56 protein-coding genes, 2 tRNA genes and 1 other RNA gene (2 of these 59 running past the window's edge) are annotated in these 56014 nt (G+C 64.6%); 28 read left to right on the top strand and 31 right to left on the bottom strand.

The window, feature by feature from the left end:
* A protein-coding gene (locus tag AYK61_RS19100; protein WP_121871978.1) for an MFS transporter crosses the window boundary here: on the top strand, positions 1–1317 show its 3' portion. Its footprint begins 198 nt before the window's first position; 1317 of the gene's 1515 nt are visible here — the last part of the coding sequence; its start codon lies off the left edge, out of view; its stop codon occupies positions 1315–1317.
* A gap of 53 nt (positions 1318–1370) precedes the next feature.
* Here AYK61_RS19100 and AYK61_RS19095 read toward each other — a convergent pair whose 3' ends face one another.
* Together AYK61_RS19095 and ffs are read right to left on the bottom strand one after the other, a co-directional pair.
* Positions 1371–2657: an aminotransferase class I/II-fold pyridoxal phosphate-dependent enzyme gene (locus AYK61_RS19095; RefSeq protein WP_121871977.1), complete on the bottom strand. Its 1287-nt coding sequence runs from the start codon at positions 2655–2657 to the stop codon at positions 1371–1373.
* Between the two features lie 55 nt (positions 2658–2712).
* Positions 2713–2807, bottom strand: an RNA gene (gene ffs / locus AYK61_RS19090) — signal recognition particle sRNA small type.
* 95 nt (positions 2808–2902) lie between these two features.
* Between ffs and AYK61_RS19085 the strand changes: the two genes are divergently transcribed.
* A tRNA-Ser gene (locus AYK61_RS19085) sits at positions 2903–2990 on the top strand.
* A gap of 233 nt (positions 2991–3223) precedes the next feature.
* Here the strand turns inward: AYK61_RS19085 and AYK61_RS19080 are convergent.
* On the bottom strand, positions 3224–3970 hold the full coding sequence (locus tag AYK61_RS19080) for a 3-hydroxybutyrate dehydrogenase (RefSeq protein ID WP_121871976.1): 747 nt from the start codon (positions 3968–3970) through the stop codon (positions 3224–3226).
* Positions 3967–5382 carry an MFS transporter gene (locus tag AYK61_RS19075; protein WP_121871975.1) on the bottom strand — a complete coding sequence of 472 codons (1416 nt, stop codon included), beginning with the start codon at positions 5380–5382 and terminating at the stop codon, positions 3967–3969. The genes AYK61_RS19080 and AYK61_RS19075 overlap by 4 nt, the downstream gene beginning before the upstream one ends.
* Positions 5383–5519: 137 nt before the next feature.
* Between AYK61_RS19075 and AYK61_RS19070 the strand changes: the two genes are divergently transcribed.
* From AYK61_RS19070 to AYK61_RS19055, 4 genes are all read left to right on the top strand, one after another.
* The gene (locus AYK61_RS19070; RefSeq protein ID WP_183130357.1) at positions 5520–6428 is read left to right on the top strand and encodes a LysR family transcriptional regulator; all 909 of its coding nucleotides are present in this window, start codon (positions 5520–5522) and stop codon (positions 6426–6428) included.
* Between the two features lie 38 nt (positions 6429–6466).
* Positions 6467–7189: a hypothetical protein gene (locus AYK61_RS19065; RefSeq protein WP_121872905.1), complete on the top strand. Its 723-nt coding sequence runs from the start codon at positions 6467–6469 to the stop codon at positions 7187–7189.
* Positions 7190–7277: 88 nt separating this feature from the next.
* Complete coding sequence (locus AYK61_RS19060; protein WP_121871973.1) at positions 7278–7625, top strand: glutaredoxin domain-containing protein; 348 nt, start codon at positions 7278–7280, stop codon at positions 7623–7625.
* A 5-nt stretch (positions 7626–7630) separates the two neighbouring features.
* Positions 7631–7915 carry a DUF427 domain-containing protein gene (locus tag AYK61_RS19055; protein WP_121872904.1) on the top strand — a complete coding sequence of 95 codons (285 nt, stop codon included), beginning with the start codon at positions 7631–7633 and terminating at the stop codon, positions 7913–7915.
* On the opposite strand, the gene AYK61_RS19050 is transcribed toward AYK61_RS19055, so the two are convergent.
* On the bottom strand, positions 7898–8530 hold the full coding sequence (locus AYK61_RS19050; protein WP_121871972.1) for a class I SAM-dependent methyltransferase: 633 nt from the start codon (positions 8528–8530) through the stop codon (positions 7898–7900). The genes AYK61_RS19055 and AYK61_RS19050 overlap by 18 nt on opposite strands.
* A gap of 123 nt (positions 8531–8653) precedes the next feature.
* Between AYK61_RS19050 and AYK61_RS19045 the strand changes: the two genes are divergently transcribed.
* From AYK61_RS19045 to AYK61_RS19030, 4 genes are all read left to right on the top strand, one after another.
* Positions 8654–9220 (top strand): RNA polymerase sigma factor, encoded by a 567-nt coding sequence (locus tag AYK61_RS19045; RefSeq protein WP_220709129.1) that lies wholly within the window; start codon positions 8654–8656, stop codon positions 9218–9220.
* The gene (locus AYK61_RS19040; RefSeq protein ID WP_121871971.1) at positions 9217–9492 is read left to right on the top strand and encodes a zf-HC2 domain-containing protein; all 276 of its coding nucleotides are present in this window, start codon (positions 9217–9219) and stop codon (positions 9490–9492) included. Before AYK61_RS19045 ends, AYK61_RS19040 begins: the two co-directional genes overlap by 4 nt.
* Entirely contained in the window at positions 9489–10964 is a 1476-nt protein-coding gene (locus AYK61_RS19035; protein WP_183130356.1) for an NAD(P)/FAD-dependent oxidoreductase, read from the top strand. Before AYK61_RS19040 ends, AYK61_RS19035 begins: the two co-directional genes overlap by 4 nt.
* 151 nt (positions 10965–11115) lie before the next feature.
* Positions 11116–12624: an alpha/beta fold hydrolase gene (locus AYK61_RS19030; RefSeq protein ID WP_183130355.1), complete on the top strand. Its 1509-nt coding sequence runs from the start codon at positions 11116–11118 to the stop codon at positions 12622–12624.
* A 3-nt stretch (positions 12625–12627) separates the two neighbouring features.
* On the opposite strand, the gene AYK61_RS19025 is transcribed toward AYK61_RS19030, so the two are convergent.
* Together AYK61_RS19025 and AYK61_RS19020 are read right to left on the bottom strand one after the other, a co-directional pair.
* Positions 12628–13251, bottom strand: coding sequence for a CDP-alcohol phosphatidyltransferase family protein (locus tag AYK61_RS19025; RefSeq protein ID WP_121871969.1), 624 nt, complete (start codon positions 13249–13251; stop codon positions 12628–12630).
* Complete coding sequence (locus tag AYK61_RS19020; protein WP_259468122.1) at positions 13248–13961, bottom strand: TVP38/TMEM64 family protein; 714 nt, start codon at positions 13959–13961, stop codon at positions 13248–13250. The genes AYK61_RS19025 and AYK61_RS19020 overlap by 4 nt, the downstream gene beginning before the upstream one ends.
* A 149-nt stretch (positions 13962–14110) precedes the next feature.
* Here AYK61_RS19020 and AYK61_RS19015 point away from each other — a divergent pair, with 149 nt between their 5' ends.
* From AYK61_RS19015 to AYK61_RS18990, 6 genes are all read left to right on the top strand, one after another.
* Complete coding sequence (locus AYK61_RS19015; protein ID WP_121871968.1) at positions 14111–15349, top strand: ABC transporter substrate-binding protein; 1239 nt, start codon at positions 14111–14113, stop codon at positions 15347–15349.
* Complete coding sequence (locus AYK61_RS19010; protein WP_121871967.1) at positions 15346–16185, top strand: ABC transporter permease subunit; 840 nt, start codon at positions 15346–15348, stop codon at positions 16183–16185. The genes AYK61_RS19015 and AYK61_RS19010 overlap by 4 nt, the downstream gene beginning before the upstream one ends.
* On the top strand, positions 16182–16970 hold the full coding sequence (locus tag AYK61_RS19005; RefSeq protein ID WP_237669613.1) for an ABC transporter permease: 789 nt from the start codon (positions 16182–16184) through the stop codon (positions 16968–16970). Before AYK61_RS19010 ends, AYK61_RS19005 begins: the two co-directional genes overlap by 4 nt.
* Positions 16967–17998 carry an ABC transporter ATP-binding protein gene (locus AYK61_RS19000; protein WP_121871965.1) on the top strand — a complete coding sequence of 344 codons (1032 nt, stop codon included), beginning with the start codon at positions 16967–16969 and terminating at the stop codon, positions 17996–17998. Before AYK61_RS19005 ends, AYK61_RS19000 begins: the two co-directional genes overlap by 4 nt.
* 244 nt (positions 17999–18242) lie before the next feature.
* Complete coding sequence (locus AYK61_RS18995) at positions 18243–18611, top strand: nuclear transport factor 2 family protein (protein ID WP_121871964.1); 369 nt, start codon at positions 18243–18245, stop codon at positions 18609–18611.
* A 175-nt stretch (positions 18612–18786) separates the two neighbouring features.
* On the top strand, positions 18787–19746 hold the full coding sequence (locus AYK61_RS18990) for a ferritin-like domain-containing protein (protein ID WP_121871963.1): 960 nt from the start codon (positions 18787–18789) through the stop codon (positions 19744–19746).
* Positions 19747–19795: 49 nt separating this feature from the next.
* Here the strand turns inward: AYK61_RS18990 and AYK61_RS18985 are convergent, their stop codons facing one another.
* On the bottom strand, positions 19796–21232 hold the full coding sequence (locus AYK61_RS18985) for a radical SAM domain-containing protein (protein ID WP_121871962.1): 1437 nt from the start codon (positions 21230–21232) through the stop codon (positions 19796–19798).
* 333 nt (positions 21233–21565) lie between these two features.
* On the opposite strand from AYK61_RS18985, the gene gluQRS reads away from it, so the two are divergent.
* From gluQRS to AYK61_RS18970, 3 genes are all read left to right on the top strand, one after another.
* Positions 21566–22426, top strand: a complete 861-nt coding sequence (gene gluQRS / locus AYK61_RS18980) for a tRNA glutamyl-Q(34) synthetase GluQRS (protein WP_121871961.1) — start codon at positions 21566–21568, stop codon at positions 22424–22426.
* A gap of 103 nt (positions 22427–22529) precedes the next feature.
* Positions 22530–23378: a hypothetical protein gene (locus AYK61_RS18975; protein ID WP_121871960.1), complete on the top strand. Its 849-nt coding sequence runs from the start codon at positions 22530–22532 to the stop codon at positions 23376–23378.
* A 78-nt stretch (positions 23379–23456) separates the two neighbouring features.
* The gene (locus AYK61_RS18970; RefSeq protein ID WP_068054742.1) at positions 23457–24200 is read left to right on the top strand and encodes a queuosine precursor transporter; all 744 of its coding nucleotides are present in this window, start codon (positions 23457–23459) and stop codon (positions 24198–24200) included.
* Here the strand turns inward: AYK61_RS18970 and AYK61_RS18965 are convergent.
* The 3 genes from AYK61_RS18965 to AYK61_RS18955 are packed head-to-tail and all read right to left on the bottom strand — an operon-like array spanning position 24197 to position 27076.
* Positions 24197–25033, bottom strand: a complete 837-nt coding sequence (locus AYK61_RS18965) for a PaaX family transcriptional regulator C-terminal domain-containing protein (protein ID WP_121871959.1) — start codon at positions 25031–25033, stop codon at positions 24197–24199. The two genes, AYK61_RS18970 and AYK61_RS18965, sit on opposite strands and share 4 nt — an antisense overlap.
* Positions 25014–26222, bottom strand: coding sequence for a kynureninase (gene kynU / locus AYK61_RS18960; protein WP_121871958.1), 1209 nt, complete (start codon positions 26220–26222; stop codon positions 25014–25016). The genes AYK61_RS18965 and kynU overlap by 20 nt, the downstream gene beginning before the upstream one ends.
* Positions 26222–27076 carry a tryptophan 2,3-dioxygenase gene (locus tag AYK61_RS18955; RefSeq protein ID WP_121871957.1) on the bottom strand — a complete coding sequence of 285 codons (855 nt, stop codon included), beginning with the start codon at positions 27074–27076 and terminating at the stop codon, positions 26222–26224. The genes kynU and AYK61_RS18955 overlap by 1 nt, the downstream gene beginning before the upstream one ends.
* A 139-nt stretch (positions 27077–27215) precedes the next feature.
* On the opposite strand from AYK61_RS18955, the gene AYK61_RS18950 reads away from it, so the two are divergent.
* Entirely contained in the window at positions 27216–27593 is a 378-nt protein-coding gene (locus AYK61_RS18950; RefSeq protein WP_037187682.1) for a BlaI/MecI/CopY family transcriptional regulator, read from the top strand.
* On the top strand, positions 27590–28471 hold the full coding sequence (locus tag AYK61_RS18945; protein ID WP_121871956.1) for a M56 family metallopeptidase: 882 nt from the start codon (positions 27590–27592) through the stop codon (positions 28469–28471). The genes AYK61_RS18950 and AYK61_RS18945 overlap by 4 nt, the downstream gene beginning before the upstream one ends.
* A 2-nt stretch (positions 28472–28473) precedes the next feature.
* Here AYK61_RS18945 and AYK61_RS18940 read toward each other — a convergent pair whose 3' ends face one another.
* The 5 genes from AYK61_RS18940 to AYK61_RS18920 form a co-directional block, all read right to left on the bottom strand.
* Complete coding sequence (locus AYK61_RS18940) at positions 28474–29193, bottom strand: VIT family protein (protein ID WP_121871955.1); 720 nt, start codon at positions 29191–29193, stop codon at positions 28474–28476.
* Positions 29186–29662 (bottom strand): DUF2231 domain-containing protein, encoded by a 477-nt coding sequence (locus tag AYK61_RS18935; protein WP_121871954.1) that lies wholly within the window; start codon positions 29660–29662, stop codon positions 29186–29188. The genes AYK61_RS18940 and AYK61_RS18935 overlap by 8 nt, the downstream gene beginning before the upstream one ends.
* Positions 29663–29713: 51 nt before the next feature.
* A complete protein-coding gene (locus AYK61_RS18930; RefSeq protein WP_121871953.1) occupies positions 29714–34138 on the bottom strand; it encodes a non-ribosomal peptide synthetase in 4425 nt (1474 codons plus the stop codon).
* Between the two features lie 89 nt (positions 34139–34227).
* A complete protein-coding gene (locus tag AYK61_RS18925) occupies positions 34228–34671 on the bottom strand; it encodes a PIN domain-containing protein (protein WP_121871952.1) in 444 nt (147 codons plus the stop codon).
* A 40-nt stretch (positions 34672–34711) separates the two neighbouring features.
* Positions 34712–35527: a hypothetical protein gene (locus AYK61_RS18920; protein WP_147458360.1), complete on the bottom strand. Its 816-nt coding sequence runs from the start codon at positions 35525–35527 to the stop codon at positions 34712–34714.
* A gap of 170 nt (positions 35528–35697) precedes the next feature.
* On the opposite strand from AYK61_RS18920, the gene AYK61_RS18915 reads away from it, so the two are divergent.
* On the top strand, positions 35698–36354 hold the full coding sequence (locus tag AYK61_RS18915) for a pyridoxamine 5'-phosphate oxidase family protein (protein ID WP_121872900.1): 657 nt from the start codon (positions 35698–35700) through the stop codon (positions 36352–36354).
* Here the strand turns inward: AYK61_RS18915 and tgt are convergent.
* From tgt to AYK61_RS18880, 7 genes are all read right to left on the bottom strand, one after another.
* Positions 36308–37546, bottom strand: coding sequence for a tRNA guanosine(34) transglycosylase Tgt (gene tgt / locus AYK61_RS18910; RefSeq protein WP_121871950.1), 1239 nt, complete (start codon positions 37544–37546; stop codon positions 36308–36310). The two genes, AYK61_RS18915 and tgt, sit on opposite strands and share 47 nt — an antisense overlap.
* 58 nt (positions 37547–37604) lie before the next feature.
* Positions 37605–39527, bottom strand: coding sequence for an ABC transporter ATP-binding protein (locus AYK61_RS18905; protein WP_310886844.1), 1923 nt, complete (start codon positions 39525–39527; stop codon positions 37605–37607).
* An 8-nt stretch (positions 39528–39535) separates the two neighbouring features.
* The gene (locus AYK61_RS18900) at positions 39536–41266 is read right to left on the bottom strand and encodes an ABC transporter ATP-binding protein (RefSeq protein ID WP_121871948.1); all 1731 of its coding nucleotides are present in this window, start codon (positions 41264–41266) and stop codon (positions 39536–39538) included.
* Positions 41267–41358: 92 nt separating this feature from the next.
* Positions 41359–43647 carry an MMPL family transporter gene (locus tag AYK61_RS18895; RefSeq protein WP_121871947.1) on the bottom strand — a complete coding sequence of 763 codons (2289 nt, stop codon included), beginning with the start codon at positions 43645–43647 and terminating at the stop codon, positions 41359–41361.
* A 2-nt stretch (positions 43648–43649) separates the two neighbouring features.
* Entirely contained in the window at positions 43650–44327 is a 678-nt protein-coding gene (locus AYK61_RS18890; RefSeq protein WP_121871946.1) for a TetR family transcriptional regulator, read from the bottom strand.
* An 86-nt stretch (positions 44328–44413) separates the two neighbouring features.
* Complete coding sequence (locus AYK61_RS18885; RefSeq protein WP_121871945.1) at positions 44414–44872, bottom strand: Rrf2 family transcriptional regulator; 459 nt, start codon at positions 44870–44872, stop codon at positions 44414–44416.
* A 60-nt stretch (positions 44873–44932) separates the two neighbouring features.
* Positions 44933–45568, bottom strand: coding sequence for a heme-binding protein (locus tag AYK61_RS18880; RefSeq protein WP_121871944.1), 636 nt, complete (start codon positions 45566–45568; stop codon positions 44933–44935).
* Positions 45569–45677: 109 nt separating this feature from the next.
* Between AYK61_RS18880 and AYK61_RS18875 the strand changes: the two genes are divergently transcribed.
* Positions 45678–46583, top strand: coding sequence for a sterol desaturase family protein (locus AYK61_RS18875; protein ID WP_121871943.1), 906 nt, complete (start codon positions 45678–45680; stop codon positions 46581–46583).
* Here the strand turns inward: AYK61_RS18875 and AYK61_RS18870 are convergent.
* Complete coding sequence (locus AYK61_RS18870) at positions 46564–47253, bottom strand: YceI family protein (protein WP_121871942.1); 690 nt, start codon at positions 47251–47253, stop codon at positions 46564–46566. The genes AYK61_RS18875 and AYK61_RS18870 overlap by 20 nt on opposite strands.
* Positions 47254–47373: 120 nt before the next feature.
* Here AYK61_RS18870 and AYK61_RS18865 point away from each other — a divergent pair, with 120 nt between their 5' ends.
* From AYK61_RS18865 to AYK61_RS18855, 3 genes are read left to right on the top strand one after another with little or no spacing between them, the layout of a single operon-like run.
* On the top strand, positions 47374–48384 hold the full coding sequence (locus AYK61_RS18865; RefSeq protein ID WP_121872899.1) for a PHP domain-containing protein: 1011 nt from the start codon (positions 47374–47376) through the stop codon (positions 48382–48384).
* Positions 48381–49295 (top strand): S9 family peptidase, encoded by a 915-nt coding sequence (locus AYK61_RS18860; RefSeq protein ID WP_121872898.1) that lies wholly within the window; start codon positions 48381–48383, stop codon positions 49293–49295. The genes AYK61_RS18865 and AYK61_RS18860 overlap by 4 nt, the downstream gene beginning before the upstream one ends.
* 23 nt (positions 49296–49318) lie before the next feature.
* Positions 49319–49774, top strand: a complete 456-nt coding sequence (locus AYK61_RS18855) for a hypothetical protein (protein WP_147458359.1) — start codon at positions 49319–49321, stop codon at positions 49772–49774.
* Positions 49775–50252: 478 nt separating this feature from the next.
* On the opposite strand, the gene AYK61_RS18850 is transcribed toward AYK61_RS18855, so the two are convergent.
* From AYK61_RS18850 to AYK61_RS18835, 4 genes are all read right to left on the bottom strand, one after another.
* Positions 50253–50343 (bottom strand) — tRNA-Ser (locus AYK61_RS18850).
* A gap of 91 nt (positions 50344–50434) precedes the next feature.
* Positions 50435–50632: a CsbD family protein gene (locus AYK61_RS18845; RefSeq protein WP_121871940.1), complete on the bottom strand. Its 198-nt coding sequence runs from the start codon at positions 50630–50632 to the stop codon at positions 50435–50437.
* A gap of 93 nt (positions 50633–50725) precedes the next feature.
* Positions 50726–51181, bottom strand: a complete 456-nt coding sequence (locus tag AYK61_RS18840) for a nucleoside deaminase (RefSeq protein ID WP_121871939.1) — start codon at positions 51179–51181, stop codon at positions 50726–50728.
* Positions 51182–51184: 3 nt separating this feature from the next.
* Positions 51185–51724 carry a tRNA adenosine deaminase-associated protein gene (locus tag AYK61_RS18835; RefSeq protein ID WP_094635770.1) on the bottom strand — a complete coding sequence of 180 codons (540 nt, stop codon included), beginning with the start codon at positions 51722–51724 and terminating at the stop codon, positions 51185–51187.
* A gap of 63 nt (positions 51725–51787) precedes the next feature.
* Between AYK61_RS18835 and AYK61_RS18830 the strand changes: the two genes are divergently transcribed.
* Positions 51788–52759, top strand: coding sequence for a prephenate dehydrogenase (locus tag AYK61_RS18830; RefSeq protein ID WP_121871938.1), 972 nt, complete (start codon positions 51788–51790; stop codon positions 52757–52759).
* On the opposite strand, the gene AYK61_RS18825 is transcribed toward AYK61_RS18830, so the two are convergent.
* Positions 52732–53247: a putative glycolipid-binding domain-containing protein gene (locus AYK61_RS18825; RefSeq protein WP_259468204.1), complete on the bottom strand. Its 516-nt coding sequence runs from the start codon at positions 53245–53247 to the stop codon at positions 52732–52734. The genes AYK61_RS18830 and AYK61_RS18825 overlap by 28 nt on opposite strands.
* Positions 53248–53435: 188 nt before the next feature.
* On the opposite strand from AYK61_RS18825, the gene AYK61_RS18820 reads away from it, so the two are divergent.
* Positions 53436–53777, top strand: coding sequence for a hypothetical protein (locus tag AYK61_RS18820; RefSeq protein WP_121872896.1), 342 nt, complete (start codon positions 53436–53438; stop codon positions 53775–53777).
* Here AYK61_RS18820 and AYK61_RS18815 read toward each other — a convergent pair.
* Together AYK61_RS18815 and AYK61_RS18810 are read right to left on the bottom strand one after the other, a co-directional pair.
* Positions 53774–55597 carry an ABC transporter ATP-binding protein gene (locus tag AYK61_RS18815; RefSeq protein ID WP_121871937.1) on the bottom strand — a complete coding sequence of 608 codons (1824 nt, stop codon included), beginning with the start codon at positions 55595–55597 and terminating at the stop codon, positions 53774–53776. The genes AYK61_RS18820 and AYK61_RS18815 overlap by 4 nt on opposite strands.
* A protein-coding gene (locus AYK61_RS18810; protein WP_121871936.1) for an ABC transporter ATP-binding protein crosses the window boundary here: on the bottom strand, positions 55590–56014 show its 3' portion. 1369 nt of this gene lie beyond the right edge of the window; 425 of the gene's 1794 nt are visible here — the last part of the coding sequence; the start codon falls outside the window, past its right edge — the gene reads right to left on this strand; the stop codon is at positions 55590–55592. Before AYK61_RS18810 ends, AYK61_RS18815 begins: the two co-directional genes overlap by 8 nt.

Raw genomic sequence — 56014 nt, 5'->3', positions numbered from 1 at the left:
TGGATCGTCACCGCCTACGCCCTCGCGTTCGGCAGCCTGCTGCTGCTCGGCGGGCGGCTCAGCGACCTCTTCGGTCGCCGCAACACCTTCCTCATCGGTCTCGTCGGCTTCGCGCTGATGTCGGCGGTCGGCGGCGCGGCCGTCAACTTCGGCATGCTCGTCGCTGCCCGAGCCGGTCAAGGCCTGTTCGGCGCACTGCTCGCTCCCGCGGCCCTCTCGCTCCTGGCCACCACCTTCACCGACACCAAGGAACGCGCCAAGGCATTCGGCATCTTCGGTGCCATCGCAGGCGGCGGCGGTGCACTCGGCCTACTTCTCGGCGGCGTGCTCACCGAATGGGCGAACTGGCGCTGGAGCCTCTACGTCAACCTGATCTTCGCGGCGATCGCCTTCGTCGGCGGATTCCTGTTCCTGGCCAAGCACAAGGTGGACGTCCGGCCCAAGCTCGACATCCCCGGCACCCTGGCAGTATCGGCTGCACTGTTCTCCATCGTCTACGGCTTCGCACACGCCGAGTCCGACGGCTGGAGCAACGCAGTCACCCTCGGCTTCCTCGCCGCAGGTGTCGTTCTGCTCGCAGTGTTCGTGACCATCCAGATGCGCGTCGAGCACCCGTTGCTGCCGCTGCGGATCGTTCTCGACCGCACCCGTGCAGGATCGTTCCTGGCCGTGTTCGTCACCGGAGCCGGCATGTTCGCGGTGTTCCTGTTCCTGACCTACTACCTGCAGAACACGCTGAAGTACACACCCATCACAACCGGGTTCGCGTTCATGCCGATGATCGCGTCACTGATCCTCACCGCGACGCTGTCGACGGCGCTGATCCTCCCCCGCTTCGGACCGCGCATTCTGATGACGACCGGCCTGGTCGTCGCTTCGATCGGCATGGCGCTGCTGACGCAGATCTCCATCGACAGCAGCTACGTCACGCACATCCTGCCCGGCCTGGTCATCATGGGCCTCGGACTCGGTGCCACCATGGCCCCAGCGATGCAGGGCGCGATCTCGGGCGTCGACCCGGACGACTCCGGCGTCGCGTCGGCAACTGTGAACACGATGCAGCAGGTCGGCGGCTCGATCGGCACTGCGCTGCTGAGCACCGTGGCCGCCAACGCGGCGACCGGCTACGTCAGCTCCAACCTGGCGACGGCAACCGATGCGGCCTTGCTGCAGGCCAACGCGGAGATCGCCAGCTACACCACCACGTTCTGGTGGGCGTCGGGAATCTTCCTGCTCGGCGCAGCGCTCTCGGCCTTGCTTCTGAAGAACGGACCGTTGCCTTCGGCTCCCGAAGGTGCGGTTGTCGTCGGGCACTGAGTGCCTACGGCAGTGGTGTGGTTATGCGCCCCCTGAGGCACATAACCACACCACTAGCCTTCGAGCAGCTTCTCGGTCGCGGCCAGCAACACGCAGGTCGCGACGCCGTCCATCGACTTCTCCAGCTCACCGAGCGACGGGAAGCTCGGGGCGAGGCGAATGTTCTTGTCTTCCGGATCTTTTCCGTACGGGAAGGCCGAGCCGGCGGCCGTCAGCGCAATTCCGGCGTCCTTGGCCAGCGCGATCGACCGTGCGGCCGTGCCCTCGAGCACGTCGAGGCTGATGAAGTAGCCGCCCTTCGGTTCGGTCCAGGACGCGATCTTCGACGCACCGAGCCGGTCTTCGAGAATCTGCTGCACCAGGGCGAACTTGGGCTTGAGGATCTCGCGATGCTTGGCCATGTGCGCCCGCACGCCCTCGGCATCACCGAAGAAGCGCAGGTGCCGCAGCTGATTCAGCTTGTCCGGTCCGATGCTCTTCTTGCCGAGGTGCTTCTGGTACCAAGCGAGGTTCTCCTCGGAGCTGCCGAAGAAGCTGACGCCCGCACCGGCGAACGTCACCTTCGACGTCGACGCGAACACGAACGCACGATTGGGGAAACCCGCCTCGGAAGCCATGCCGATGACGTCGTACGACGGCGCAAATTCCTCGGTCAGTGGATGCACCGCGTAGGCGTTGTCCCAGAAGAGTCGGAAGTCGGGGGCAGCAGTAGGCATGGTGGCCAACGCGCTCACTACTTCTTCGGAGTAGACGGCACCGGTGGGATTCGCGTAGTTGGGCACCACCCACATGCCTTTGATCTGCGGATCCGACGCCACCAAGTTGGCGATCTCGTGCACGTCCGGACCGTCGGGACCCATCGGAACCGGGATCATCTCGATGCCGAAGCTCTCGGTGATCGCGAAGTGCCGGTCGTAGCCGGGGGCCGGGCAGAGGAAGCGAACGTTCGGTTCGGCCGACCAGGCGCGCGGGGAATCCGGCAGACCGTGCAGCAGCGCCCAGACCACCAGGTCCTGCATGATCTCGAGGCTCGCATTGTTGCCGGCGAGCAAGTTCTTCACCGGGATGCCGAGCAGTTCACCGAAGATGGCGCGCAGTTCCGGCAGGCCTGCGAGGCCGCCGTAGTTGCGGCAATCGGTGCCGTTGCCGTCCTTGTAGTCCGCTCCGGGGAGCGTCAACAGCTCGGCGGCGAGATCGAGCTGCTCGGGGGACGGCTTGCCGCGAGTGAGATCGAGCTTCAGGCTCTCGGACTTGAGCTGCGTGTACTTCGCGCTCTGCCGCTCGTGCTCGGAGGCGAGCTCCTCATGGTTCATCAGACCCAACTGGGTTTGCGCTGGCATGCGGAGCGGCCTCTCGGTGACTGGGTTCCCCGGACAATTCAGATGTCGCTGAAAATAAAGGGGACCCCGCGCACCCGGCAGAGCCCATTGACCCTTGCTGCCTTCCGGCCCTGGGGGAGTTCACAGGATGCGCGCCGCGCGGGATCCATTGGAAAGTGTAGCCGCCTCCCGTCGGGCAACACATCACCACCCTTCGCGCCTCCCGATTTGGGAGATGTTGGGGGTAACCGGGTAAGCTCCCCCACGGAGGATTCGCCTAGTGGCCTATGGCGCTCGCCTGGAACGCGGGTTGGGTTAACGCCCTCAGGGGTTCAAATCCCCTATCCTCCGCCAGAGAAGCCCCCGTGACATGTCACGGGGGCTTCTTGCTGTTCGAGGGTGTTGCCATTCGCCCGCCGGCCCGATCGCCCGCCCTGGTTCGGGCGCCCACCCCGTTCGCGTCAATGGACCACTGCACCGGTCAGACGTATGCAGTGGTCCATCCACCCAGTTCGCGTCTCCGCGTCGATGTCACATTGACGCGGCCAGACGTATGCAGTGGTCCATTGACGCGGGGCGGCAGCGGACTATCGAGCCGACCAACCACCGTCCATGGTGTATGACGCTCCGGTGACCATGCCGGCGTTCTCGGAGGTCAACCAACCCACCAGTGAGGCGACTTCGGCGGGTTCGACGAGTCTCTTGATGGCGGCCTCGGTCAGCAGGACTTTTTCGAGTACTTCGCCCTCGGGGATGTCGTGTGCCTTGGCTTGGTCGGCGATCTGCTTTTCGACCAGCGGCGTTCGGACGTATCCCGGGTTGACGCAGTTGCTCGTCACACCGTGGGCGGCACCTTCGAGGGCCGTCACTTTCGACAGTCCTTCCAGTGCATGCTTCGCGGTGACATAGGCGACCTTGAATTCCGACGCCCGCAGACCGTGCACCGAAGACAGATTGATGACCCGGCCGAACCGGCGGGCATACATCCCAGGCAGCGCCGCTCGGATGAGCAGGAACGGAGCCTCGACCATCAGCGTCTGAATCCTGCGGAACGCGCCCGGGTCGAAGTCGACGATCGGTGCCACCGTTTGAATGCCCGCATTGTTGACCAGGATGTCGACGTCCAGGCGAAGGTCGTCCAGCGCGGTGGTGTCGAGCAGATCCACCGACCAGACGTCACCGCCGATCTCCGACGCCAATTCCTTTGCGGCAACGTCGTTCACATCGGCGACGGTGACGCGTGCACCACGGCCGGCGAGCTCGCGTGCACACGCGGCCCCGATCCCGGACGCTCCACCGGTGACGAGGGCGGAGCGTCCGTCGAGGTCGGTCACCGCTGTGAATTCTGATCGAGCAGACCGGCCTTGGCCAGCTCGGCTTCGGTGGCCAGGTTCTTGGCGTCGGCGATATCGATGCTTTCGAGCGCCAATCCTTTTGTTTCTCTTGCGATAACGACGGCAACCACGGTGATCGCGCAGGCCACGGCCAGGTATACCGCGATCGGGACGGACGAGCCGTAGACGTCGAGCAGCTTGACCGCGATGATCGGGGCCAGTGAACCGGCGACGATCGAGGTGACCTGGTAGCCGAGGGACACACCGGAGTACCGCATCCGCGTCGGGAACATCTCGGCCATGATGGCCGGCTGCGTGGCGTACATGAAGGCGTGGAACATCAGGCCGATGATGATGGCCAGCATGATGACGACGTTGTGGCCGCTGTTCATCATCGGGAAGGCGAAGAAGCCCCAGGTGGCCGCGGTGATGGCTCCGGCGAAGTAGACCGGGCGACGTCCGACGCGGTCGGCGAGCTTGCCCACCACCGGAATTGTGCAGAAGTGGATTGCGTGGGCGATCAGCATCCACCACAGGATCGTGGAGGTGTCGGTACCCACCTCGACCGACAGATACGTGATGGAGAAGGTGACGACGAGGTAGTACATGACGTTCTCACCGAAGCGCAGTCCCATGGCGGTGAAGACGCCCCGCGGGTAGCGCTTGACGACCTCGAAGACGCCGTACGACGCAGCCTTGATGACCTCGGCCTGCTTGTGTGCCTCGAGGAAGATCGGGGCGTCGGAGACCTTGGTGCGGATGTAGTAGCCGACGAAGACGATGACCGCGGAGAGCCAGAACGCGACTCGCCAGCCCCAGCTGAGGAAGGCCTCGTCGGACAGGGTGGTCGTCAGCACCAGCAGCGCGACGGTGGCGAGCAGGTTGCCTGCGGGCACGCCTGCCTGCGGCCAACTGGCCCAGAATCCGCGGGACTTGTTCGGGCTGTGTTCTGCGACGAGGAGAACCGCGCCACCCCATTCGCCGCCGACGGCGAAGCCCTGGATGAATCGCAGGGTCACCAGTAGTGCCGGTGCCCAGTAGCCGATCGCCCCGAAGGTCGGCAGGCAGCCCATGAGGAACGTGGCTCCACCGACGAGGACGAGGCTGAACTGCAGCAACTTCTTTCGGCCGTACTTGTCGCCGTAGTGACCGAAGACGATGCCGCCCAACGGCCGTGCGACGAACCCGACGGCGTAGGTGACGAAGGCCGCGAGGATGGCGTCGAGCTCACTGGTTCCGGCGGCGAAGAAGATCTTGCTGAACACCAGGGTGGCGGCGGTTCCGTAGAGGAAGAACTCGTACCACTCGACGATGGTGCCTGCCATCGATGCCCCGACTACCTTCTTGAGGCCTGCGGGGGTGGCATCGGGGTCCGGTTCGGACCGTCCTGCCAGCGGCTGATCGACGCTCATTGACTCTCCTGTGTTACTCGGCACTTCAGGTTCTTGTTTGTGACAGACCACACATTGGCGGGTCGCTCTGAGTATTGGTGCAGATGTTTGTCGACGCAAGAGCCATGAACGCAGGTCGGATCTGCAAAACTGCAGACATGACACTCGGTGGCGCGAAGATCCCCAGTGCAGACGACCTACTGGTGCTCCTCGCTGTGAGCCGAACCGGTCGCTACAGTTCTGCGGCCGACGACCTGGGCATCAACCACACGACCATTTCTCGACGCATCGCCGCGCTCGAGGACACGCTCGGCGGGCGAGTGCTGACCCGAGCAGGCGGAGGCTGGGAGCTCACGCAACTGGGCCGCGGCGCATTGACCGCTGCCGAAGCCGTCGAGGATGCGCTGCGCACGCTGGTCTCGACCGACGCCGGTGCGTTGGAGGGTGTGGTGCGCATTTCGGCGACCGACGGCTTCAGTGCCTACATCGCGGCCCCGGCAGCGGCGCGGGTGCAGCGAACGCATCCTCGGGTGTCGGTGGAGATCGTCGCCGTCACCCGGCGTGCGTCGCAGCAGCGATCGGGCTTGGACATCGAGATCGTCGTCGGCCAACCGCAGGTGCACCGCGCCGAGGCCATCCGGCTCGGCGACTATCTACTCGGCCTCTACGCATCCGAGGACTACTTGAAGGAACACGGAACGCCCCAGGTGCCGGCCGACCTCTCCGCACACCCGTTCATCTATTTCATCGACTCCATGTTGCACGTCGACGATCTGGATCTGGCCCCCAACTTCACCCCGACGATGCGCGAATCGGTCACCTCCACCAACGTCTTCGTCCACGTCGAGGCCACTCGCGCCTCGGCGGGCATCGGACTGCTGCCGTGCTTCATGGCCGACCGCCACCCCGACCTACAAAGAGTCCTGCCCGACGCCATAGCGGTGAAACTGACCTACTGGCTCGTCACCCGGACCGAAACACTTCGACGGCCGGAGGTGTCGGCGGTGGTCGACGCCATCCGGGCCGTCGTCACCGATCAGCGCTCGGCACTGCTGGGTGAGAAATGAATCGAACCGAACCTACGCCCGACAAGGAGAGTCCCCTGATGTCCGACATCGACTTCTATTTCGATCCGGTGTGCCCGTTCGCCTGGATGACCAGCAAATGGGTTCGCAAGGTCCAGGCCCAGCGCGACTACACCGTCGACTGGCGGTTCATCTCACTGCGGCTGCTCAATTCCCACATCGACTACGACGCGCACTTCCCTCCCGAGTACGAGGCCGGCCACACCGCAGGTCTACGACTGTTGCGGGCCGCTGTCTCGGTTCGTCGTGAGCACGGGTCGGCCGCAATCGGGCCGCTGTACCAGGCCCTCGGCAAGCGCATCTTCGACGCCGAGGTCGTCCCCGACGACGCTGCGAGTCACGGCTATCGCGGCACCGCAGAATTCCTGGGCCCGATCCTCGAAGAACTCGGGCTGCCCACCCATCACACTGCAGCGCTGGAGGATTCATCGCTCGACGAGGAGATCCAGGCCGAAACCGATCATGCGCTCTCACTGACCGGCAAGGACGTCGGCACCCCCATCATTGCCTTCGAGCCGCCGGACGGTGTCGCGTTCTTCGGGCCGGTGATCAGCCGACTGCCCAGCGACGAAGAAGCAGTACCGCTGTGGGACAACGTGATCGGGCTTGCGCGCTTCCCCGGATTCGCCGAGATGAAGCGCAGCCTGCGTGAGCTCCCCCAGCTGAAGGCGCTCGGTGTGCAGGAGGACGAAGCCGGCGTGCAACAGGACTGGCACGGCGGGAGCCGACGCCAGAAGAAGTGACTCCTCAGCGCGGCTCCTGTGAACGCGTTGGAATGAGCGCACGCGGTCGCGGGTTCCGTGAGCACAGACATCGAAGACAGGAGCACGTATGAGTTCATCGACGTTCGTCGACGGCATCGAGGTCATGTGGCGACCGGGTTGCCCGTTTTGCATGAGGCTGCGTAGCGGGTTGAGCAAGCGCGGGATAGCCACGACCGACATCGACATCTGGACGGAACCCGATGCCGCTGCGCGGGTCCGCGCTGCGACCGGGGGCGACGAAACAGTGCCGACAGTCTTCATCGGAGGCAGCGCGCTCGTGAACCCGAGTGTCAAGCAGGTCATTGCCGCACTCGAGAGTGAATTGCCCGATCGGGTGGACGAGTTGGTACCGCCGCGACAGGACACCGGAAAATGGCGCGCGATGTTCGGCTTCGGTAAGCGGGCAACGTCGTGAACAGCATGTCGGCGTGGGTGGGCGAGCACAGGATTGCACAGTCGGAAGACATCGTGATGGTGGAGGGCAATGCCTACTTTCCCATCGGTGCGGTACACGACGGCGTTCTCACCTCGACGGCGTCGAAGTCACTGTGCGTGTGGAAGGGGATGGCCAGCTACTTCGACGTCACGGTCGAGGGGGCTGCGCTGAAGAACGCAGCATTCGAGTACCGCCACCCCTCCCCGTTGGCGCGCCGAATCAAGGGTCGTGTCGCGTTCTGGAACGGAGTGTCAGTCCGGAAGGACTGATCCGAGGCGTACCTGGATGTGGCCACCGCGCACGGACGCCGAACGAACTTCTGCCAGCTGGTGATCCATCGTCGTCCACGGATGGGCGTCGATGTCGGCTCCGCCGAGCCTGCACGCCAGGCGAGCGAGCGGAGTCCAGACCGCCGCTGCGCCGGTGGGCTTCTGCATATCCACGACGGCGACGTAGCCGCCTGGCCGCGTCGCCGAGATCATTGCGTTCAGCGCCGACTCCCATTCCGCCATCAGGGACAGCGCGTAGGTGGCGATCGCAGCGTCGAACCGTCGCTCGTCACCCAGCTCGTCGGCATCCACGGTGGTGGCGTCGGCCTCGATCAGCGTGACGTTGGACCAGCCTTCGGAATCGGCGCGGCGACGGGCCTGACCGAGCATCTGCGCGCTGGCGTCGACGCCGGTGATGGACCCGCTCGGCCCGATCTGCTGCTGCAGCAAGGAGAAGTTGAGTCCTGTTCCGCACCCGATGTCGAGTACGTGACTTCCAGGCGGGAGGGAGAGCTGATCGATTGCGGCCGCCCGTCCTGCGCGGTAGACCGGCCATTCGAAGGAGATCACGTCGTACAGCTGGGCCGACGCGGTGTATGGGGTGGGTCGTTTCATCGGGGGTGTCCGTTCCAGGTCGGGTTCGGTGTCGAATCGGTCGAACCGGGCACACTCGTGCCTGTGGAAACATCGAGCGTCACTTTTGGAACACTGCTTACCAGTCGAAGGGTTCCCTGAAACGTGCATGATTCCGAGCCCGCCGACATGACCGACGCGCAGGCGCATGGATTTCGCCTGTACGTCGAACCTGAGATCGAGGTTCTCCTTCGGGTGGCGACAACCCTGACCGGCCCCTCCGACGCCCAGGATCTGGTTCAGGAAACACTGGTGCGCGCCTGGCGCAGCGTCGACAGATTCGACGGTCGCCACCCGCGCGCGTGGCTGCTGACCATTCTGCGCAACACCAACATGAACATGCACCGGCGTCGCCGCCCGGACACCGTCGCCGACTTCGCCGACTTCGTCTCCACACGGCCCGCATTCGGGGTCGATCCACCGGGAACAGAGGAGCACGTGATGACGTCGATCCTCTCCGACGATCTCGAGCGGGCTGTCCAATCGTTGGCCCCGAAGTTTCGAACAGTCCTCCTCCTGGTCGACGTCGACCAACTCACTTACAGCGAGGCCGCGGACCTCCTGGGAGTCCCCGTCGGCACGGTGATGTCACGACTGAGCCGTGCACGGGAACGAGTACGACGTCATCTTCGGCCCATGTTCGTCGCTGCTACCGGAAAGGCACACCCATGATCAGATCCGCACGGATGGTGTTGACGTGCCATTGGTCGGCGCGGCGGATACAGCGTTACCTCGACGCCGACCCGGCCGCACCACTGGGCACCGACGAGATCCGACGTCTCGAAGCCCACCTGGCGGTATGTGAGAAATGCCGCGCCGCGGAGCTGGAGTTCAAGCAGATCAGCGCCGCCCTCTCGCGGTGGACCGTCGACACGATGCCCGATGAGGACAGCGTCCAGCACATTCGACGCTTCATGGACCGACTGACGGGTGAGAACACATGAAAGCACGCAAGGCAGAAAACCGAGAGTGGCCCGCGACGGCCGATCTCGTGGTCGTGGGCGGCGGCACCGCAGGCATCGTCGCGGCGAAGACCGCAGCCGGGTTCGGGATCGACGTTGTGTTGATCGAACGCGAACGAACCGGCGGTGACTGCCTGTGGACCGGCTGCGTTCCGTCGAAAGCGCTGATCGCGGCAGCCTCGGCCGCTGCCACAGCCAGGTCCGCGCACCACCTCGGCGTCGATGTGGGCGAGATGCGGGTCGACTTCCCGCGAGTGATGGCCCACGTGCACCGCTCCATCGAGGAGATCGCACCCATCGATTCGCCCGAAGCCCTCACCGCCGCCGGCGTCAACGTCGTACACGGTGATGCGATCTTCACTGGTGCAGACACCGTGACCGTCGATTCCCGGCCCATCCAATTCCTCCAAGCGGTCATCACCACAGGCGCTCGTCCGACCGTCCCCCCGATCACCGGTATCGACGCCGTCGATTACCTCACCAGCGAGACGCTGTGGGACCTGACAGCGTTGCCGCAGCGCCTGCTCGTCATCGGCGCGGGAAACATCGGCTGCGAAATGGCGCAGGCCTTCGCCCGCTTGGGCTCGAAGGTCACCCTGGTGGGCCGCGCCGAGACCATCTTGCCCAAGGAGGACGAGTCGGCCTCCTCGGTGCTCGCGGCCGCCCTCGGTGCGGACGGAGTGACGGTGCTCACCTCCACCGAGGTCGTCGACATCGACTCTCGTTGCGCACGTACTGATTCCGGACGCGTAATCGAGTTCGATCAGGTTCTTCTCGCGACCGGACGCACCCCGCGTACCGACACTTTGGGGCTAGACGCTGCGGGGGTCGCTGTGGACGGCCGTGGCTACGTCACCGTCGACGACCATCTGACCACCAGCAACCCGCGAATCTGGGCCGCAGGCGATCTGACCGGTCATCCTCACTTCACCCACACTGCCGGGATGCACGGCTCGCTGGCTGCGAGCAATGCTGTCCTCGGACTGCCACGCAAGGTCGACACGACGGGCACTCCGCGCGTCACCTTCACCGATCCCGAGATTGCCTCTGCCGGAATCGATGTGCGGACGGCACGGCGCATTCCCGGTCTGAGGTTGCAGACGCTCGACCACGACGACATCGATCGAGCCGTCACCGAGAACAGGACCGAGGGCTCGACGACGCTGGTGCTCGACGCCAAACACCGCATCGTCGGTGCATGTGTGGTGGGCCCGAGGGCCGGCGAGACCATCGGAGAGCTCGTCCTCGCCGTCAAGCACGGAATGCGCACCCGCGATCTCGCTGCGGCAACGCATCCGTACCCTACGTACAACGACGGGCCATGGAATGCCGCCATCGCCGACGTTCGTGCGCAACTCGGAACGCCTGCCGTGTCCCTCGCCCTGTCCACCCTCGCGAGGATGAGGTCGGTATGGATTCGGCGACGCAAAAGTATAGACGAGCAACAGAATTGACCGACTGCCGGCCGGAAGTGACTCCGGCGGGCAGAAGGGGACGTTCGACCCTGGCCACTGCCGTAGTAGGGACCTAGCGTCGTTCAGGCAGTCCTGTCGACGATCTTGCCGCCAGGCCGGACCCATGGCTGCCCCGGAACAAGGGATCCGCATGGCCACCACCCTCGACCGGCTCCGAAACGTGGGCTCGAACCGAATCGCCGTAGTGCTCGGCACGGTAGTTGTCGCCGCAGGGTGGGGATTACTCGCAGGAGTGTGGACCCCGCGTGGTCCGATGACCACGGCCCAAGCGCTCGGGTCCATTGCCACGAGCCTGGCCGTGGGCACCCTCGCGGGGTGGTGGATGCGCAGTCGGTGGGCCATGCTGCTGGCACCGGCAGTCTTCGCTGGCGTATTCGAACTCACCCGGATGTCTGTGGACGGACCGCTCGTCGATGGCATTCGGCTTGCGAGCGGAGGTACGTTCGGCCTTCTTGCGTTCATCCTCGGACGCGGGCTGCATGCGGTCCTCGCACTACTGCCGATGCTGCTCGGCTCGGCACTTGGCGCAGGCCTCGCGCGCCGTGAACAGTCTCCGGCTCGCAATCCACGGTCCTTCGGCGTGATCTCGAGACGCGTCGTCGCGGTCGTCACTGCCGTGGCTCTCGCGGCGCTGTCCGTCGGGCTCGTCCGACCCGCCGGCACCGATCCCATCCTGACCGCTGCCGGCGAGCCTCTCGCAGACAGTATCGCCGAATTGGACCGAATCCAGGTGGGGGGTCAGGAGCAAGCGATGATGATTCGCGGGCGCAGCACCGACAACCCTGTCCTGCTCTTCCTGGCCGGCGGACCAGGCGGAACCGAACTCGGGGCGATGCGTCGCCACGCCGAGTCGTTGGAGGACGATTTCGTCGTGGTGACCTGGGACCAACGCGGGACCGGCAAGTCGTATGGCAGCCTGGACCCCGTCTCGACCCTGACCCTGGACCAGGCCGTCAGTGACACCGTCGAGGTCACGGACTATCTCCGCGATCGGTTCGGCCAAGATCGGATCTATCTACTCGGCCAGTCGTACGGCACCATTCTCGGTGTCCTTGCCGCCCAACGACACCCGGAGCTGTACCGCGCCTACATCGGCGTCGGACAGATGGTCGACCCCCGCGAGACCGACGAGGTCTTCTACCGAGACACCCTTGCCCTGGCGCGCCGAAACGGCAACACTGCGCTGATCGACTCGCTCACCGCCAGCGGTCCACCGCCCTACACCGACATGCTCGACTACGAATCCAGCCTGAGCAACACCGCCGTCTACGCCTACGACCACAGCAGGAATTCCGAAGGGGTAGGGGGCTTTTCCTCGAACCTGTTCGTACGGGAGTATTCCCTCCTGGAGCAGCTGCACGCATTCGCCGGGTTTTTCGACGTCTTCACCGTGCTGTATCCGCAGCTACAGGACATCGACTTTCGCACCGATGTACCCCGGCTCGAGGTCCCGGTCTATCTGGCCGAGGGTCGATTCGAGGCACCCGGACGGCTCGGCCCGGCCGAGCAGTGGCTCGAGCTCCTCGACGCCCCGACGAAGAACCTGACCACGTTCGAGACCTCCGGCCACCGGCCATTGTTCGAGCAGCCTGAACTGTTCGATCGTTTCATGGTCGAGACCGTCCTCGCGCAGACCTGACGCTCAGGAAAGAGCGCGATACCCGGCGATGATTCGCTGACCCGAGCTCACTGCGACCACCGCCGCCCAGACGACCGCGATCTGCCACGAGATGCCGGGCAGCAGCAGCCAGAGACTGTGCACCGCAATGGTTTCGGCTCCCTCGGCCAATCCGCCGAGGAAGGAGAACGAACGCCCGTCGTCGATAGTCCGCCCGGTGCGCTCGGCGATCGAGGAGAACGCCAGAAACGCGGTGCCGTTGATGTAGTACGCCAACAACACCAGCAGAAACGGCCACCAGGGGGCACCGAACTGCGCCGAGGCTCCTACCGCGACACCGACCACCGTGGTGCCGTAGACCACGAAATCGGCAGTAATGTCGAAGAATCCACCGGCCCCGCTGCTTTTCCCGCCGGCTCGCACACGCCTGCGCGCCACGGGCCCGTCCAGACCGTCGGCGATCCGGGAGACGATCCACAACGCCAATGCGAGCAGCCAGAACTGCAGCCCGGCTGCCAGCGCACTGCCGAGTCCGAGCACCAGTCCGGCAGCGGTGATGCGGTCCGCGGTGATGATGGGGCGATCGAGCGCGGCGGCGCAGCGGTTCAGCGGGCCTTCGAGCTGGCGACGCAGGTAGGCGTCGATCATCGAGCCTCGTCCGTTGCCGGAGTCGGCGCACTCGCGGTCAGGCCGAGGCGGCGCGCCAACAATGCCGAACCCGCCGCGATCGCCAGGACTGCGAGCAAGGCGATGGCGAACGGCCACGACAGCGGCGAGGTGCCATAGGCCCCCAGCGCGGTGTATGCGATGGTCGCGGGCACGATCCCGATCATCGTGCCCACCACGTAATCACGCTGCCCCACCGCGCTGACCCCGGCGGCATAATTGACCAGAGAGAACGGGAGCGGCACCAGACGCACGAGCAGGACCGACAGCAATCCGCGACGGCCGAGCATCTCGTCGAGCCGGCGGAGCTTGCCCCATTCGGTGCGGGCCACCTGGCCGCGTCCCAACGCTCGGGCTGCCCAGTACCCCAGATAGGCCCCCACCGTGGCGGAGAACACCACGACGACCGCGCCCACCGCGAGCCCGAACAGCAGTCCCGAGGCGATGGTCAACGTGCTGGCCGGAAACGGAGTGGCCGACAGGAGGGCATAGAGCACCACGAAGAGTGCGATGCCCCACACCCCGGCCGACGCCACCCGATCACGAATGAACGACGCGTCGGGCAGGTCGACGGTACCGGCCACGATCACCACGGCGATGACGACGGCAGCTACCGCGGCCACTTTCAGCGCTGTTCGCCGCCGGTCCCCACTCGCTGGGCCCTCTGCGTTCGGTCGGTCCAGGTTCACCATCGCGCCTTTCTTCGGTCGATCGGCCGTGCACGTTCGTACTTGGAAGTCTCCGACCTCCCCACTGTGTTCCCGTTTCGTCACATTCGACCCATTACGGTGGAGGCAGCAGCGTCGTCGATGCCTGCTTCCGTGGATCAGGAGGCCCTACGTTGAAGTTTCGCTCACTACGACGCGCAGTAGCGATCGCAGCCAGCACGGGGTTGATTCTCACCGCCTGCGCTGCCCCGGACTCCGAAGCCCCCATCGCCGAGGCTCTGCCCTGGAGCGAGATCGAACAACAGGCGCAGGGTCAGACGGTCTCGCTGTGGATGTACGGCGGCGACGAGCAGGGCAACGCCTACGTCGACAACGTCCTCACTCCCGCGGCCGCAGAGGCAGGCGTCACTCTCCGCCGCGTCCCCGTCGAGGACACCACCGACGCCGTCAACCGCATTCTCTCCGAACGGCAAGCCGGTGTCACCGACGGTGAGGTCGATCTCGTGTGGGTCAATGGCGCGAACTTCGGTACCGGAAAGCAGGCCGGTGCGTGGCTGTGCGGGTGGACGCAGAACCTGCCGAACATGGAGTACACCGACCCGGCGGACCCATTGCTGAGCAACGACTTCGGCACCCCGGTGGACGATTGCGAATCACCCTGGCACAAGGCGCAGTTCACGCTGGTCTACAACGCAGCCGCTATTCCGAATCCGCCCACGACGTTCGACGGCGTTCTGGACTGGGCGGAGGCCAATCCCGGCCGCTTCACCTACCCCGCTCCCCCGGACTTCACCGGCTCGGTGTTCGTCCGTGAGGCACTGGTCAACGAATCCGGCGGCGTCGACGAGGTGCCCGCACAGTTCGATCAGGACTCCTACGATCGCCTCGCCCCGGCCCTGTTCGACCGGCTGAACGCGCTGGCACCCTCGCTCTGGCGCGAAGGAGCGACGTATCCGCAGTCTTCCTCCGAGCTCAACGACCTCTACGCCGGTGGCCAGGTGGACATGACCATGACCTACGGTCCGGCGACGCTCACCCAACTCGTCGCCGACGGCACCTACCCGCCCGAAACCCGCGTGCTGACTCTCGACGAGGGAACCGTCGGGAATGCGAGTTTCCTGGCCATTCCGTCGACCTCGGGCAAATCCGCCGCAGCGCAGGTGGTGGCGAACATCGCACTGTCACCGGAGCAGCAACTCGCCAAATCCAAGCCAGAGGTGTGGGGCCAGTTCACCGCCCTGGACATCACGCGGCTGACACCGGAGGAGCGGGCGCAGTTCGAGCAGCTCCCGTCCTCGCCCGTCGTTCCCTCGTACGAGGTGATCTCGGCGAACGCGCATCCCGAACTGTCCGCGGAGTGGGTCACCCCGCTCGACGAGGGTTGGCGTCGAAGCGTGCTCGCCGGTCAGTGAGCGCGTCCACGAAGAGCTTTCGCGGCACGGCGGCGGTACTCCCCGCCGTCGTGCTGGTCGTTCTCGTTGTCGGCGGCGGTCTCGGAACCGTGGTGCTGCAGAGCCTGGGTCTGATGCCGTTGGTCGGAACCCCCGAACTATCGGTGGACGCGTACTCCGCGCTGGGCGGTGACCTGTGGCGCTCGGTGGCGCTGACGGTGTCGATCGCTCTCGTCTCGACGGCGCTGGCCACAGCGATCGGGTTCGCAGTCGCGTTGACGGCACTGTCCGGTAAACGCACGGCCCTGGTGGCCGCCGGGTTGACCGTCACGGTGCCGCACCTCATCGGGGCTGCGGCGATGGCGCTGCTGCTGGCAGATTCAGGCATGCTGCCCCGCATTCTCGGCTTGACCGACGGGGGTTGGCCGGAGTTGGTCGGCGGGCGGTGGTGGATCGCCGTCGTCGCCGAATATGCCTGGAAGGAATCGGCTTTCGTGGCCGTCGTCGTGGCGGGCACCCTTGCCACCCGGGTAGCCGCATTCGACGAGACAGCGGCGACCTTGGGCGCGGGCCGGTGGGCGCGGCTGCGGCTGGTCACCCTGCCGCTGGCTCGGCCTGCGCTGATCGCCTCGGCGGCCATCGCCTTCGCGTACACCGTCGGATCCTACGAGGTGGCACGAATTCTGGGCCGTCCGTTTCCGGAGCCGTTGTCGGTCACGGCAATCCGCTTGTTCAGCTCGATCGACCTCGAGACGCGTCCGCAGGCCGCTGCGGCCGCGACGATAGCTACCGTGGTGACCGTCGTCGTGGCCGCGGTGGCCCTGCACTTTCTGCGCAGATCGGCAGCGTGGAAATGAACAAGGTGGAAGTGACGCGGGTCTTTCCAGCAATCGGTCGGGCCGTGTTGGTCGTGTGGTTCCTGCTGCCGCTGATTCCGGTTGTCTTGTGGGCCATCAGCAATCGATGGTCGTTTCCCAGTTCGCTTCCGCAGGACTGGGGATTCGACGGCGTTCGCAGTGCTCTCTACGCCGGTGGCGTCGATGCGTTCGTGCGGTCGACCCTGCTCGCTTTGGCCGTCGCCGCCATCGCAACACCATTGGGCGCGTTAGCCGCTCGAGCCCTGGTGAACGGTACTGTGCGTTTCCCCGCTTTGGTGGCCGGCGTTCTCTTCGCACCACTGGCCCTGCCCCCGTTCGCCGTGGCGTTGGGACTCGATGTCCTGGTGCTGCGCTCGCGTATTCCGAGCACGGTGGCGGTAGTCGCACTGCTGACCGTTGCGGCCATTCCGTACACGACGTATCTGATGCGAGTGGCGTTCGGCGCGTACGACATCGGCTACGAGGAGGAGGCGCGCACGCTCGGTGCGTCGAGTGCCATGGTGCTGCGGCGGATTCGCATTCCGCTGCTAGCTCCGGCGTTGGCAGGGGCGGCGTTGCTCGCGTTCCTCGTGGCGTGGAGCGACTACGTGATCACCTTGTTGATCGGCGGAGGCAGACTGGTCACCGTGCCCATTCTCGTCGCCTCGTTCGCTGCAGGCACCGGCAACGATTCGGTGGTGGCTGCACTGTCGGTCGCTGCCGTGGTGCCGCCTTTGTTGCTGGTGCTCATGCTCGCCCGGTTGCGTCGTAGGAGTGCACGATGAGCGTCGAACTGTCCGTTCACGGACTCACGAAAGTCCATGCCGGTCAATCGGTTGCGGCTCTGGATTCGTTGGATCTCACCGTGCCGCCGGGTTCGTGTACGGCAATTCTCGGGCCGTCGGGCTCGGGCAAGAGCACAGCGCTACGGCTCATCGCGGGGTTGGATTCGCCCACTGCCGGCACGGTGCGCATCGACGGTCGCGAGGTGAACGGCGTTGAGGCCGAGAACCGCGGGGTGGGGATGGTGTTTCAACGTCCGATGTTGTTCCCACACATGTCGGTACTGGACAACATCGGCTTCGCCTACCGCGCTGCCGGTGACAGTCGCAAGCGTTCGCGCGAGCGGGCCCGCGAATATCTCGACCTGGTTCATCTGGGCGATATGAGCGACCGGGCCGTGTCAGAGGTGTCGGGCGGGCAAGCTCAGCGGGTGGCGTTAGCACGCTCGCTCGCCGGCTCACCGCGATTGTTGTTGTTGGACGAGCCGTTCAGTGCGCTCGACCCGGTATTGCGCACCGAGATGCACGACCTGGTTCGCGAACTGCGCTCGTCGTTGGATCAGACTCTGCTGCTCGTCACCCACGATCAGCAGGAAGCGGCCGTGCTGGCCGATTCCGTGGCAGTGCTCATCGACGGACGATTGGAGCATCACTCCGATATCGCAACGGCTTACACGCGTCCGAGCACGTTGGCAGTCTCGCGACTGATGGGCGGAATCAACGAAATCGAAGGTCAGTGGGATGGAGTTGGGGTGCATCGCTCCGAGCTCGGGGAGTTGGAGGTCGAAAGAGTTTCTCTGCCGGCCGGGCCTGCTGTGCTGCTGTTACGACATGAGCTGATCAGCATGGATGACAACGGGATTCGTGGAGTTGTCTCGGGATTGCGGCCTACCGGATTTCGCAGCATCGCTGACGTGACCGTGGGTTCGGTGACCGTGAAAGTGGAGTTGGCGGCGGGATCTACGGTGCGGATCGGGGATTCGGTGGGGTTGAAAATTCCACGTAATGCGAGAATTGCTGTTGAAGCCTGACGGTCGAGTGAGCGACCGAATGCGATTCTCGAACTACAAGGCGTTAGCAGATTCTCGGCTCCTACCTTGACAGAAAGATCCAACGACCAACCAGTCGCAGGAACACCGCCCACACCTGTTCGAGCCCGCTGCGATGGTCTCACCGAGGTCCGACGAGGAAAAATGCGTTATCCGGCATGAGCATTCGCGAGAAGATGCCACTTCCGATGAATGCGATCGCCGTGGACGCTGCGATACTGACCCTATGCACGATCTCGGAATCCAGTTTTACATCGATCTCGAATCCCGCGTCTGGGATGCGCTGACCAACGGCGACGCAGACGCCGATCTCGAACTACTCTCTGCCGACTTCGTCGGGGTGTATCCCACCGGTTTCGCCAGTAGAGCGGACCACGTTGCCCAACTGGCCGACGGGCCCAGCATGGCGTCCTACTCGATCACGGAAGCGAAACTGATCGAAGTATCTGGGGATGCGGCGATGCTCTGCTATCGCGCCGATTACCAACGGCCTCAACGCAGCGTGGGCGAGTCGATGTTCATCAGCTCGCTCTGGCTACGAAAAGATGGCCGTTGGCAGAACACTTTCAGCCAGGACTCACCCGCCCACTCCTGACAGGGCGACCCAGCTGACCGCCAGAGGCGTCACTGGACAACGCATAGGCCTTCTAGCAGCACCTATAGAAATTTCCTGAGGAAAAGTACACATAGTCTTTCCAGGGGCTACAGTTGCCTGGTCCGCGGGGGCGTCGGCATCATGCACTTCACCCGGACGAGAGGCCCAGTCGCATATGTTCGACAAGAAATTCATCACCAAGGCCATCAGCAGTAGCTCGGAAAACGGTCTGGATCGCCGACGCTTCATGCGGGCAGCAGGTCTCACCGGCTTGGGTGCAGGCGCGGCAATGACTGTGGGCTCAGGCGTCGCATCTGCCTTCCCCTTCGGCTCCTCGGATGGGCCGCTCATCCCCGGAATGCCTGGCCAAGGCCCATCCGATGCCGCGATTCTGAACTTCGCACTCAACCTCGAGTACCTGGAAGCCGAGTTCTACCAGCGGGCGGTGACCGGAAAGGGTCTGCCGGACACCCTCGTGGGCGGTACCGGAACTCCCGGCCCCGTCACCGGAGGTCGGCAGGTGACATTCGAGAGCAAGTTGATCAAGGCATATGCCGAGGAAATCGCCTTCGACGAGCTCAATCACGTGGCGTTCCTGCGCGGAGCGCTTGGAAACGCGGCAGTGGCCCGGCCTGCGATCGACCTCGACGCGAGCTTCACTGCCGCCGCCATGGCAGCAGGACTGATCGGCGCAGGCGAGACCTTCGACGTGTACGCGAACGAGCAGAATTTCTTGCTCGGCGCGTTCATCTTCGAGGACGTCGGCGTCACCGCATACAAGGGCGCGGCACCGCTGGTGTCGAACAAGACGTATCTCGAAGCCGCTGCAGGCATTCTGGCGGCCGAGGCGTACCACGCGGGCATCATCCGGACGAGCCTGTTCTCTCTGGGTCTCGAAACGCCCGCGAACGCCATCTCCGACGCCAGAGACAGCCTGGATGGGCCGGACGATCTGGATCAGGGAATCACTCTCGACGGTGCCGCCAACCTGGTTCCGTTGGACGCCAACGGAATCGCGTATTCCCGCTCACCGGGCCAGGTACTCAATATTGTGTATCTGAACCCGGCTCCGGTCACGTCCGGTGGATTCTTCCCTGCAGGCGTCAACGGCGAGCTCAACACCAGCGGCGGATAGCCGGAGGTTTCGCTCGGGTGGTGTCGCATGGCTCGACACCACCCGAGCGTCAGCTACAGCAACCGGTCGTTTCCGGTTTCGTCACGAGCAACGGCAGCAGCTTTCGCAGTTCCTGATTCTCACCCGGGTCGAGAACCGAATGCTGGACGCACGCGGGAACGAGTTCACCGGTCTCGGGGTGCGCCATCGAATAGGTGCAGGCCGCAAGTCGCTCCTGCGTTTCCAGCAGCACGGGATCGGCGGCGACCTGACCGGATTGCATCAGTTTCCATGCGGGAGCTACATTTTCGGCATCCATGAAGCGATGAACGACGAAGTTCATCGGGCGAAGGTCTCTGCGAACGAATGCCAGAACTGCGTTTCGGGGGCCACATCGTCGCAGGACGCTCGCGAACCACCGCCCCGCCACGACGATCCCCAACGGATGACCGGCCAGTACCCGGAGGAGTTTCAGAATTAGCGTCAGCGGATCGGAACCGCCGAAGTTTACTCCGCCCAGATGGGTGAAGAACTCGTCGCGAGCACGTTCCTCTGCCGGGCGTGTGACATCGAGGAACGGATGCCACGTCGAGCCGACCATGAAGCCCAACGCTGTTCTGTTGCAACGCGGATCGCCGAACTGGATCGACTGGTACGAAATTGCCTGTCCCATGCCGAGTTCGATCTGCTCCCAGACGATATCGATGTCGATCTCCCGGTAGTCCCCGCTCCAGCGCCGCTCGTCTCCGACGAAAGCCGCGGGCTGGAAGGAGACCATCGAATAGCCGCCCATGCCGACCACCTCGCCCGTCACTGCGGCGACCTCGTCGATGTTGTGCGGCGTGACGGTCATGTTGTGCGCCAGATACGACGCCACTCCGTGCTCGCTCTTCAATCGAGTGAACATCTCCGCGAACCGTCGACGATAAGGAGTGAGTTCGGCTTCCGTTCGCGGCCGAGGGATTCCGCTCCGTCCGCGCATCAGCTTGTCGAAGTGCGCGGCGAAGGACACTCGCGAAAATCGTGTCTGGCCGTCACCGTCGAGAACGACGGCCTGCAGGTAGTCGTAGTCGAAGTCGCCATGGGTGAACGACATCGGTTCGCGGCCGTGCTCACGCATGATCGCCAGCGCCGCGGCGTGGTCGTCGGAATCGAGCAAACTGACTTCTCCGCCGATCAACTGCGCGTGCGCCCGCGGGCCGCGTCGTTCGGCGAGCAGCTCGAATTGCGCGGCGACTTCTCGCAGTGTGTGCTCACCGTCGATGCGCACCTTGTTCGCATCCGCGCTGTGGTAGCAGGGGCTGCAGGTGAGGTTGCACTTCGGAAACACTCCGTGGGTGCCCTCGCAGCCCACCGCGTGTCGCCCCAGCGTCTGTGCCGGCGTTCGGGCCGCGGGTGGTAACGCCGCCCACCTCTCCGTCAGGGCCGCTCGGGTGCGGGGATCGACCGGGCGCGTGCGCCTCTCGATACGGCGGACGTAGGCCTCGAACTTCTCACGCACTGTCATGCTCGGCCTCGTTGTCTTCTCGCTCGGGAAACCGCACACCCCGCGCGTGCACTTCCAGTGTGCCTGCGGACCGTGGGCCGCGAGGATCGCCGCAGTCCCACCCCCTCCGTCCCGTCCCAGCCCATCCCCTGTCCGTCCCTTCGTCCCCGCCCCCCCAGCGCCCGTCGCAAATGCGCGCGCGTTTGCCAGGTGCGCGCGGACTAGGCCCCGTTGGGCAGCAATTCCACGCGCTTTCAGCAAACGCGCGCGCATTTGCGAAGGACGGCTCGCACGGCATCAGCCGCGGGCCCGTGTGCGAGGTGGGCATCGATCGCGTGAAACTACGATGACTCCATGCCCGCCGGACGCTTCGCTCCCAGTCCCTCGGGTGAGTTGCATCTCGGCAATCTGCGCACCGCGCTTCTGGCGTGGCTGTTCGCCCGCTCCACCGAACGTCGGTTCGTGATGCGCGTGGAAGACCTCGATCGCGTCAAGCAAGGGTCCGAGCAGCGTCAACTCGACGACCTCGCCGCCATCGGACTCGATTGGGATCGGCCCATCATGCGGCAATCCGAGCGTCGGGAGATTTACGACGCCACGATTCGCTCGCTCACCGCAGCCGGGCTGACGTACGAGTGTTTCTGCACGCGTCGGGAAATCCAACAGGCCGCATCGGCCCCGCATGCACCCGACGGCGCATACCCGGGTACCTGCCGCGATCTCACCGCAGACCAAAAGGCAGCGAAGGACCGCCCACCGGCCATCCGATTGCGCTCGCAGATAACCGAATTCACCATCGTCGATCAGCTGCACGGCCTCTTCCGAGGCCAGGTCGACGACTTCGTCCTGCGTCGATCCGACGGTATCCCCGCCTACAACCTCGCCGTCGTAGTCGACGATGGCGCACAAGGCGTCGACCAGATCGTGCGCGGCGACGACCTACTCACCTCCGCCCCGCGACAGGGATATCTGACTCAGCTCCTCGGCCTCACCCCCGCGACGTACGTCCACGTGCCCCTCGCTCTCAACGTCGAAGGCAAGCGCCTGGCCAAGCGGGACGGCGCGGTGACTCTGCGCGAGCGGCCCGACGCGTGGGCGCTCATCACCGCCTCCCTCGGTATGCCGGACGTAAAGAACACCGAGGAACTGCTCGAACAGTGGAAGCCGACGCGGGTACCGCGCGAACCGTGGGTGTTCGACCCCGCGAATCTCTGACCGCCCTAACGATCGAGATCACGTTGCAATGCGACAGGGCCCAACTCGGGAGGAATCGGACGTACAGTAGCCGCGACAACTCTTCCCGAGGGAGAAGGACACGATGACCTCAGGCGGTTACGACCCCGACAAGGATCCACAGAACCCCGGCGGCTATCCCCCGCCGCAGGGCGGCTACCCGCCCCCTCCCCAGGGCAACTACCCACCACCTGAGCAGGGCGGTTACCCACCACCCGGCAACTACCCACCGCCCCCACAGGGCAACTACCCACCCCCGGGCAACTACCCACCGCCCCCGCAGGGCAACTACCCGCCGCCTCCGGCCTTCGGTGAGTCACCGATGCCGACGCAGCTGTCCGTGGGAACGGCCATCGGCTACGCATTCAACAAGTTCAAGGACAACGCCCTCGTCTGGGTCGGCATCGTCCTGATCGCCGCGATCATCCAGGGCGTCCTGAACTTCGTGTTGAGCTCCGACAACTTCGTCCTCGGCTTGATCTTCAGTGTCATCGTCGGAGTCGTCGCGCTCCTCATCCAGGCGGCACTCGTCCGCGGCGCTCTGCACGAGGTGGACGGGATCAAGCCCGCGTTCGGGTCCTTCTTCCAGTTCGGCAACGTCGTGTCCGTCGTCATCGCCGGCGTCCTCGTCGGCATCGCAACCAGCATCGGCTTCGTGCTGCTGATCATCCCCGGACTCGTCATCACGTTCTTCACGTGGTGGACCTTCCAGTTCGTCATCGACCGCGGCGACGAGCCGATCCCCGCCATCAAGGCGAGCGCTCAGGCGATCGCGTCCAACGGTGGGACCCTCTTCGTGCTCGCACTCGCCCTGGTCGGCATCAACATCGTCGGCGCACTCCTGCTCGGCATCGGTCTGCTGGCCTCCATCCCGATCACGATCATCGCCGGAACCTACGCCTACCGCGTCACGGTGCGCGGACACGTCGCCTGACCTGAGATCCGCCTCGATGGGCGCGCATCCCTCACCCGGGATTCGCGCCCATCGTCGTCTCGGTGCTTGGATCGAGCAGTGACTACTACCGAACACACCGCCGCCAACGGCGGCACCGAGTCTGGGCAGGCCACGTTCGCTCACATCAGCCGGGGCTACTACCCCACCATCGTCGCGCTTTTCGTCGCGACGCTGCTGATCTCGAACGTGGCCGCCAGCAAAGGTGTCGCCTTCTTCGCCTCCTCCGACGTCATGCTCGGACCACTGCAGATCCTGCCGATCAATACCGACGGCGCATTCTTCCTGTTCCCCCTCGCCTACATCCTCGGCGACGTCCTCAGCGAGGTCTACGGCTTCAAGGCCGCACGCCGCGCGATCTACCTCGGTTTCGGCTCCCTGATCCTCACCTCGGTGTGCTTCTGGATCGCCATCGAACTTCCCGCCGCCTCGTTCTACGAGAACCAAGAGGCACTCGAAACCGTTGTCGGTGTCGTCCCCCGACTCGTCCTCGCCGGTCTCGCCGGCTTTGCCGTCGGCCAGCTGCTCAACTCCTACGTCCTGGTCAAGATCAAGGAACGCACCAAGGAAAAGCACCTGTGGGCGCGCCTGATCGGCTCGACCGTCGTCGGCGAATTCTTCGACACGTTGATCTTCTGCGCCATCGCCGCCGGCGTCATCGGCATCAGCACGTGGACCGACTTCATCAACTACGTCGTTGTCGGATTCCTGTGGAAGACACTCGTCGAGGTCCTCGTCCTTCCCATCACGTACCGCGTCATCTCGTACATCAAGAAGCGCGAACCGTCGTACCAGAGCAGTTAGCTCGCGACCCATTCTCGACTGACCTCGAGATAGCGCTCTCGCGCTGCCTCGAAGCTCTCGACGGCCCGGGTTCCCGGCCAGTCCTCCGGTGTCATGGACGGCGGGAGGCCCGGGTCGACGTAGGGGATGACTCGCCACTCGTCGAGCAGCGGCACGAACGTGACGAACGCGTCGCGAGTATCTTCGGCCGGGACATCGGAGTCGTAGGTGGCCAGGAATGCCCGGTGCCGATCGGCGATGCCCGCCAGGTCCCACCACTGGGCGGCGCTCTGACGCAGTGAGGCGGGTGGCGCTACCTCGGAGGCGACGAAGCTCGTCACGTACTCCGACAACTCCAACGCGTCGATGATGTCGCCCGCCTCACCCGCGAGGTATTCGGGTGCGATCCACAGACCGGGCGAGACTGTGCCGCAGCCTATTCCGGTGAGTCGACGCCTCAGTTGGTGGCGCGCGGCGCGTTGGGTCTCGGGGATGGTGAACGAGATGAGCCGAAACGGATCGCCGTCTGCCATCCGCCGGAACCCGAAGATCCGACCGTCGCCGCGCGCGAACATGGCGTCGGCCTGCTCGGTGATGCGATAGCCGGTGCGGCCGTCTCGATTACTCGATGCGACGACGCCCTTCTTCTTCAACCTGGCCACCGCGATGCGCGTGCTCTCCGGTGGCACTCCGAGTGCGTCCATCCAGACGACGAAATCGGCGATGGCGAACCACCCGCCGAGGGGGCGAATGTAGGCCCCGAGCACGGTACGCACCAACGAGGTGGCGCTTCCCGGACGAGAGTCGAAGTCGTCGAGGATGGCCCCGGCAGTGCTAGGCGCGGAGTTCGTCACGGATCGCCACGATTCCCAGATACACCTCTCGGTACGAGGTACTGAGAGGGCTCAATCCCAGGCGAATACCCTGCGGAGCGCGGTAATCCGGGATGACGCCCTGCTCCCACAGGCGAGCGGTGATCGCCTTGAACTCGGGATGGTCGATGGTGACGTGACCGCCGCGTCGATTCGAGTCCTCGGGTGAGGCGATCTCCACCCCGAGCGGTATCAGCATCTCGCGGACGAGTTCGAGGGCGTATTCGGTGAGTGCGACGGACTTCGCGCGTATCGCGTCCATCCCCACCTCGGCGATCATCTCGATGGTGTCCTGCATCGCAATCATCCCGAACACCGACGGCGTGCCGCTGATGACGCGTCGAATACCCTGTGCCGGAACGTAACCCTGCGCCATCTCGAACGGATCGGCGCGACCCATCCAGCCCCAGATCGGTTGGACGAAATCGCCTTGAAGATCACTGCGCACGTACGCGAAGGCCGGTGATCCCGGGCCTCCGTTGAGGTATTTGTAGGTGCACCCGACGGCCAGATCCACTCCCCAGGAATCGAGTTCGAGCGGTACCGATCCAACGGAGTGGCACACGTCCAGCAGCATCAAAGCTCCGGCAGCGTGCGTGATGCGCGTCGCCTCGGCCACGTCGACGAGGAAGCCGGAACGGTAGGCGACATGGGTGATCACCACCAAGGCGGTGTTCTCCCCCACCACCTCGGCGAGTTGTTCCGGTTCGATACCACCGCGGCGGTCAGTCTCGATCCACCGCAGGGTCATATTCAGCTCTGCTGCAATGCCTTCGAGCAAGTATCGATCGGTCGGAAAGTTGTCACGGTCGATGACGATCTCGGTGCGGCCCGGCCGCATGGCAATCGCCGCCCGCGCCAGTTTGTACAGCAATACCGTCGTCGAATCGCCGATGGTGGTCTGACCGGACGCGGCCCCCAGGGTGGCGTCGGCCAGGGCGTCGCCGATGGTGACGGGGAGATCGAACCACTGCTCGTCCCAACCACGGATCAAACGTCCACCCCAGGCCTGCGTCATGAAGGTGTTGATCCGTTCGACGCTGGCCTTGGTGGGCCGGCCCAGCGAGTTGCCGTCGAGATATGCGCTGATCGACGGATCGTCACTGCCGAGGAACTTGTCGCGGTAGCTCCGGAGCGGATCCTGGGCGTCGAGTTCGTCTACGCGTTCCATCATCGTCCGATTTCCGTTCTCACAGCGAGTAATTCGGGAAAGAAGGTGAGTTCGAGTGCCTTCTGCAGGAATCCGACGCCACTCGATCCTCCCGTCCCGCTCTTCATTCCGATGGTTCGCAGCACCGTACGCATATGACGGAAGCGCCACAGCTGGAAGTTCTCCTCGAGATCGACGAACTCTTCGAAGGCCTCGTACACCGCCCAATGTTCGGTGTGGTTTTCGTAGACGAACTTGATCAGCGGCATCAGGTCCTCGTTGAACGTGTATGCCGCGGTGACATCGCGATCGAGCGCTGATGCCGGTACGTCGTACCCCTGCCGCGCCAGCGACTGCCAGAAGGCATCGTAGAGGCTCGGTTGATACAACAGAGTCGAAAGCTGTTCATAAGCAGCCGGATCGGACTCGAAGACCGTCAGCATGCCCGCATTCTTGTTGCCCAGCACGAACTCCACCGCCCGGTACTGATACGACTGAAAGCCCGACGAGTTGCCGAGAAAATCACGGAACTGCGAGTACTCCGTCGGCGTCAGTGTGGCCAGTACCGACCACTGCTCGGTCAACGTCTTCTGGATGTGCTTGACCCGGGCCACACATTTCAGCGCGGTACCGATGTCGTCGGCATCGAGAGCTGCTCGCGCGGCCAGGGTCTCGTGCAGTACCAGCTTGAGCCACAGTTCGGTGGTCTGGTGCTGAATGATGAACAGCAGTTCGTCGTGATGCTCGGGGGTGCTCACCGGCTTCTGGGCGCTGAGCAACGTGTCGAGGTCCAGGTACGCGCCGTAACTCATACGGTCGCTGAAGTCGGTGACGACGGTCTTCTCTATCGCGCGGGTATTGCCTTCGACGCTCATGGCTGGTCCTCGAGGTGATGGGCTGGTGAAGCCAGCGTATTACATCATTGTGCCGCCCGCCAGTAATACGACATAGACCGGTTTCGTGAACGCCACCCGTCGCCTATCCTCGAAGTACCGACTCGAGTGAGGAATCGCAGTGCGTAGAGCGTCCGGACAGTTGGAGGAGTCGATCCTCGAGTTGCTCGGCGAGCACACGGAACTCTCGGTGGCCCAAGCCCGCGAGCACCTTGGCTCCGATCTCGCCCACACCACGGTCATGACCGCTCTGGTGCGCCTGCACGGCAAAGGCCTGGTCGATCGCGAGCGGCGCGGGCGGTCCTTCGTCTACACCCTCAACGCCCCGGTCGACGAGATCCCCGCGCTTCGGGCCGCGATGCGGATGCGCACCGAACTCGGTGCCAGAGCCGAACGCGCAGACGTACTGGCCAGCTTCGTGGCCGCACTAGACCCCGAGGACGAGGCGACGCTGCGCGAACTGCTGGCCAAGTCGGACGCAGCCGAGCAACACCCATGACCCTGCTCCTGGTCGTTGCCGTGCTGCCGTGGGCGCTGTCGCTGCTGCTGGGATTCGGAGCCGATCAACTCGACCGTCGACTCAATCCGTCGACCGCCGTCGTCCTGTTGCCCATCCTGTCGATGGTGACCGCATTCTCCGTGGCGGCGTCCATGTGCGCGCTCGCTGCGGTGCTGCTGGCGTCAGGTGAGATTGCCTGGACAGCGGTGGGAATCATCATTTCCGCGTGGATGTTCTGGCGTGTGGTCGAGGTCGCCCGCCATGTTCGACGCGTCGCCGTCGGCGCGTCGATCGCATCCGAATTCGGCGACGAGGCGCGGGCGACGGGCGGCATCGTCGTGGTCGACTCCGAGGTTCCCGACGCCTTCGCCGTTCCCTCCGGCGGAGGCGCCGTCGTGATCACCACCGGCCTCGCTGAGGCTCTGTCGGACAACGAATTACGCGCGGTGGTCGAGCACGAGCGCGCGCACCTACGACATCGCCACAGCGTGTGGATCCAGATGTGTGAAATCGCGGCTCGACTGAATCCCATTCTTCGGCCGGTGCCCTCGAAAGTCCGGCACGCGGCGGAGCGTCAGGCAGACGAGAGCGCAGCGTCTCTCGGCCGGCGAGACACGTTGTCTGCCATCGCCAGAACCGCCTTGCTTCGGAAACAACTCGACCATGGAACCCGCACGCTCGCCAGTACCGGCGGCGACGTCGTACGCCGCGTGCAAGCGCTGAGCGAACCACCACGGCACCGCCATGATCGCGGAATCCTCGCGGCCGGGCTGGTGCTGATCCTCGCGTTCACCGTCATATCCACGGCACTGTTCGATGTCGTTCAAGATGTAGTGGCCCCCGAAACCGGAGAAGCCGCCACCTCGATCTTCCGCTGATCTCAGATACCCGCGACGCCCGCGAGTTGGCCGATCGCATAGGTGACGGCCATCGCGATTGCACCACCGATGACGACCCGGCTCACTGCCGGCCGAGCAGGCGCACCGCCGAGACGTGCGCTGATACTTCCGGTCAGTGCCAGAGCTACCAGTACCACGACGAATGTCACCGGGACGCGCAGCGACGCGGAAAACAGCAGGATGGACAGTAGCGGCAGCAGCGCGCCACTGACGAACGACACCGCCGACGACGCGGCCGCCTGCCACGGATTGGTCAGCGCGTCCGGGTCGATTCCCAACTCGACATCCACGTGTGCGGCAAACGGATCGTGGTCGGTCAGTTCCTGCGCAACTTTCTGCGCAGTCTCCGTCGACAGCCCCTTGGCCTCGTAGAGCGCAGCCAGCTCGGCCAACTCCTCCTCGGGTTCCTCGGCCAGCTCCCGCCGCTCCTTGATCAACAGGGATCGTTCGGCGTCACGCTGCGTGCTCACCGAGACGTACTCCCCGAGCGCCATGGAGACAGCACCCGCGACGAGCCCCGCAACACCAGCTGTGAGCAGCGCCCCTGTGTCGGTGGTGGCGGCTGCGACACCGACGACCAGGCCGGCAGTGGAGACGATGCCGTCGTTCGCACCCAACACGCCTGCCCGCAGCCAGTTCAGCCGGCCAGACAGATCACCGTGCGGTTCGTGCTCGTGCAGGCCCGGCTCGGGCTCACTCATCGACGGCCGTCGCTGACACGTCATCCCATGCGGCGCGCGCGCCGGACTCACCGATTCTGTACACCTGGATGATTGTGGTCGCTCCGATCAGCACAGCCAAGACCACCACCGCAATCGACTGCCAGCGCACGGGGGTATTGCCCCGACGCTCACGTACATGCAGGAACACGAGCGCCGCGGCGACGACCACAAGACCGACGGAGAAGAAGATCATCCAGTCGCCGATCTCGGCGTGCTGTTCGACCGCAGCGGTCTCGGGGACGCGCTTCTCGAGCCACTCGCCTGCCTCGGTCGTCAGCGGCGTCAACACCAACGTGAACACCGCCAGGGCTGCGATGAGCCACACGAGACGGCTGCGCACACCGGTCCAGATACTGGCCGTGATGGCGAGCAGCGCGGTCAACGGTGCCAGCACCACGATGAAGTGAACGAGAAGAATGTGGGCCGGTAGGCCGTTGAAGGTGGACATGCGTTCTCCCCCTGGCTTGGAAAGTCGCGTGCACCTCACGCACAACACATGCTACACGTTGTGTAGTAGTTGCATGGATGGATCGAGGGCTGCCAGATCCCGCCACGCCGAGTCGGGTTCTGCGACCATCGCATACACGACCTGCTCGAGACTCCGTCCCAGCGCGACAACGGTATTCGCGTCGAACAATGCTGTGGGATAGACGATATCGATCTCCGTACAGATAGCGCCCCTGGGTCGTTCCGCGGGCTCCACTCCTGTCTTCCCTTGGTCGTCCCGCCGTTCGGTGACGTGAAGATGGAGGTCGCATTTCGCGATGTCGATCGGTCGGGGCGTGATCTCGACACGCGTGTCCCCAAGTTCGAGCGTTGCGGCGGTGAAGACATCCAACGACAGTGCCACCTGGAAAATCGGATGACGCGCATCCGTCGAGTCAGGAGCGATGGCAGCGACGACATCCTCGAACGGCACCGCTGCATGATCGAAGGCCCGCAGTTCGCTCGCCCGCGCCGCCTGCACGACGTCGTCGACGGTCGAAGCGGACGCGATGTCCGTCCGGATCGCGACGGTGTTGGTGAAGGTACCGACCACCTGCTCGAGCCTCGGATCGTCGCGTCCGGCAACCGGGGTCCCGACGACGATATCGGTGGAGTCTGTCACCTCCGCGAGCAGAATCAGCAGTGCTGCGCGTAGCACGGTGAATCGTCCTGTCCCGCAACGCTGGGCAAGATCGGTCATTTTCTCCGTGGCGGGTGCATCGAAGCGAAGCGATGTGCGCGCACCGGAGAAATCCCACTCCTGTGTACGTGGCCGGTCCAACGGCAACCCGGTGCTGTTGGGGACACCTGCGAGTTCCGCGCGCCAGAACTCGATGTCGGCCGATACATCCCGATCGGCGGCCCAGACGCTGTAATCGGCGTACTGCAAGGGTAATTCGGACCATGACGGTGCACTGCCGGCCATCCTGGTCTGATAAGCCAGTACGAAATCCGACGCCAGCAGCCCGAGAGACCACCCGTCCGCTGCGATGTGGTGAACGGCGCACGCCAGCACGTGGTGATCGGGCGCTACGGCGAACAGGCGAGCGCGGATCGGGAACTCGGTGCGCACGTCGAAGGGGTGCTGCAGGGTCTGCGTCACCGCGGCGTCATCGAAGTCGACAACGTCGAGATTCGGTGTCACCGCAGCAGAATCCGACTCGACGACCTGAGCCGGAACCCCATCGAGGTCCGGGTAGCGCGTCCGCAGAGTGCTGTGTCGCTCGATCAGATCGGTCAACGCCTGCGAGGCTGCCGCGGCGTGGAACTCCCCGGAAATCGCGACCGTGAACGGCAGGTTGGACAGCGGTAACTGAGCACTTCGATCGATGTGGCGTTGCTGCGGAGCCAGCGGAATCGCGGCCACGGCCTGCGACATACCTCGTTCGGGCCGCGAATTCTGTTGCAGTCCAACATGGCAACGCGTATCGATCAGCGCCGCCAAAGCCTGAACGGACGGGGCCTCGACGAGGTCTCGCACACCGATGTCCACCGATTCCTCGGCCCGCACCGCCGACACGACTCTGGTCGCGGCCAGTGAGTCACCTCCGAGATCGAAGAACGACGCAGCGCAATCGATACCGTCCCTGCCGAGGACGCGTACGAACGCTGCCGCCACCATCTCCTCGGTGGCACCGGACGGCTCGACCGGAGGGCCGGTCGTCGGAGCGGTCAGGCTCGGAACAGGAAGTGCGCCGCGATCGACCTTACGATTGATCGTCAGCGGAATCTCGTCGAGAATCGAGATCGTCGCCGGCACCATGTGGGCAGGCAATCGCCCGGCAAGATCCTTGCGAATGTGCTCGGTGTCGAGCACGTGTTCGCTGTTCGCGGCAACGACGTAACCATCGATACGCATGTCCCCAGTGTGACTGCGGCGCAATGCCGATGACGCCGCAGCGACCTCCGGCCACGCCCGCAGCGCTGCGTCGATCTCGCCCAGTTCGACGCGATTTCCCCGGATCTTGATCTGATCGTCGATGCGGCCGAGGAACTCCAGCGTTCCGTCGCCGCGCAGACGCGCCCGATCTCCACTGCGGAACATCCAACTCCCGCTGCTGCTGAACGGGTTCGCGACGAAGCGCGCTGCTGTTTCCAGGGTGCGACCGAGATATCCGCGCGCGACGCCGGGCGTCTCGATGTAGATTTCGCCGACCGCACCCGACGGAACAGGTCGCAGCGTGCGATCGAGGAGGTGAATCACCGCTCCCACCATGGCTCGACCGATTCCGTCCGCGCTGCCCGGGTGCAATGGGGCGGTCATCGTGACACTGCAGGTCGTCTCGGTGGGGCCGTAGGCGTTGAGCAGTCGTCGACCCACCGACCAGCGGTCGACCGTATCCTGCGGTGCTGCTTCGCCGCCGATGATGATCGTCCCGACGCCCGCCAGTGCTTCGGGATTCAACGTGGCCAGCGCCGAGGGTGTGATCAGCAGATGCGTAACCGCCTGCCGAGCAATCAGTTCCGACAGTTCCGCGCCGCCGTAGCTGTCCGGCGGCGCGATCACCACTGCCGCACCTGCTGTCGCTGCGGCCAACACCTCGACAATGGCCGTGTCGAATCCGGGCGAGGCAAGGTGACAGACTCGGGACTCGACGTTCAGGTCGTAGCTGCTCCGAATCTGTTGCACCAGAGCGCCGATACCGTTGTGGGTGACGACTACACCCTTGGGGGTGCCGGTGGATCCGGAGGTGTAGATGACGTACGCAGCGTTGTGCGGTGCGGTCGTCGCGGCGACATCGTTCGAGTCTCTTTCTGCGAGAACGCCATCGACGGTCAGCCACTCCACCTCACCCAACTCGGTGCCTCCGGTGCACAGGCCCAACACCGCTCCGCTGTCACGCAGCACGAACTCTGCGCGTTCGCGGGGGTGATTCGGGTCGACCGGGACGTACACCGCACCCACTCGTGCGATCGCCCAGAACGCGACGACGCCCTCGACGGATCGGCCGACGCGCACGGCGACCCGGTCCTCTGTGCCGATTGCTCGGGCGTTCAAGGTGGATGCGAGTGCGTCGACTCTTGCGGCCAGTTCTCCGTAGGTGATCGAGGCGCCGGCGTCCTGGATGGCAATTCGATTGCCGTGCTCCGCGATTGCCGCCGAGAACACGTCGTTCAGTGATCCCTGCTCAGCCGCGGCCGCGCCCACCGACGCGGGGGTCGTACGGGACTCGTCGGGCAGGAACAGGTCGAGGTCTGCCACTGCCGTGTCACCGCAGTCGGATTCGGCAAAACGGTCGAGAAAGTGCAGAAACCGTTGGTGGTGGCGAGCGAGGTCGCTCGGCGTGTAGACGGTCGAGTTGGCCTCGAAGTCGATGCGCGGCCGCTCTCCACCCCGACCGGGGTAGATGTTGACGGCGAGGTCCGACACCGGGCCCGTGGTCAGAATGTCGATCTCACCGTCGAACTCGCCGATGGCCACAGTGTTCGCGAACATCATCACGTTGATCGTCGGCCCGAAACGCCCTGCGCGCAGCGCATGTCCACTCTCGGATGCCGGCGGTCTGCTGCGCTGATGCCGGAGCACGGCACCGATGGCCACCTCGGTGGACTTGATCACGTTGTTCACCGTCGCCGATCCGACGCCCGGCAACCGCAACGGCACCACATGCGACAGCGAGGACCCGGCCCGGCGCAACATCGCTGTCGGCCGCGCCGAGACCGGCAACGACAGATCCACGTCGTCGGTGTCGTTCATACGCGCCAGGTACGCGGCGAATGCCGCGATCACCACCGTCGACGTCGCATGCCCCGGGGCGGTCGGAGAAACCGTACGATCCTCGCCGACGACGATCGGCACCGACGCGGGCCGAGCAGTCCGGCCGAGGGGCTCGGCATATCCCAGGTCGGTCGACTCCCAATGCGCTCGATCACGTCGTGCGCGGGTGGAGGTGCGGTAGCGCTCGTCCTCGGCGACAAGCGCGGCCGGGGTCGTCGGATCGATGGCCGCAGGCTCGACGCCACCAGACGCGGCGGCATACAGGGCCGCCGCCCGCTCGAGCACCTTCATGGAGGCATACCCGTCGAGCGCGATGTGATGGGCTCGGGTGTACCAGAACACTCGATCGTCGCCGACTCGAAGGACCCGCAACCGCACGAGCTGACTGTCCATGGAGAAGGGCGTGCGGCAATCGTCGTTCATCCACTGCGTGGCCGCATCGGCCGGACGGTCGCGGCCGCGGAAGTCGAGGATCTCGACCGATTCGGTCTCCCGAGGCTCGAACCGCTGCATCGGGGTGCCGTCGACCTCGATGATTCGCATCGTCGACGACGAGAACTCTCGATGCGCTCGACTGCCACACTCGAACAGCACATCGAGGTCCACAGCGCCGATGATGTCGACGTAGTACGCAATGGTGAAGGGCACGTCCGGCATGAACTGTTGGGCAATCCAGATGTCGGCCTGGGACGAACTCACAGGTAGGGCGTCGTCGGACATGGTGTTCCCCCCAGGGCAAATCTTCTACTACACAGTCGGTAGTACCACCGTACGCTCCGATCCGGTGTGTGCCCGTGCGAGGCGGCCGCTCAACCTCCGAGCAGAGCCAAGTCCGGCGCTCCCGCATAGATGCCGTCCAGGCTCAGCAACGGCACCTCCTTCGAGATCGCGCATGCTGCGATCCAACGATCACCGGTGTGAATCTTGTCGTGCAGCGCATGGCCTACACGCCTGCATGCAGCGGTCAAAGACGCGTAAGCATCCACGACTCCACTGTCGATCGAAATCGTAGGAGCCGAGTCGAGCTTTGCCCGGGTGTCGGCCAATTTGCGCTCACCCCAACTGCCCACCATCGCTCCCGCGAGTACCTCTGCCCTCGTCTGGAAGGCAATCACAACCTGAAGTCCAGCCAGTTGTGCACGGAGTTGTTCGACAGGAAGGCCACGATTCGCAGCCTTGACCGGGTCGATGTACAGGATGCTGAACACGTCGGTATCAACGAGAACAGCAGCCCGGCTAGAGGACCGGGTCATAGCCCGATAGCCGCAAAGAATGCGTCAGCTTCATCGTCGCTCACCCCGTCGATCCCCCGGACTCGATACCGGAGGCAGCAGCCAAGATGTCTCCGAGGGAGACCGGGTCGGGAACACCTGTCTCTGCTACTGCTTCGGGAAGGGCAACGATCCTGGCATTCAACAGCCTCTTCAACTGTCCGCCCGCGTCGGCTTCCGGGCTACCGGTCACGGTCACGTACCTGCCGAGCAATGGACCGAGTCCCGAGTCGTCGGCCACATCGGGGAGAGCGACTTGGTTACCGGCGTCATCCTCCACCTGAAAGCGGTGCGTGTGTAGGTTCGCCGAATACAGGCGTCCGATGAAGGTGCGGAGTTCGGTCGACACGCCAGTTGCGACCTGCCAGGTCTCGGGTCGAAGTGCAGCCGTATCGAATGTCTGCACAGTCAGTCCATCGGCTTTGAACTCGACCTCCGGGGCAGCGCGGCGAAGCGCCGATACCAATTCACCGGCCGCGTTCGAAAGCGAATCACTCACCCAGTCTGGCCGATGGTCGAGACCGATCGATTCCACCAACTTCTGGAATGTTGCGTCGAAGCCTTCCTCGTCTGCCAGATCGAAATCCAACGCGTCCGCACCAGCTCCCGCGCGGCGAACAAGAAGTTTGGTGCTGCCAGGGGCCAACCCGATGACAAGATCGGCGACACGGTGCACTCGTGAGGGTGCGCGGCCGAGCCGATCGGCATCGGTCTCGCCTCGGCCGATGCTCATAGCAACTGCCTTGAGACCCATTACGAGAGCAATCAGGTCGTTGGCATCCAGCTCGCCCTCAGGTGCAGTCACTCCCTTCAGTCGAAACTCGAACTGAGTGGTCACGGCTATCACCTTCTCACTGGGGCGCATTCTGACGTCTTCGTCCATTGTGCGCGATCGACACATATCCCGCGTCGAAGATCATTGCAGTTGCCTCCGACACGTCCATTGCCGCGAGGCCCCGGTGTCCTAAGGTGAACCCCGTGCCGCAGAACAACCACTATCACCATCTGATGTTCGGCCCTGCTGCGATTGCCCGGCAGAAGGTCGACGGCAGCTACACCGCCTACGGCTCGCAGACCGAGCGTCCCGACGACGGCCCGACGCCTCTCGACACTCGAGAAAAGGCCATGATTCGCACGTTGGATCAGTTCCAGATCGCCACCGTCGCCGAGACCGGGTGGCCGTACATCCAGTATCGAAGTGGGCCGAAAGGCTTCCTGCAGGTCCTCGACGATCACACTCTCGGCTTCGCCGATTTCGCCGGCAACCATCAGTACGTCACGGCGGCCAATCTCGATCACGATGACCGCGTCGAACTGTTTCTGGTGAATTACCCTCTGCGGCAACGCCTCAAGCTCTACGGACGGGCACGCACCGTCGAGAAGGCCGACGACCCCGAATTACTGGACCGGCTCGGAAAGATCGGCGACATGACCGTCGCCGCTACCTGCGAGCGCAGCATCGTCATCGACGTCGAGGCCTTCGACTGGAACTGCACCCGCAGCATCATCCCCCGCTACGACGCGGCCTACCTCGCGGAGCTGTCCGAGGTCTACCAGCGCAAAGCCGCTGAGCGGGAACAGGAACTGCTACAGCGCATTTCGGAGCTCGAAGATCAACTCACGCAGTCTTCGCAGCATAGAACCGACCCAGGAACTCCGTCTTGAATTCCGTGAAGCGTCCCTGATCGATCGAGGCACGGATGTCGTCGACCAGTTTGACCGTGAAGCGCTCGTTGTGGATGGTGCACAGCGTCGAGGCGAGCATCTCCTTGGCCTTGAACAGGTGATGGATGTACGCACGGGTGTAGTGCGCGCAGGTGTAGCAGTCGCAGTTCTCGTCGATCGGGGTGAAGTCGCGTCGATGCTTGGCGGTGTTGATGTTGAAGCGTCCCGTCGGCACGTAGATCGCCGCATTGCGCGCCACGCGTGAAGGATTGACGCAGTCGAACGTGTCGGCACCGTTCTCGATGGCGGTGAAGAAGTCGTCCGGCTCGCTGATGCCGAGCATGTGCCGCGGCTTGTGCTCGGGCAGCTCCTCGTTCACCCACCGGGTGATGGTGCCGAGGTTCTGCTTCTCGAGTGCGCCGCCGATGCCGTAGCCGTCGAATCCTCTACCGGTCTCGCCGGTGATGGTCTCGAGATCGTGTGCGGCCTTGCGTCGTAGATCCTCGTACTGCGCGCCCTGGACCACCCCGAACAGGGCCTGGTACGGCTTGTCGTCGCGCTCGACCGTGAGTCGTTCGTGTTCGAGGACGCATCGCTTGGCCCACGCCTGCGTCCGATCGACCGACTTCTCCTGGTAGCCGCGGGTATTCATCAGCGTGGTCAGCTCGTCGAACGCGAACATGATGTCTGCTCCGAGGCGGTGCTGAATCTGCATCGACACCTCGGGAGTGAACCGATGCTTGGAGCCGTCGAGGTGGGACTTGAACGTCACTCCGTCGTCGTCGACGTGCGCGAGACGTTCCTTGCCCTCGGCGATGACGTCGTCGGACTGCACGCGCGTGGCGTCCATAGAGATGACCTTCTTGAACCCCACTCCGAGCGACATCACCTGGAAGCCGCCGCTGTCGGTGAACGTCGGCCCGTCCCAGTTCATGAACTTGCCCAGCCCACCCGCCTCGTCGACGATGTCCGAGCCCGGCTGCAGATACAGGTGGTACGCATTGGCGAGCACAGCCTGCGCGCCGAGTTCCTTCATCGCCTCGGGCAGCACCGCTTTGACGGTCGCCTTGGTTCCCACCGCGATGAACGCGGGGGTGGCGATGTCACCGTGCGGGGTGTGGATGGTGCCGGTGCGACCGAGGTCACCGTCGAGCCGGGTGCCGATATCGAAGCCGAAGCTGGAGGAACTCACCGCGTCAGTATGCCGCTGCGCGGCAGTGGTGCGGTTAAGTGCCCTCTGCGGCACTTATTCATGCCACTGCGGCGCCAGCCGCATTGAGGCGGAAGTAGGCACCCTTGGCCGCGAGCAGTTCCTCGTGATTACCCTGCTCGACGATGCTGCCGTTCTCCATCACCACGATGGTGTCCGCGTCGCGGATGGTCGAAAGCCTGTGCGCGATCACGAAACTGGTGCGATCGGTGCGCAGCTTCGCGGTGGCCTTCTGCACCAGCAGTTCGGTACGGGTGTCGACCGAGCTGGTGGCCTCGTCGAGGATGAGAATCAGCGGCTTGGCCAGGAAGGCACGGGCGATGGTGATGAGCTGCTTCTCACCGGCGCTGACGTTGTTGCCCTCCTCGTCGATGATCGTGTCGTAGCCGTCGGGCAACGAGTGGACGAAGCGATCGACGTAGCTCACTCGCGCGGCCTCGAGGATTTCCTCCTCGCTGGCACTCGGGTCTCCGTAAGCGATGTTGTCGCGAATGGTTCCGCCGAACAGCCAGGTGTCCTGCAGCACCATTCCGGTGCGAGCCCGAAGTTCCTCGCGGGTCATCTTCCTGGTGTCGACGCCGTCGAGGGTGATTCGGCCGGAATCGATCTCGTAGAACCGCATGATGAGGTTCACCAGGGTGGTCTTGCCCGCGCCGGTCGGTCCGACGATCGCGACCAGATGCCCGGGATCGGCCACCAGCGAGAGGTTCTCGATGAGCGGGCGGTCGGGAGAGTAGCCGAACGAGACGTTGTCGAATTCGACGCGTCCTCGGCGCTCGGTGGGCCGTACCGCATCGGCGGGGTCGGCGTCTTCTTCCTCGGCGTCGAGGACCTCGAAGATACGCTCGGCCGACGCGACACCCGACTGGACCAGGTTCACCATCGCACCCACCTGGGTGAGCGGTTGCGTGAACTGACGCGAGTACTGGATGAACGCCTGCACCTCACCGAGCGTGAGTGTGCCCGACGCGACCCGCAGCCCGCCGACCACGGCGATGACCACGTAGTTGATGTTCCCGAGGAACATGATGACGGGCATGATCATGCCGGAGATGAACTGCGCCCGGAAGCTCGACTGGAACAGCTTCTCGTTGCGATCGCCGAATTCGCGTTCCACGTCCGCCTGACGACCGAAGGCCTTGACGATCTCGTGGCCCGTGTACGTCTCTTCGATCTGCGCGTTCAGCTTGCCGGTGTGCTTCCACTGCGCGACGAAGTGCGGCTGCGAACGCTTGGCGATGACGGCGGTGACCGCGAACGACGCCGGAATGGTCAGCACCGCAACGAGAGCCAGCAGCGGCGAGATCCAGATCATGACGCCGAGGATGCCCAGGACGGTGAGAATGCCGGTGATCAACTGACTCAGCGTCTGCTGCAGGCTGGTCGAGACGTTGTCGATGTCGTTGGTGACGCGGCTCAGCGTCTCGCCGCGAGCATTGTTGTCGAAGTACTTCAGCGGCAATCGATGCACCTTCGCTTCGACGCTGCCGCGCAGCAACAGGATTCGACGCTGCAGCGCGATGTTGAGGATGTATCCCTGCGCCCAGGCCAGCACCGCAGACAGCACATACAGAACCAGTACCCACATCAGCACGGTTCCCACTGCGCCGAAGTCGATTCCGGCTCCTGGAGTCAGGTCCGTCCCGGACACCAGATCTGCGACGGAGTCGTTCCCCTCCGCCCGCAGCTGGTCGATGGCCTGTTCTCTGGTCAGACCCGGATCGAGCTCGCGGCCGACGACACCGTTGAAAATGAGGTCCGTGGCGTGTCCGAGGACGCTGGGCGCGGCGACGGTCAGCACGGTGCTGGCGATACCGAACGCCAGCATGATCGTCAGGAACACTCGCTCGGGAGCGAGCAGGCCGATCAGTCGCTTGAACGAGCCCTTGAAGTCGCGGGCCTTGGTTCCCGGCTTCACAGTTTTGGCGACGGGGGCGGTGTCCTCCTCTTCCGTCTTCTCCACCTGCGCGGTCACAGTGCACCCACGGCGTGCTGCGAGTCGACGATCTCGGCGTAGGTGGGGCAATCGGCCATCAATTGGTCGTGGGTACCCACACCTACCGGCTTTCCGTCGTCTAGTACGAGTATCTGATCGGCGTCTATGATGGTCGAGACGCGTTGAGCGACAACGATCATGCATGCATCTCGCGTCACTGCCTTCAGAGCCGCGCGCAGATTGGCGTCGGTGGTGAGGTCCAGTGCGGAGAACGAGTCGTCGAACAGATAGATGCTCGGTTTGCGGACCAACGCGCGGGCGATGGCGAGGCGTTGCCGCTGACCGCCGGAGACCGTCGTACCGCCCTGGGCGACGGGCGTTTCCAATCCCTCGGGCATGGCGCGAACGAAGTCGGCTCCCTGGGCGATCTCGAGTGCCTCCCACAGTTCTTCGTCGGTGGCGTCGGATTTGCCGTAGCGCAGGTTGCTCGCGATGGTGCCCGAGAACAGGTACGGCTTCTGCGGGATCAGACCGATCTCCGAGCGCAGCAGGTCCAGATCGAGTTCGCGGATGTCGACTCCGCCGATGCGCACCTCACCGCCGGTGACGTCGATGAGTCGCGGAATCAGGTTGACGAGAGTGGACTTTCCCGAGCCGGTGCCGCCGATGATGGCGGTGACCTTGCCGGCCTCGGCGGTGAGGTTCACCCCGCACAGCACCGGATATTCGGCTCCGGGGAAAGAGAATTCGGCGTTCACGAGCTCGACGGTTCCCGGCGAGGACGCGAACGTCTTGGGCTCGCGGGGCAACACGACCGAGGATTCGGTGGCGAGTACCTCGCTGATGCGATCGGCGCACACCGACGCGCGGGGAACCATCATCGCGATGAACGAGGCCATCATCACCGACATGAGGATCAGCATGATGTAGCTCAGAAGTGCTGTGAGAGAGCCGATCTGCATTGTGCCGTCATCGATCGCGTGGCCGCCGAACCAGATGACGGCAACACTGGTGACGTTGCTGATGAGCATGACCGTCGGGAACATCAGGGCCATGAGCCGTCCGACGCGGAGAGCAGTGTCGGTGAGTGCGGTGTTGGCCGCTCCGAACCGGTCGATCTCGAAATCCTCGCGAACGAACGCTCGTACCACGCGGATTCCGGTGATCTGCTCACGCAGCACACGATTGACTGCGTCGATACGCTTCTGCATCGAGCGGAACGCCGGCACCATCTTGATGATGATCAGGCCCATGGAGATCGCGAGCCCGGGCACCGCGATCATCAGGATCCAGGACAACCCGAGGTCCTCGCGCAGCGACATCACGATGCCGCCGACGCACATGATCGGGGCCATCACCACGATGGTGAACCCCATGACGATCACCAACTGCACCTGCTGAACGTCATTGGTGTTGCGGGTGATCAGCGACGGCGCACCGAACTGGCCGACCTCTCGAGCCGAGAATGTACCGACGCGGTGCAGGATCGAACCGCGCAGGTCACGTCCGACAGTCATGGCCGTGCGAGCCCCGATGAACACCGCGGCCACCGAGCTGATGATCTGCACCGCCGAGACCATCAGCATCACTCCGCCGGCCGAGAGGATGTAGCCCGTGTCGCCGGTGGTGACGCCCTTGTCGATGATGTCGGCATTGAGGCTGGGCAGGAACAGTGCCGCCAGCGTGGCCACCAGTTGGAGCAGAATCAGCGCGACGATCGGCATCTTGTACGGAGCCAGATACGTGCGCAGCAGGGGGATCAGCATGATGGCCGAAGATTACTCGTACACATGGATAACAGTCTCTCCGTTTTTCGAGTGTTGCGGGCAATCTTCGGCCGACCGGCCGCAGTCGAGAATTACGCGGTCTTCTCCGGTGCCGTCTTCAGCTTGGCACCTTCGATGTCGACATCCGGCAGAACCTTGTCCAGCCACTTCGGCAGCCACCAGGCCTTGTCGCCGAGCAGCGCCATCACGGACGGAATCAGCACCATGCGCACGACGAACGCGTCGAAGAACACGGCGGCGGCGAGCGCGAATCCGATGGACTTGATGAACGAGTCCGGCTCGGCGATGAACGCGGCGAACACCGAGATCATGATGATCGCTGCAGAGGTGACCACGCGTGCGCCGTACTTGAAGCCGTTGACGACGGCATCCTTGGCGGCGGCTCCGTGGACGAACTCCTCACGCATTCGCGAGACGAGGAACACCTGGTAGTCCATCGCCAGGCCGAACACGACACCGATCAGGAAGATCGGCATGAAGCTGACGATCGGCTGCGGATTGGAGATCAGGCCGAGCCCACCCTCTTGGAAGATGAACACCGTGGCACCGAAGGTTGCGAGCACGCTGAGCAGGAAGCCCAGCGTTGCGGTCAGCGGCACCAGGATGGAGCGGAACACCAGCATCAGCAACACGAAGGCCAGGCCGACGACCACTGCCAGGTACGGAATCAACGCGTCCTGCAGTCGTTCGGAGACGTCCAACTCGAGCGCCGTCTGTCCGGTGACGCCGTAGGAGACGCCGTCGCTGGCCTGCACGCCCGGTTCGGCGTCCCGCAGGTTCGCCACCAAGTCCTTCGTCTGCTCACTGTTCGGCGAGGACGACGGCGTGACGAGAATCTGCGCGGTGTCACCGGCCGGGTTGACGGCGATGATCTGCGCGTTCGTGACGTCCGACTGCTCGACGACGGCCTCGACGACCTTGCCGAACGACGCCGTCCGATCGGCCTCGGCCACGTTCGACGCGTCGGCGATGACGAGCAGAGGTCCGTTGCGTCCCGGTCCGAAGCCCTCGTCGACGATGTCGTAGGCCTGACGCGCGGGTGTGGACGGATCCGACGTGGCGATCGATGGCAGAGCCAGCGACAGTCCGGTGGCCGGGCCTGCGATGACGCCGAGCAGAACGATGCCGCCGATGAGTCCCACCGCGGGCCGCTTGACCAGGAACCTGGCCCACCGAAGTCCGTTGGTGGGCTTGGCATCGGGAGATTCCGGGTCGGCAGTGTTGACGAACTTGATCTTGCCCGCGAAGGCCTTGTTCTTGTAGAGGCCGAGCATGGCGGGAAGGAATGTCAGTGCGATGAGGACCGCGATGAACACTGCGAATCCGGCTGCCAGACCCATCTGCGACAGGAACGGAATGCCGACGACGCGCAGTGCGACGAGGGCGATGAGCACGGTGGCACCGGCGAACACGACGGCCGAGCCTGCCGTTCCCACCGACCGGCCGACGGCTTCCTCACGGTCGTCGGTGAGCGTCAGCTCGTGTCTGTAGCGAGCCAGAATGAACAGGGAGTAGTCGATCGCGACGGCCAGACCGATCATGATGGCGAGCACCGGTGTGAACGTCGACAGGTCGGCGAAGCCGGATGCGGTGGTGATCGCCAGGCTCGAGATGCCGATTCCGACGATGGCGGTGATGAGCGGCAGGCTGGCGGCTGCGGCGGATCCGAACATGATGAGCAGCACGACGGCGGCCACGGCCAGACCGACGAGTTCCGACGTTCCGCCGGGCGGGGCGGTGTCCTGCGCGACGGTTCCGCCGAGCAGGACGGTCAATCCGGCGTCACGGGCCGGCTGTGCGGCCTCGTCGAGTTCGGTTCGGATCTGGTCGGTGACGTCGGCGAGCTCGACGTTGATCGGCACGGTGACCGTTCCGACGTTGCCGTCGGGGCTCAGCGGTGAAGTGGCTGCGGCGTCGGCTGCAACCTCGTCGGCCGGGGTACCTGCCTCCGCTGCCGCCTCGGTGTATCGCTCGATGGTCGACTGATTCGCAGCGACCGGATTCGCCAGCGGCGGAGCACCTTCCGCGGGCTTCGCGGCGTCCACCTTCTCGATCTCGGCGATGGTGGCATCGATGGCCGAGGTGTACTGCGGGGTGTCCAGCGTCTGCCCGTCGGGTGCCTGGAACACGTACTCGGCGTTGACTGCGGTGAGCGGATCCTCGGCGTTGCCGAAGCGCTCCTCCTGCAGGTCGAGTGCGGCCTGCGCCGGTGTGCCCGGGATGTTGAACGAGTTGGCGGTGGGGCCGGACAGCGTCGCAGCGCCCACTCCGGCGAGAACCAGAATCGCCAGCCACAGTCCGAGGACGATGCCCTTGCGTCGGTACGCGAATCTTCCGATTCGGTAGAGATAGGTGGCCACTGTCAAGCTCCTCGGTTGGGTTCGGACGTGGGGGTGTTGGGTTCGGGAGTGGAGCCTGCGGAACGACCCTTGGGCTCGGGCAACCCGGCTCGGAGTTGATCGAAGGCGTTCTCGATGAGGGCCCTCGGTGTCGATGCGCCGGCGGAGTCGGTGACCCAGATGTTCAGTGCTGCGGTGACGGCACCACCGACGGCCATCTGGAGCAGGTTGGGGTAGAGGTCGGTGTCGATATCGGTGCCGGTTCGCTCGGCGATGGCCTCGCCGAGCTTGCGGGTCAGCGATTGGTGCATTTCGAGCTTGCGCGCCATCAGGGCAGGGTTGGCCTCGATCAGCCGCGCTGCCGCGAAGGTGTCGTCCAGATCCCGGCCGGGGTCCGCGACGAGGTTGATTGCGATGTGCCGCAACGAGTCCCAGATCGGTTCGGTCGACGGCCTGGCGCGCAGGAGCTCGAACCATTCGAGTGCAGACACTTCGATGTGGTGAAGTACTGCTTCTTCCTTGTTGGAGAAGTAGTTGTGGAACGTGCGGGTGGAGACTCCCGCTTCGTGCGCGATGGCGTCGGCGGTGACCGCGTCGAAGCCGTGCTCCTTGCCCAGACGCACGGCGGCCATGCCGAGGGCGTCGCGGGTGGCGGCCTTCTTCAGATCACGAAGGCCCGTCGGAGAAGTCACGCTTACCAACCTACGGAACTTGCACTGTTCTGCAAGTTTGCAGTGGAGTACACTTTTGTCGATCGCGCCACAGCTGGCAATGGATGTGACTCAGCTCATCGACGTGCCCACGCGGTCGGCTCGCTGATCAACTCTCCGACGAAGTCCGGGAGATCGTTCTCGACGATGTCCGCCAGCGACACCGCCTCGAGCACCGCCCGCAGATTGACACGCACCGCCAGCCACACCCGAGTGAGCGGCTCGGCCGGACCGAAGTACTCCGCATCCTCGGGCCGCTGACCGCGCACCGACGCCAACGGGCCCTCGACGGCCCTCATCACATCGGCAACAGAAATGTCCGACGCCTCGCGCGCCAGCCAGTAGCCGCCGTCGGGCCCCCTCCTACTGCACACCAGATCTGCGCGACGCAGATCCGAGAGCACCGATTCGAGAAACTTGTGCGGTATGCCCTGAGCCATGGCCAGCGCCTCTGCCTTCGCGGGCCGCTGTCCACCGACCGCCGCGAGTTCGACGAGCGTCCGAACCGCATAGTCCGCCTTGGCCGTGATGTGCACGTTAAATTCCTACCATTGCAGTAGGGAATTAGCGAGCAGTTGCCGGAATGCCCCAACGTGTCAGGAACCTTCCGGTATCGCCACGACCACCTCGTTGCGACGCAGTGGCGGCAAGGTCCACGGAGGATCGTAGAACCAGGTCATCGGCTCACCGAGCATCTCGATGCCGTGTGCACGCAACGCTTCCGTCAACGCAGCCATCTGTGGTTCGACGTCGCCCCGGCCGCGGCCCCCGCTGAAACGCAACACGGCCACCGTCTCCGCCGGGACCTCCGTCAACGTCACACGGTCGTCGTCGGGCGTGGGCAGCGTGTCCATCGTCCACTCGGACGGCATGAAGAACCGGACGACCCAGCCGGTGCTGCCGGGCGTGCTCGACACAGGGGCAGTCATCGCAATCTTCTTCGAGCCTGCGGACGACTGACTGACGGGAGCGGTCATTGCAACCTTTTGCTTGTCCCCGTTTCCGCCGAATATGTACCGGGCCAGGCGACGGAAACCCTCCTGGCGTGCCTCGTCCTCATCGGCGTCGACCGTGGTCTGCGCCGCGATGCGTGGTTCGTAGCGACGGATCTCCACCGCATCGGTCAGTCGACGGCTCGTGTGCGGCGGCTCCTCGGTACCGACTCGAATGCCAACGACACTCAACACGGACTCGCCCACCTGCCCGACCGTGGACGCAATTTTCTGCAACAAGTCCGATTCCGCTCTCTCGACCGATGTGTGCGCCCCTCCACGGTACGAGCCGTGGGAAACTGGGCAGACAGCGTTACACTCAACCTCTCACTGTCACGCGGGAGGTTCGATGAGCGACTGGATCGGTTCGGCGTGGAATGCACTGCCCGAACCGCTGCGCGATCCCGTCGCGCTGGCCATTCCCGCGTTCGCACTGCTGCTGGCAATCGAATGGATTGCGGCCGCGAAGCTCGAAGACGGTGAACGCGGTAGCTATTCCGGCAGGGATGCGCGCTCCAGCCTGAGCATGGGACTGGTGTCCATCGCGACCACCACGGCATGGAAGGCGCTCGCCCTAGTCGGCTACACGGCGATCTACGTCTACGTGGCGCCGTGGCATCTCCCGGCCGACGCCTGGTACACGTGGGTGATCCTGATCCTGGGCGTCGACCTGCTGTTCTACGGCTATCACCGCATCGCGCATCGAACCCGACTGATCTGGGCGACGCATCAGGCCCATCATTCGAGCGAGTACTTCAACTTCGCGGCGGCGCTGCGACAGAAGTGGAACAACAGCGGCGAGGTCATCATGTGGCTTCCGCTCCCACTGCTGGGCATGCCGCCGTGGATGGTGTTCGTCGGCTTCTCGATCAACCTCGTCTACCAATTCTGGGTACACACCGAGCGCATCGACCGGCTGCCGCGTCCGTTCGAGTTCGTCTTCAACACGCCCTCGCACCATCGCGTCCATCACGGCCGCGATCCTCAGTATCTGGACAAGAACTACGGCGGCATCCTCATCATCTGGGACCGCCTGTTCGGTACCTACGCCGAGGAGGTCGAGCGCCCCAACTACGGCCTCACCAAGCCCGTCGACACGTTCAACATCTGGACCCTCCAGACACACGAATACCGCAACATCGCGCGGGATGTTGCGGCATCGCGGTCATGGAAGGAACGCGTCGGATATCTCGTCGGACCGCCGGGATGGACGCCCGGGGCCGCGAGAGAACGCGCTACTGCTGACTCAGATTGATCAGGAAGTCGACGGTTCCCGAGCCCTCCACGGTGACGAAGCCGAGCGACGGCGGTTCGATGCCGTAGTCGGTCCACGTGGTCGGAATTGCGCCCGACGCGATGAGCGTGTCACCGGACTGCAGCACCTCCATCTCCACCGAGACCGGACGCGTCTGATCCTTGAGCGTCAATGTGCCCTCGGCGGTGACGGTTTCGGTGGTGCCGTCCTTGGGCAGCGAGGACAGATCGATCGGCGAGTCGATGTTGAACGTCGCCGTCGGGTAGGTGGCAGTGTCGAAGATGTTGCCGCGGAACTGGCCGTCACGTCGATCACTGTCGGTGCTGATCGAGTTGGTCATGACGACCACCTGCCCCTCTGTGAGGGTGTCGTCGGCGATGACGACGTTGCCTGCGACCTCGGTCGTCGACCCGACGACGGTGACATCGGACCCGTTGAGCAGCTCGTCGACGGTGTAGCCCGCGGCGGTCGCGTTGGCAGCGTCACCTGGAGTGACGATCCACCGTCCATCGATGCTCTCGGTGCTGGCGGCCTGCGCGCCCGAGGTGGACACCGATGCTGCCGGTGCGTCGTCTTCCTGGAGCGATGCATAGATCTTGGGGCCGAAGTACAGCCCCAGCGCCACCACGGCGACGACAACTATTCCTACGATCCACCATTTCTTGGTCATGACTGCCGATGGTAGTTGCAGCTTCAAGCCCATGGGGAGTGAGCGACCTGGTAACTCCCTGAGAGTTTTGTCCGTTTACCCCGTGAACACGTGTCGGTACCGCCAGGCACAATGGACCGCATGGATCCGGTGGACGCACTTCGAGAGATCGGCTTCTGGCTCGAACGCTCCCGCTCGGACACCCATCGCGTCAAGGCCTACCGTCGGGCAGCAGATGTCGTCGAATCCCTCACGCCCGCACAACGATCCGAGCACGAGAAGGCAGACAGCTGGTCCTCGCTGACCGGTATCGGAGCCAAGACCTCGCTGATCATTCGCCAGGCTCTGACCCAGGACGTCCCGGATTACCTCCGCGAGCAACGCGACGCGGCAGAACCCATCGGAGACAACGAACTTCGCGGCGCATTGAAGGGTGATCTGCACACCCATTCCAACTGGTCCGACGGCGGCAGCGGAATCGAGGAAATGATGCGCACCGCCGCGCGGCTCGGCCACGAATACTGCGCTCTGACCGATCATTCCCCGCGCCTCAAGGTTGCCAACGGCCTCACCGCCGAGCGCCTGCGTGCACAGCTCGATGTGATCGCCGAGCTCAACGAGCGGCTCGCGCCGTTCCGCATCCTCACCGGAATCGAAGTCGACATTCTCGACGACGGATCGCTCGACCAGGACGAGGGCCTGCTCGCCGAGCTGGACGTGGTGGTGGCCAGCGTGCACTCCAACCTGCGAGCCGACTCCAAGACCATGACCAAGCGCATGGTCACCGCCATCGCCAACCCGCATGTCGACGTCCTCGGCCACTGCACCGGACGGCTCGTCGAGGGTGGCCGCGGCACCAGGCCCGAATCGACGTTCGACGCCCCCGTGGTGTTCGAGGGCTGCCGCCAGTTCGGCACCGCAGTGGAGATCAATGCCAGACCCGAGCGCCAGGATCCCCCCGAGCGACTGATCGACATCGCCCTCGAACGCGGCTGCCTGTTCTCCATCGACACCGACGCGCATGCGCCCGGGCAGCTCGACTGGCAGGGCTACGGCTGCGTCCGCGCCGAAGCGCAGGGTGTGCCTGCCGAGCGTGTGATCAACACGTGGCCCCTTGCCGAACTGCTCGAGTGGACGGCGCAGCGCGCGTGAATCGTCGTCATTTCCTCTCCGGTCTGCTGACGGTCGCGTTGGTCGGCTGCAGTTCGGCCGACACCGACTCATCACCGAGTACCGCCGAGACGTATTCGGCTGCGCTGCAGCCGGTATCGGGCCCGGCCGGGGATCCCATCCGACTGAAGTACGGGTACGAACCGGACAACATCGGCGACCTCTACCTCCCCGACAACAACGCCACCTCGCTCCCGGTGGTGGTGATGATTCATGGCGGCGGATGGCAGGAAGATCTCGACCTGTCGTACTTCCAGCAGATGTCGACGGCCATCGCCGACGAGGGCATCGCCGTGTGGAACGTCGAGTATCGGCGTGGCCCGAACAACTGGGCCAACACCCTCTCCGACGTCGACGACGCCACCGAGGCACTGGCAACCGTCGTACAGGGTGCAGCAGACGGGCGGCTCGATCTCGATCGCGTCCACGTCGCCGGACATTCGGCCGGCGGCCAACTCGCCGCATGGGTGGCGGCTCGACACCTCATGCCGGTCGACGCACCGGGAGCAGAACCGAAGATCCGACCACGCAGCGCCACCATCATGGCCGGCGTCTTCGACATGAAACGAGCAGCCGACATCGGCGGCGACAAGTTCGTGCCTGCCTTCCTCGGCGGTATGCCGAACGAGGTGCCCGGACGCTACAAGATCGCCTCACCCATCGAATACCTCCCACTCGACGTTCCACTGACCGCGCTGCACGGTGACGCCGACCGAACCGTCTCGGTGAACCAGAGCCGCGTCTACGTCGACGCCGCCACGAAGGCGGGCAGCACCGACCCCGAGCTCGTCGTGCTGCCCGGCGCCGGACACGGAGCGTTTCTCGACCCGAAGAACCTCGCCTGGTCGACGGCGCTGAGCACCATTACCGGACGTGCGCAAACGCTGCTGTGAGCCGCAGGTGGTACACAGTTGCGATGAACGGAAAAATCGCGACCGGATTGCTCGGGCTGATCGTCGCCGTCTCGGTTGCCGGATGTAGCAACGACCCGTCGACCGAGGAAGCGTCGAGCACACCCGCCGCGGCTACGACCACATCTGCTGTCGCCTCCACCACGGACCCGACCAGCACCACGGTCGAAGCACCTGCGCCCGCGCCCGCTCCTGTTTCCGAGGTACCGCCTGCGGCCGAGCCCGCGGCCCCGACCGACGCGACCTCAGGCGTCACCGGCGAAGCGCTCTACCAGCAGACCTGCACGCAGTTTCTGCCGTCCATCGATGCGCTGGAGCAGACCGGAATCTCCGATCGCGCCGCATCCGTCGAGGGTCTGCGCAACGAAATGACCACCGCGCCCAGCTGGAACGACGTACCGCCCGGCGATCAGAACGAAATTCTGCGGGGACTCGACGCCGCCGGTGCGGGAGAGTGCTGAGCGTCTGAGTCGCTGGGGTTCGGTGCGCCCCGGTGATCCCGCCCGGGCCCCAGTGATCCCGCCCTGGCCCCGCCGATCCCGCCCCGGCCCCAGTGATCCCGCAAACGCGCGCGCACTTGCTAAGTGCGCGCGAAATAGACCCCGCATCGAAAGCAAATCCGAACGCATCTGACGAATGCGCGCGCGTTTGCGCCAGACTCAGCCGCGGAGGACCGAAACCCTGCACCCATGAACCAGCACCCGTGAACTCCTGAGTACGCCCACTTCCGCCCGGTGCTCCCGCCCCAGTGATCCCGCAAACGCGCGCGCACTTGCTAGGTGCGCGCGAAATAGACCCCGCATCAATAGCAAATCCGAACGCGTCCCACGAATGCGCGCGCGTTTGCGACAAGACCCCGGCCGCACACCCCGGCCGCTGCCCCCACCCTCACGTAGCGCACAAAAAAACTCCCCACCTGTGTGAACAGGTGGGGAGCTTTGGCGGTGGCGGAGGGATTTGAACCCTCGGACGGGGATTACCCGTCACACGCTTTCGAGGCGTGCTCCTTAGGCCGCTCGGACACGCCACCGCAGAAGACTGTACCGGAATGACGGCCTGAGGCTAAATCGCCTGCTCAGCGCGCAAATCCATTGGTCATTCCGCAGGCTCCACTCCGGCGACTAGTTGCCGGTGAGCTTGTCCTTGATGTTCGAGGCCGCGTCCTTGACCTTCTCGACGCCGTCCTTGACTGCTGCCGAGGCCTGGTCGCCCTTGCCTTCTGCTTCGAGGTCCCTGTCTCCGGTGGCCGAACCTGCGGCTTCTTTGGCCTTGCCGCCGAGGTCTTCGGACTTGTTCGAGATCTTGTCGCCGATTCCCATAGTTCTCTCCTTCGCAGAGGTTGGAGCGCTTCTTTGCGCCTGCCCTCCACCCTCCACAAAAGTGGACATCGGGGCCACCGTGTGACGAGATCGTTATCTCTGGCGAGCGAAGAACGTGGTCAACACTTTGGCGCATTCGGCTTCCAGTACGCCACCGCGAACCTGTGGTCTGTGGGTGAGTCGACGGTCTCGCACGACGTCCCACAGCGAGCCGACGGCTCCAGTCTTGGGTTCCCAGGCCCCGAACACCACCGCTCCGACGCGGGCCAGCACCAACGCCCCGGCGCACATCGTGCAGGGTTCCAACGTGACGGCCAGGGTGCAGCCTTCGAGTCGCCAGCCGTCCCCGTGGACAGCCGCTGCTCGACGCAGTGCGATCACTTCCGCATGTCCGGTGGGATCGCCCGACACCTCCCGCGCATTGCAGGCCCGGGCGATCTCACGTCCCGAGGCGTCGAACACGACGGCTCCGACGGGGACGTCGGCATCCGATGCCTCGGCCGCAGCCGACAGCGCTGCGCGGATCATGTCCGCGTCGGACACCGGCATCGGTTACCGCCGCAGCTTGTTCACCGCTGCGGCGAACTCGTCCTCGAAGCCCAGTCGTTCAGCGATGGACTGCAGCTGCTCGTCTGGGTAGTCGTCGGTCTCGGCGACGATGATGCCGAGGACGGCTTCGGGTAGTCCGAGGTCGGCGAGCAGCGCGAGGTCGCCTTCTTCGTAGGGTTCGATGTCGTCGAGTTCGTCGGGGTCGACGTCGGGGATCTCGATGTTCAATGCGTCGAGAACGTCCGCGGCGATTTCGTAGTCCACTGCGGCGACCGCGTCGGACAGCAGGAGTCGGGTGCCGTTCGGTGCGGGACGCAGGATGACGAAGAATTCCTCGTCCACGTCGAGCAGTCCGAACACGGCTCCCGAGCTGCGCAGTTCACGCAGTTCGGTCTCTGCCGCCGACAGGCTGGTCAATGCGTCGTCGGACAGCGGCGTGACGGTCCACTTGCCTTCCTCTCGGACAACTGCAACGCCGAATCCCTCGAGGTCGTCGTATTCCGGTGCGGATGCGCGGTTGTTGTTCGCGCGCTGTGCGGCCATGCGCGCAACGGTAGTCCGGTAGGGGCCGGTATTCGAAGTCCACCTCCCGTCGACGTCACCCACCTGTGCCAATCTGATCGGGTGACTTCTTCTTCGGTGTGCGTTCTGGGTCTCGGACTGATCGGTGGGTCGATCCTGCGCGCGGCCCACGACGCGGGCCGTCAGGTGTGGGGATGGAACCGATCGGCCGACGCGATCGCCGGTGCCACCACCGATGGCTACGACGTCGGTACCGACCTGGCAGCAGCGCTGAGCAGGGCCGCAGCACAGGACGCGTTGATCGTCGTCGCCGTCCCGATGCCTGCCGTCGACTCCGTTCTGGCGGCCGTCGCCGAGCATGCGCCCGCGGCTCCGATCACCGATGTCGTCAGCGTCAAGGCCGAGGTCGCCGCTGCCGTGGCCACTCGCGGACTACAGGCTCGCTATGTCGGTGGACATCCCATGGCGGGCACCAATCAGTCGGGGTGGTCGGCCACCGATCCGACACTGTTCACCGACGCGGTGTGGGTGGTGACAACCGACCCGGGAGTCGACGCCGACGTGTGGGTTCGGGTGGCCCAGCTCGCCCTCGACTGCGGTTCGGTGGTGGTGCCGGCCGAGAGCGTCGAACACGACCGCGCTGTTGCCAGAATTTCTCATCTACCGCATCTGCTGGCCGAAGCACTGGCAATCGTGGGAGCGGACGGCGGACCACTCGCGCTCGGCCTGGCTGCGGGCTCGTTCCGGGACGGGACGCGGGTGGCGTCGTCGTCGCCGAATCTCGTCCGGGCGATGACCGAGGGCAACGCCGCCGCTCTCCGAACCGCGCTCGACGAAGCGGTGCATGCGCTCACCGCAGCGCGGGAAGAACTGGACGAAGGTTCGACGAAAACGCTGGTCGACGCCGGAAACGCAGCGCGTCTGCAGTACGAGCAGCATCAGCGCTTCGAGATCACCGACATCACCCCGGGCGAACCGGGCTGGCGGGAGAAGCTGCAGGACGCGGGTCGACGCGGTGGCGTCGTGCGTCAGATCCGCTCGGCCAGTCCCGGATAGTCGAGCACGAAGCCGTCGGCGTCGACCCTGACCGACGACGTGGAGACCGGCGAGATGACGTGGATACCCTCGGAACCACTGCTGTAGGTCAGCGTGGCTTCCTGGATGCTGAGGTCGAGCAGGTTCACGTACACCGTGGGCACCTCGAGGTCCTGGACCTGGGTGTGCAGACCGAATCGACGGATCGGCAGAGTGTTGAAGAACGGGCTGAGCACCATGTCGACGTCGAGCGCTCCGCTGTAGGTCGAGCGCTGATGGCTGGTGCTGTTCTCGACCATCCAGTAGCCCTCGTCGTCGCGGCTGACGGAGGCCTGCCGGTCACCGGACGCGAGCGAGGTGCGCACCGAGAGCCTCTTGGTGACGCCGTATTCGTCGGTCACCAGGTCGTAGGACGCGCTGAAGGCGGGGTGATCGCTGCACGCGGCACCGATGATGCGTCCGGCAGCCTTGATGCGGTTGCCCGAGAGCTGGACCCGCACCGATTCCATACGGGGAACGTCATGCGCTCGCCACGTGAGGATCGAGGGCCAGGATTTCGCGTCTGTGGAGTCGGTCGCGGGGATGGAGACTTGCTCTGCACCCGATGCTTGAGTGATCACCCACCTACGGTAGGCGACGAGGCCCCCAGAAGATCAAGCGGACGTGCCTTTTCTCGCAGTTCACTAAGGTTGTGCCCGTGACGACAGAGAACACCGGCGGCGGGCAGTTCGATTTCGCGCACTCCGAGCAGGCTGCGAAGAGTCGACAGGACAAGGCGAAAGCTCTGGCGCGCTACGTGTGGGATCGCGGAATCACCGGTGCCGAGCTGCTCGACCTCACCGACGCCGTCCGCCGCAAACTCGCCCGCGCTGCCGATCTGCACCCGCCGAGCACGATGGAGACGTGGACCATCGTGGCCGAGTTGCTCGACCGTAAATCCGCCTGGGCGGCCGAGCACCCGGGACACGACGGTGCGACGCCCCAGCACGCGGACGAGAAGATCATGTGGGTCAAGCCGCCGATCACCCCGTGGACTTAGACGAGCGAGTCCTCCCACTCCTCGTGCAGGTGCGCGAAGCGTCCCTCCCCAGCGATGAGGTCCTCGGGGGTTCCGTCTTCGACGATGTTTCCGTCGGCCATGACGAGTACCCGATCTGCGATGGCCACCGTCGAGAGGCGGTGCGCGATGATCAGCGCCGTTCGTCCCTGCAGGATGGTCTCGAGCGCGCGCTGCACCAGCCGCTCGCTCGGGATGTCCAGGCTCGAAGTTGCCTCGTCCAGCACGATCACCGACGGTGCGGCGAGGAACACCCGAGCGAAGGCCACCAATTGCCTTTGGCCCGAGGACAATCGGCCTCCGCGCTTGCGCACGTCCGTGTCGATTCCCTCCGGTAGCGACGCGATGAACTCCGTCAGTCCGACGGCGTCCGCCGCTGCCCGCACCTCCGCATCGGTCGCGGTCGGGCGGCCGAGTCGGATGTTGTCTGCCACCGAACCGGAGAACAGGAACGACTCCTGTGTCACCATCACGACGTTGCGCCGCAGATCCTCGTCGCTGATCTGCCGCATGTCGACGCCGTCGAGTCGGACGGCTCCGGCCGTCGGATCGTAGAAGCGCGCCAACAGCTTTGCCAGTGTCGACTTACCCGCTCCGGTGGCTCCGACCATCGCGACTACCTGTCCGGCGGGTACGTGCAGCGAGAATTCCGGTAGCACGACGCGTTCGGGGCCGTAGGAGAAGTGCACGTCGTCGAACGTGATGTCGCCCTTCGCCGTTCCGATCTCCACGGGGTTCTTCGGTGCCGTCACCGACGGTTCCTCCTCGAGCACACCGGAGATCTTCTCCAGGGCAGCGGCGGCGGACTGGTAGGCGTTGAAGACCATCGCCAACTCGTCGAGCGGTCCGTAGAACCGGCGCAGATACAGCACGTAGGCCGCGAGCACACCGATGTCCATGTGGCCGTTGATCACTCGCCAGCTACCGAACACCAGGATGATCGCGAGCGTGACGTTGCCGATCCAGCGCACGATGCCGGTGTAGCTCGCCATACCGCGCAGCGCTGCGGTGGTGGCGTCGCGATACTCCGAATCCTCGGTGTTGAGAATGTCGTCGTTGCGGCCCTCGCGCCGGAACACCTGCACGGCGCGGATGCCGCCCATGGATTCGACGAAGTGGACCACGACGCGGGCGATCGCCACCCGTGTTCGACGGTATCCCTGGCGTTGTCGGCGCTGCGACCACCGGGTGACGAGAACCAGTGGCACGAATCCGGCCAGCACGATCATCGCCATCGGAACGTCGAGATACACCAGGATGATCGCGATCGACACCATCGACAGGATGGCGGTCAGGGCGTCGTTGAGCGCGCTCTCGAGCAGTGTCTGCAGAGATTCGACATCACTGGTCAGACGCGAGATCAGCCGTCCCGAGGTGTAATTCTCGTGGAAAGACAGGCTCAGCTTCTGGGCATGGTCGAACACCCGTCCGCGCAGGTCGTAGAGGATGTTCTGGCTCAGCCGACCGGAGACGGTGAGAAAGGCGTAGGTGGTGAGCATCCCGAGCAGACCGAAGCCGGTGTAGCCGCCGATCGCCCACATCAACGGAGTCCAATCACCCTGTGCTGCAGCGCCGACACCGTTGTCCAGTGCATAGGCGATGAACAATGGACCGGCGACGTAGGTGATGTTGTCGACCAGAATGATCAGGAAGGACAGCAGGGCCTGCTTCTTGTACGGCCGCACCAACGAGGCGAGCAACCGGCGAGAACGCCCGGCCAGCACCAGGTTTCCGGTTGCGTCGACCTCCGATTCCTCGCCGCCGACGCCGCGCCAATCTGCCGCTGCGGTTTGCTCAGCCATGAATCGACCCCATCACCTCGCGGTACCGCGGCGACGTCGCCAGCAGTCCCTCGTGTGTTCCCTGCTCCACAATTCTTCCGTTCTCGAGATACAGCACGCGGTCGGCCAACGCAGCGGTCGACGGCCGGTGCGCTACCAGCACTGTCGTCGAGTGCGCCAACACGCGCCGCAATTCCTTCTGCACTTTGGCTTCGGTGTCCACGTCGAGCGCAGACAGCGGGTCGTCGAGCACCAGCACCCGCGGTTTGCCCAGCACCGCCCGCGCCAACGCGAGCCGCTGCCGCTGCCCACCGGACAGACTCATGCCCTGCTCACCGATGCGGGTGGCCAGGCCCCAGGGCAACTGCTCGACGAAATCCGTTGCGTGCGCGATATCCAACGCCTCGGCAATCTCGGCATCGGTCGCGTCGGGCGAAC

The organism is Rhodococcus sp. SBT000017 (genome assembly GCF_003688915.1).
Taxonomy (GTDB): domain Bacteria; phylum Actinomycetota; class Actinomycetes; order Mycobacteriales; family Mycobacteriaceae; genus Rhodococcoides.
This window is presented reverse-complemented; position numbering and strand designations above follow the sequence as displayed.

What these genes read in the sequence shown, in the direction of transcription:
- AYK61_RS19095 (WP_121871977.1), bottom strand. Translation starts at nt 2,657, where the DNA reads ATGCCAGCGCAAACCCAGTTGGGTCTGATGAACCATGAGGAGCTCGCC.
- AYK61_RS19075 (WP_121871975.1), bottom strand. Translation starts at nt 5,382, where the DNA reads ATGAGCGTCGATCAGCCGCTGGCAGGACGGTCCGAACCGGACCCCGAT.
- AYK61_RS19070 (WP_183130357.1), top strand. Translation starts at nt 5,520, where the DNA reads ATGACACTCGGTGGCGCGAAGATCCCCAGTGCAGACGACCTACTGGTG.
- AYK61_RS19065 (WP_121872905.1), top strand. Translation starts at nt 6,467, where the DNA reads ATGTCCGACATCGACTTCTATTTCGATCCGGTGTGCCCGTTCGCCTGG.
- AYK61_RS19060 (WP_121871973.1), top strand. Translation starts at nt 7,278, where the DNA reads ATGAGTTCATCGACGTTCGTCGACGGCATCGAGGTCATGTGGCGACCG.
- AYK61_RS19055 (WP_121872904.1), top strand. Translation starts at nt 7,631, where the DNA reads ATGTCGGCGTGGGTGGGCGAGCACAGGATTGCACAGTCGGAAGACATC.
- AYK61_RS19050 (WP_121871972.1), bottom strand. Translation starts at nt 8,530, where the DNA reads ATGAAACGACCCACCCCATACACCGCGTCGGCCCAGCTGTACGACGTG.
- AYK61_RS19040 (WP_121871971.1), top strand. Translation starts at nt 9,217, where the DNA reads ATGATCAGATCCGCACGGATGGTGTTGACGTGCCATTGGTCGGCGCGG.
- AYK61_RS19035 (WP_183130356.1), top strand. Translation starts at nt 9,489, where the DNA reads ATGAAAGCACGCAAGGCAGAAAACCGAGAGTGGCCCGCGACGGCCGAT.
- AYK61_RS19030 (WP_183130355.1), top strand. Translation starts at nt 11,116, where the DNA reads ATGGCCACCACCCTCGACCGGCTCCGAAACGTGGGCTCGAACCGAATC.
- AYK61_RS19025 (WP_121871969.1), bottom strand. Translation starts at nt 13,251, where the DNA reads ATGATCGACGCCTACCTGCGTCGCCAGCTCGAAGGCCCGCTGAACCGC.
- AYK61_RS19020 (WP_259468122.1), bottom strand. Translation starts at nt 13,961, where the DNA reads ATGGTGAACCTGGACCGACCGAACGCAGAGGGCCCAGCGAGTGGGGAC.
- AYK61_RS19005 (WP_237669613.1), top strand. Translation starts at nt 16,182, where the DNA reads ATGAACAAGGTGGAAGTGACGCGGGTCTTTCCAGCAATCGGTCGGGCC.
- AYK61_RS19000 (WP_121871965.1), top strand. Translation starts at nt 16,967, where the DNA reads ATGAGCGTCGAACTGTCCGTTCACGGACTCACGAAAGTCCATGCCGGT.
- AYK61_RS18995 (WP_121871964.1), top strand. Translation starts at nt 18,243, where the DNA reads ATGCACGATCTCGGAATCCAGTTTTACATCGATCTCGAATCCCGCGTC.
- AYK61_RS18990 (WP_121871963.1), top strand. Translation starts at nt 18,787, where the DNA reads ATGTTCGACAAGAAATTCATCACCAAGGCCATCAGCAGTAGCTCGGAA.
- AYK61_RS18985 (WP_121871962.1), bottom strand. Translation starts at nt 21,232, where the DNA reads ATGACAGTGCGTGAGAAGTTCGAGGCCTACGTCCGCCGTATCGAGAGG.
- gluQRS (WP_121871961.1), top strand. Translation starts at nt 21,566, where the DNA reads ATGCCCGCCGGACGCTTCGCTCCCAGTCCCTCGGGTGAGTTGCATCTC.
- AYK61_RS18975 (WP_121871960.1), top strand. Translation starts at nt 22,530, where the DNA reads ATGACCTCAGGCGGTTACGACCCCGACAAGGATCCACAGAACCCCGGC.
- kynU (WP_121871958.1), bottom strand. Translation starts at nt 26,222, where the DNA reads ATGGAACGCGTAGACGAACTCGACGCCCAGGATCCGCTCCGGAGCTAC.
- AYK61_RS18955 (WP_121871957.1), bottom strand. Translation starts at nt 27,076, where the DNA reads ATGAGCGTCGAAGGCAATACCCGCGCGATAGAGAAGACCGTCGTCACC.
- AYK61_RS18945 (WP_121871956.1), top strand. Translation starts at nt 27,590, where the DNA reads ATGACCCTGCTCCTGGTCGTTGCCGTGCTGCCGTGGGCGCTGTCGCTG.
- AYK61_RS18940 (WP_121871955.1), bottom strand. Translation starts at nt 29,193, where the DNA reads ATGAGTGAGCCCGAGCCGGGCCTGCACGAGCACGAACCGCACGGTGAT.
- AYK61_RS18935 (WP_121871954.1), bottom strand. Translation starts at nt 29,662, where the DNA reads ATGTCCACCTTCAACGGCCTACCGGCCCACATTCTTCTCGTTCACTTC.
- AYK61_RS18930 (WP_121871953.1), bottom strand. Translation starts at nt 34,138, where the DNA reads ATGTCCGACGACGCCCTACCTGTGAGTTCGTCCCAGGCCGACATCTGG.
- AYK61_RS18925 (WP_121871952.1), bottom strand. Translation starts at nt 34,671, where the DNA reads ATGACCCGGTCCTCTAGCCGGGCTGCTGTTCTCGTTGATACCGACGTG.
- AYK61_RS18915 (WP_121872900.1), top strand. Translation starts at nt 35,698, where the DNA reads ATGTTCGGCCCTGCTGCGATTGCCCGGCAGAAGGTCGACGGCAGCTAC.
- AYK61_RS18900 (WP_121871948.1), bottom strand. Translation starts at nt 41,266, where the DNA reads ATGCTGATCCCCCTGCTGCGCACGTATCTGGCTCCGTACAAGATGCCG.
- AYK61_RS18875 (WP_121871943.1), top strand. Translation starts at nt 45,678, where the DNA reads ATGAGCGACTGGATCGGTTCGGCGTGGAATGCACTGCCCGAACCGCTG.
- AYK61_RS18870 (WP_121871942.1), bottom strand. Translation starts at nt 47,253, where the DNA reads ATGACCAAGAAATGGTGGATCGTAGGAATAGTTGTCGTCGCCGTGGTG.
- AYK61_RS18865 (WP_121872899.1), top strand. Translation starts at nt 47,374, where the DNA reads ATGGATCCGGTGGACGCACTTCGAGAGATCGGCTTCTGGCTCGAACGC.
- AYK61_RS18855 (WP_147458359.1), top strand. Translation starts at nt 49,319, where the DNA reads ATGAACGGAAAAATCGCGACCGGATTGCTCGGGCTGATCGTCGCCGTC.
- AYK61_RS18845 (WP_121871940.1), bottom strand. Translation starts at nt 50,632, where the DNA reads ATGGGAATCGGCGACAAGATCTCGAACAAGTCCGAAGACCTCGGCGGC.
- AYK61_RS18840 (WP_121871939.1), bottom strand. Translation starts at nt 51,181, where the DNA reads ATGCCGGTGTCCGACGCGGACATGATCCGCGCAGCGCTGTCGGCTGCG.
- AYK61_RS18835 (WP_094635770.1), bottom strand. Translation starts at nt 51,724, where the DNA reads ATGGCCGCACAGCGCGCGAACAACAACCGCGCATCCGCACCGGAATAC.
- AYK61_RS18825 (WP_259468204.1), bottom strand. Translation starts at nt 53,247, where the DNA reads ATGGAATCGGTGCGGGTCCAGCTCTCGGGCAACCGCATCAAGGCTGCC.
- AYK61_RS18815 (WP_121871937.1), bottom strand. Translation starts at nt 55,597, where the DNA reads ATGGCTGAGCAAACCGCAGCGGCAGATTGGCGCGGCGTCGGCGGCGAG.